The organism is Streptomyces sp. NPDC056987 (assembly GCF_042673865.1).
In the GTDB taxonomy this organism is placed as follows: domain Bacteria; phylum Actinomycetota; class Actinomycetes; order Streptomycetales; family Streptomycetaceae; genus Streptomyces.
In genome coordinates, this window is sequence record NZ_JBHURV010000024.1 from 1 (window position 1) to 56224 (window position 56224).

The 56224-nt window shown below is 71.4% G+C and carries 52 protein-coding genes, 1 pseudogene and 1 riboswitch; of the genes and pseudogenes, 13 read left to right on the forward strand and 40 right to left on the reverse strand.

Features of this window, described 5'->3' with window-relative positions; genetic code table 11:
• Positions 1-89: 89 nt before the first annotated feature.
• The 9 genes from ACFTZC_RS25370 to ACFTZC_RS25410 all read right to left on the reverse strand — a co-directional run bounded on the left by ACFTZC_RS25370 (position 90) and on the right by ACFTZC_RS25410 (position 7697).
• Positions 90-1055, reverse strand: a complete 966-nt coding sequence (locus ACFTZC_RS25370) for a transketolase family protein (RefSeq protein WP_382893438.1) — start codon at positions 1053-1055, stop codon at positions 90-92.
• 11 nt (positions 1056-1066) lie between these two features.
• Positions 1067-1876 (reverse strand): transketolase, encoded by an 810-nt coding sequence (locus ACFTZC_RS25375; RefSeq protein WP_382893440.1) that lies wholly within the window; start codon positions 1874-1876, stop codon positions 1067-1069.
• Positions 1873-2937 (reverse strand): M20/M25/M40 family metallo-hydrolase, encoded by a 1065-nt coding sequence (locus ACFTZC_RS25380; RefSeq protein WP_382893442.1) that lies wholly within the window; start codon positions 2935-2937, stop codon positions 1873-1875. Before ACFTZC_RS25380 ends, ACFTZC_RS25375 begins: the two co-directional genes overlap by 4 nt.
• Positions 2934-3755 (reverse strand): [LysW]-aminoadipate kinase, encoded by an 822-nt coding sequence (locus tag ACFTZC_RS25385; RefSeq protein ID WP_382893444.1) that lies wholly within the window; start codon positions 3753-3755, stop codon positions 2934-2936. The genes ACFTZC_RS25380 and ACFTZC_RS25385 overlap by 4 nt, the downstream gene beginning before the upstream one ends.
• A gap of 19 nt (positions 3756-3774) precedes the next feature.
• Positions 3775-4806 carry an N-acetyl-gamma-glutamyl-phosphate reductase gene (gene argC / locus ACFTZC_RS25390; RefSeq protein ID WP_382893445.1) on the reverse strand — a complete coding sequence of 344 codons (1032 nt, stop codon included), beginning with the start codon at positions 4804-4806 and terminating at the stop codon, positions 3775-3777.
• The gene (locus ACFTZC_RS25395; RefSeq protein WP_382893447.1) at positions 4794-5660 is read right to left on the reverse strand and encodes a RimK family alpha-L-glutamate ligase; all 867 of its coding nucleotides are present in this window, start codon (positions 5658-5660) and stop codon (positions 4794-4796) included. Before ACFTZC_RS25395 ends, argC begins: the two co-directional genes overlap by 13 nt.
• Positions 5657-5821: a lysine biosynthesis protein LysW gene (locus ACFTZC_RS25400; protein ID WP_073720752.1), complete on the reverse strand. Its 165-nt coding sequence runs from the start codon at positions 5819-5821 to the stop codon at positions 5657-5659. Before ACFTZC_RS25400 ends, ACFTZC_RS25395 begins: the two co-directional genes overlap by 4 nt.
• Positions 5822-5906: 85 nt before the next feature.
• Positions 5907-7316 carry a helix-turn-helix domain-containing protein gene (locus ACFTZC_RS25405; protein WP_382893449.1) on the reverse strand — a complete coding sequence of 470 codons (1410 nt, stop codon included), beginning with the start codon at positions 7314-7316 and terminating at the stop codon, positions 5907-5909.
• 210 nt (positions 7317-7526) lie between these two features.
• A complete protein-coding gene (locus ACFTZC_RS25410) occupies positions 7527-7697 on the reverse strand; it encodes a hypothetical protein (protein ID WP_382893451.1) in 171 nt (56 codons plus the stop codon).
• 672 nt (positions 7698-8369) lie between these two features.
• Between ACFTZC_RS25410 and ACFTZC_RS25415 the strand changes: the two genes are divergently transcribed.
• The 4 genes from ACFTZC_RS25415 (at position 8370) to ACFTZC_RS25430 (ending at position 11611) form a co-directional block, all read left to right on the forward strand.
• Positions 8370-8540: a hypothetical protein gene (locus ACFTZC_RS25415; RefSeq protein ID WP_382893451.1), complete on the forward strand. Its 171-nt coding sequence runs from the start codon at positions 8370-8372 to the stop codon at positions 8538-8540.
• 775 nt (positions 8541-9315) lie between these two features.
• Positions 9316-9630: a phosphopantetheine-binding protein gene (locus ACFTZC_RS25420; protein WP_382893453.1), complete on the forward strand. Its 315-nt coding sequence runs from the start codon at positions 9316-9318 to the stop codon at positions 9628-9630.
• The gene (locus ACFTZC_RS25425) at positions 9627-10877 is read left to right on the forward strand and encodes a cytochrome P450 (RefSeq protein ID WP_382893455.1); all 1251 of its coding nucleotides are present in this window, start codon (positions 9627-9629) and stop codon (positions 10875-10877) included. The genes ACFTZC_RS25420 and ACFTZC_RS25425 overlap by 4 nt, the downstream gene beginning before the upstream one ends.
• The gene (locus ACFTZC_RS25430; RefSeq protein ID WP_382893456.1) at positions 10874-11611 is read left to right on the forward strand and encodes a thioesterase II family protein; all 738 of its coding nucleotides are present in this window, start codon (positions 10874-10876) and stop codon (positions 11609-11611) included. Before ACFTZC_RS25425 ends, ACFTZC_RS25430 begins: the two co-directional genes overlap by 4 nt.
• Before the next feature lie 627 nt (positions 11612-12238).
• On the opposite strand, the gene ACFTZC_RS25435 is transcribed toward ACFTZC_RS25430, so the two are convergent.
• From ACFTZC_RS25435 to ACFTZC_RS25470, 8 genes are all read right to left on the reverse strand, one after another.
• Positions 12239-13561, reverse strand: a complete 1323-nt coding sequence (locus tag ACFTZC_RS25435; RefSeq protein WP_382893457.1) for a cytochrome P450 — start codon at positions 13559-13561, stop codon at positions 12239-12241.
• A complete protein-coding gene (locus ACFTZC_RS25440) occupies positions 13558-14202 on the reverse strand; it encodes an ATP/GTP-binding protein (protein WP_382893459.1) in 645 nt (214 codons plus the stop codon). Before ACFTZC_RS25440 ends, ACFTZC_RS25435 begins: the two co-directional genes overlap by 4 nt.
• Positions 14180-14536 carry a DUF742 domain-containing protein gene (locus ACFTZC_RS25445; RefSeq protein ID WP_382893460.1) on the reverse strand — a complete coding sequence of 119 codons (357 nt, stop codon included), beginning with the start codon at positions 14534-14536 and terminating at the stop codon, positions 14180-14182. Before ACFTZC_RS25445 ends, ACFTZC_RS25440 begins: the two co-directional genes overlap by 23 nt.
• Positions 14533-15018, reverse strand: a complete 486-nt coding sequence (locus ACFTZC_RS25450; RefSeq protein ID WP_382893462.1) for a roadblock/LC7 domain-containing protein — start codon at positions 15016-15018, stop codon at positions 14533-14535. The genes ACFTZC_RS25445 and ACFTZC_RS25450 overlap by 4 nt, the downstream gene beginning before the upstream one ends.
• Entirely contained in the window at positions 15015-16769 is a 1755-nt protein-coding gene (locus tag ACFTZC_RS25455; protein WP_382893464.1) for a sensor histidine kinase, read from the reverse strand. Before ACFTZC_RS25455 ends, ACFTZC_RS25450 begins: the two co-directional genes overlap by 4 nt.
• A 588-nt stretch (positions 16770-17357) precedes the next feature.
• On the reverse strand, positions 17358-18686 hold the full coding sequence (locus ACFTZC_RS25460) for a class I SAM-dependent RNA methyltransferase (protein ID WP_382893465.1): 1329 nt from the start codon (positions 18684-18686) through the stop codon (positions 17358-17360).
• 115 nt (positions 18687-18801) lie between these two features.
• Entirely contained in the window at positions 18802-20850 is a 2049-nt protein-coding gene (locus ACFTZC_RS25465; RefSeq protein WP_382893467.1) for an APC family permease, read from the reverse strand.
• 98 nt (positions 20851-20948) lie between these two features.
• Positions 20949-22172 (reverse strand): cytochrome P450, encoded by a 1224-nt coding sequence (locus tag ACFTZC_RS25470; protein ID WP_382893469.1) that lies wholly within the window; start codon positions 22170-22172, stop codon positions 20949-20951.
• A gap of 441 nt (positions 22173-22613) precedes the next feature.
• On the opposite strand from ACFTZC_RS25470, the gene ACFTZC_RS25475 reads away from it, so the two are divergent.
• Both ACFTZC_RS25475 and ACFTZC_RS25480 read left to right on the forward strand, forming a co-directional pair.
• The gene (locus ACFTZC_RS25475; protein WP_382893471.1) at positions 22614-23282 is read left to right on the forward strand and encodes a potassium channel family protein; all 669 of its coding nucleotides are present in this window, start codon (positions 22614-22616) and stop codon (positions 23280-23282) included.
• A complete protein-coding gene (locus tag ACFTZC_RS25480) occupies positions 23282-23959 on the forward strand; it encodes a potassium channel family protein (protein ID WP_382893473.1) in 678 nt (225 codons plus the stop codon). Before ACFTZC_RS25475 ends, ACFTZC_RS25480 begins: the two co-directional genes overlap by 1 nt.
• A gap of 146 nt (positions 23960-24105) precedes the next feature.
• Here the strand turns inward: ACFTZC_RS25480 and ACFTZC_RS25485 are convergent, their stop codons facing one another.
• From ACFTZC_RS25485 to ACFTZC_RS25515, 7 genes and pseudogenes are all read right to left on the reverse strand, one after another.
• A complete protein-coding gene (locus ACFTZC_RS25485; protein WP_382893475.1) occupies positions 24106-24894 on the reverse strand; it encodes a DUF3159 domain-containing protein in 789 nt (262 codons plus the stop codon).
• A 3-nt stretch (positions 24895-24897) separates the two neighbouring features.
• Positions 24898-25284, reverse strand: coding sequence for an OB-fold nucleic acid binding domain-containing protein (locus ACFTZC_RS25490; RefSeq protein ID WP_382893477.1), 387 nt, complete (start codon positions 25282-25284; stop codon positions 24898-24900).
• Between the two features lie 126 nt (positions 25285-25410).
• Complete coding sequence (locus ACFTZC_RS25495; protein WP_365819145.1) at positions 25411-26100, reverse strand: response regulator; 690 nt, start codon at positions 26098-26100, stop codon at positions 25411-25413.
• A gap of 26 nt (positions 26101-26126) precedes the next feature.
• Positions 26127-28670, reverse strand: a complete 2544-nt coding sequence (locus ACFTZC_RS25500) for an ATP-binding protein (protein ID WP_382893479.1) — start codon at positions 28668-28670, stop codon at positions 26127-26129.
• Positions 28671-29013: 343 nt separating this feature from the next.
• Positions 29014-29820: a DUF3710 domain-containing protein gene (locus tag ACFTZC_RS25505; RefSeq protein ID WP_382893481.1), complete on the reverse strand. Its 807-nt coding sequence runs from the start codon at positions 29818-29820 to the stop codon at positions 29014-29016.
• A 1-nt stretch (position 29821) separates the two neighbouring features.
• A complete protein-coding gene (gene dut / locus ACFTZC_RS25510) occupies positions 29822-30355 on the reverse strand; it encodes a dUTP diphosphatase (RefSeq protein WP_382893483.1) in 534 nt (177 codons plus the stop codon).
• A gap of 8 nt (positions 30356-30363) precedes the next feature.
• Positions 30364-30900, reverse strand: a pseudogene (locus tag ACFTZC_RS25515) (PaaI family thioesterase); the annotation flags it as partial.
• A 58-nt stretch (positions 30901-30958) separates the two neighbouring features.
• Here ACFTZC_RS25515 and ACFTZC_RS25520 point away from each other — a divergent pair.
• Positions 30959-31417 carry a DUF3093 domain-containing protein gene (locus ACFTZC_RS25520; protein WP_382893485.1) on the forward strand — a complete coding sequence of 153 codons (459 nt, stop codon included), beginning with the start codon at positions 30959-30961 and terminating at the stop codon, positions 31415-31417.
• A 27-nt stretch (positions 31418-31444) separates the two neighbouring features.
• On the opposite strand, the gene ACFTZC_RS25525 is transcribed toward ACFTZC_RS25520, so the two are convergent.
• The 4 genes from ACFTZC_RS25525 to ACFTZC_RS25540 all read right to left on the reverse strand — a co-directional run bounded on the left by ACFTZC_RS25525 (position 31445) and on the right by ACFTZC_RS25540 (position 34975).
• Positions 31445-32368, reverse strand: a complete 924-nt coding sequence (locus ACFTZC_RS25525) for a hypothetical protein (protein WP_382893487.1) — start codon at positions 32366-32368, stop codon at positions 31445-31447.
• A gap of 13 nt (positions 32369-32381) precedes the next feature.
• Positions 32382-32678, reverse strand: coding sequence for a DUF4193 domain-containing protein (locus ACFTZC_RS25530; RefSeq protein ID WP_030350183.1), 297 nt, complete (start codon positions 32676-32678; stop codon positions 32382-32384).
• Between the two features lie 405 nt (positions 32679-33083).
• Entirely contained in the window at positions 33084-34316 is a 1233-nt protein-coding gene (locus ACFTZC_RS25535; RefSeq protein ID WP_382893489.1) for a sensor histidine kinase, read from the reverse strand.
• Between the two features lie 5 nt (positions 34317-34321).
• On the reverse strand, positions 34322-34975 hold the full coding sequence (locus ACFTZC_RS25540) for a response regulator transcription factor (RefSeq protein WP_030745240.1): 654 nt from the start codon (positions 34973-34975) through the stop codon (positions 34322-34324).
• A 336-nt stretch (positions 34976-35311) separates the two neighbouring features.
• Here ACFTZC_RS25540 and ACFTZC_RS25545 point away from each other — a divergent pair, with 336 nt between their 5' ends.
• Complete coding sequence (locus tag ACFTZC_RS25545) at positions 35312-35485, forward strand: hypothetical protein (RefSeq protein WP_365819162.1); 174 nt, start codon at positions 35312-35314, stop codon at positions 35483-35485.
• A gap of 163 nt (positions 35486-35648) precedes the next feature.
• On the opposite strand, the gene ACFTZC_RS25550 is transcribed toward ACFTZC_RS25545, so the two are convergent.
• Together ACFTZC_RS25550 and ACFTZC_RS25555 are read right to left on the reverse strand one after the other, a co-directional pair.
• Entirely contained in the window at positions 35649-36449 is an 801-nt protein-coding gene (locus ACFTZC_RS25550) for an inositol monophosphatase family protein (RefSeq protein WP_382893491.1), read from the reverse strand.
• An 11-nt stretch (positions 36450-36460) separates the two neighbouring features.
• Positions 36461-37588 (reverse strand): ferrochelatase, encoded by a 1128-nt coding sequence (locus tag ACFTZC_RS25555; protein ID WP_382893493.1) that lies wholly within the window; start codon positions 37586-37588, stop codon positions 36461-36463.
• A gap of 131 nt (positions 37589-37719) precedes the next feature.
• Between ACFTZC_RS25555 and ACFTZC_RS25560 the strand changes: the two genes are divergently transcribed.
• Together ACFTZC_RS25560 and ACFTZC_RS25565 are read left to right on the forward strand one after the other, a co-directional pair.
• On the forward strand, positions 37720-38982 hold the full coding sequence (locus ACFTZC_RS25560) for an MFS transporter (RefSeq protein ID WP_382893645.1): 1263 nt from the start codon (positions 37720-37722) through the stop codon (positions 38980-38982).
• Complete coding sequence (locus ACFTZC_RS25565) at positions 38927-40261, forward strand: D-arabinono-1,4-lactone oxidase (RefSeq protein WP_382893647.1); 1335 nt, start codon at positions 38927-38929, stop codon at positions 40259-40261. The genes ACFTZC_RS25560 and ACFTZC_RS25565 overlap by 56 nt, the downstream gene beginning before the upstream one ends.
• Positions 40262-40300: 39 nt before the next feature.
• On the opposite strand, the gene ACFTZC_RS25570 is transcribed toward ACFTZC_RS25565, so the two are convergent.
• Entirely contained in the window at positions 40301-41242 is a 942-nt protein-coding gene (locus tag ACFTZC_RS25570; RefSeq protein ID WP_382893495.1) for a hypothetical protein, read from the reverse strand.
• A 498-nt stretch (positions 41243-41740) separates the two neighbouring features.
• Here ACFTZC_RS25570 and sepH point away from each other — a divergent pair, with 498 nt between their 5' ends.
• Positions 41741-42775 carry a septation protein SepH gene (sepH, locus tag ACFTZC_RS25575; RefSeq protein WP_382893497.1) on the forward strand — a complete coding sequence of 345 codons (1035 nt, stop codon included), beginning with the start codon at positions 41741-41743 and terminating at the stop codon, positions 42773-42775.
• A 290-nt stretch (positions 42776-43065) separates the two neighbouring features.
• Here the strand turns inward: sepH and ACFTZC_RS25580 are convergent, their stop codons facing one another.
• Positions 43066-43890 (reverse strand): sulfurtransferase, encoded by an 825-nt coding sequence (locus ACFTZC_RS25580; protein ID WP_382893499.1) that lies wholly within the window; start codon positions 43888-43890, stop codon positions 43066-43068.
• A 217-nt stretch (positions 43891-44107) separates the two neighbouring features.
• Between ACFTZC_RS25580 and ACFTZC_RS25585 the strand changes: the two genes are divergently transcribed.
• The gene (locus ACFTZC_RS25585; protein ID WP_382893501.1) at positions 44108-44884 is read left to right on the forward strand and encodes a VOC family protein; all 777 of its coding nucleotides are present in this window, start codon (positions 44108-44110) and stop codon (positions 44882-44884) included.
• A gap of 52 nt (positions 44885-44936) precedes the next feature.
• On the opposite strand, the gene ACFTZC_RS25590 is transcribed toward ACFTZC_RS25585, so the two are convergent.
• From ACFTZC_RS25590 to ACFTZC_RS25605, 4 genes are all read right to left on the reverse strand, one after another.
• A complete protein-coding gene (locus tag ACFTZC_RS25590; protein WP_382893503.1) occupies positions 44937-45587 on the reverse strand; it encodes a thymidine kinase in 651 nt (216 codons plus the stop codon).
• Positions 45588-45696: 109 nt separating this feature from the next.
• Positions 45697-46893, reverse strand: a complete 1197-nt coding sequence (locus ACFTZC_RS25595; RefSeq protein ID WP_382893505.1) for an alkaline phosphatase family protein — start codon at positions 46891-46893, stop codon at positions 45697-45699.
• A complete protein-coding gene (locus ACFTZC_RS25600; RefSeq protein WP_365819180.1) occupies positions 46893-47498 on the reverse strand; it encodes a DUF5998 family protein in 606 nt (201 codons plus the stop codon). Before ACFTZC_RS25600 ends, ACFTZC_RS25595 begins: the two co-directional genes overlap by 1 nt.
• A gap of 90 nt (positions 47499-47588) precedes the next feature.
• Complete coding sequence (locus ACFTZC_RS25605) at positions 47589-50516, reverse strand: GNAT family N-acetyltransferase (protein WP_382893507.1); 2928 nt, start codon at positions 50514-50516, stop codon at positions 47589-47591.
• A gap of 130 nt (positions 50517-50646) precedes the next feature.
• Between ACFTZC_RS25605 and ACFTZC_RS25610 the strand changes: the two genes are divergently transcribed.
• Positions 50647-50928, forward strand: a complete 282-nt coding sequence (locus tag ACFTZC_RS25610; protein ID WP_365819184.1) for an HPr family phosphocarrier protein — start codon at positions 50647-50649, stop codon at positions 50926-50928.
• Between the two features lie 184 nt (positions 50929-51112).
• On the opposite strand, the gene ACFTZC_RS25615 is transcribed toward ACFTZC_RS25610, so the two are convergent.
• The 4 genes from ACFTZC_RS25615 to ACFTZC_RS25630 form a co-directional block, all read right to left on the reverse strand.
• Positions 51113-51820, reverse strand: coding sequence for a GntR family transcriptional regulator (locus tag ACFTZC_RS25615; protein ID WP_382893509.1), 708 nt, complete (start codon positions 51818-51820; stop codon positions 51113-51115).
• Positions 51821-52036: 216 nt separating this feature from the next.
• Positions 52037-52831, reverse strand: coding sequence for a M23 family metallopeptidase (locus ACFTZC_RS25620; protein WP_382893511.1), 795 nt, complete (start codon positions 52829-52831; stop codon positions 52037-52039).
• Positions 52832-52843: 12 nt separating this feature from the next.
• Positions 52844-53006: riboswitch (cyclic di-AMP (ydaO/yuaA leader) on the reverse strand.
• A gap of 208 nt (positions 53007-53214) precedes the next feature.
• Positions 53215-54597 (reverse strand): M16 family metallopeptidase, encoded by a 1383-nt coding sequence (locus ACFTZC_RS25625; protein ID WP_382893649.1) that lies wholly within the window; start codon positions 54595-54597, stop codon positions 53215-53217.
• Between the two features lie 17 nt (positions 54598-54614).
• On the reverse strand, positions 54615-56000 hold the full coding sequence (locus tag ACFTZC_RS25630; protein WP_382893513.1) for a M16 family metallopeptidase: 1386 nt from the start codon (positions 55998-56000) through the stop codon (positions 54615-54617).
• Between the last annotated feature and the right edge of the window lie 224 nt (positions 56001-56224).

Below are 56224 nucleotides of genomic sequence, written 5' to 3' on the forward strand. Positions count from 1 at the left end.
GCTCCATCCCGTGATCCCGGTCCGGGATCACGGGATGGAGTGGGTCGAGGTCCGGTCCGGAACGCCGGGGTCGCTCCGACGCCGGGGGTTCAGGCCAGAAGCCGTCGCACATGTTCGGTCACGGTCGCGCGGGAGATCCCGTTGCGCGCCAGTAGATGCCGGTGTCCCCCGGTGCCGGCGGCGAACCGGTCGGCGACCGCCACCCGCCGTACCGGACAGGCGACACCCAGATCGGCAACGACCTCGGCCACCGCGGAACCGAGGCCCCCGGCCGCCCAGTGTTCTTCGACGGTGACGATTCCGCGCGTGCGGGTGGCGGCCGCGACGATCGCCTCCCGGTCGAGCGGTTTGACCGTGTGCATGTTGAGTACGGCCACGTCGATCCCGTCGCGGGCCAGTTCGTCGGCGGCCTCGACCGCGGTGAGCACGGGATGCGGTCCGGTGGCGATCAGCGTCACGTCGGATCCCCGGCGCAAGGACTGCGCGACCCCGATCCGCACCGGTTCCGCCCCCGGCGCAAGGCTCGGCGTCACGCCGCGCCCAAGGCGCAGGTACACCGGTCCCGGCAGCTCAGCGCCGGCTCGGACCAGGCTCTCGGTGGCGGGGCCGTCCGCGGGCACCAGCACCGTCATGTTCGGCAGCATCCGCATGACGGCGAGGTCTTCCAGCGCATGGTGGGTGGAACCGAGGTGACCGGCGGAGAGCCCGCCGTGGGTGGCGACGATCCGTACCGGCAGGTTGTTCCAGGCGACGTCGAGCTTCACCGCTTCCAGCGCTCGGGTGGCGGCGAAGGTCGCCATGGTGTTGACGAAGGGGATCCGGCCGGACCTGGCCAGTCCCGCCGCCACACCCATCAGGTTCTGTTCCGCGATACCGAAGTTGAGATACCGCCGCGCGCTCTCACCCCATGAGGTGGCGGAGAACAGGCCGGTGTCGCTGTCCAGGCACACACGGCGTTCGTCCTCGCCGAGCAACTCGACCAGTACGTCCCGGTACACCTCCCGGGCCTCGCGGGCCTCGTCGGGCACGGTGGGTTCGGCTGTCACGACGGACATGTCGTCTCCGTTCAGGGTCGTTCGCCGCGCATCACCGCGGCACGGGCACGCCGGTGCCCGCGCTCGGTGAGCCGGACGTAGTGGCTGCGGGCCTGGCCCTCGATATAGGGCAGTCCTTTGCCCTTGACCGTGCGGGCCAGCAGCACGGTCGGTCTGCCCGGGGTGTGCGGGATACACGACAGGGCCGTCCGCAACTGGTCCGGCTCGTGCCCGTCGACCTCGAGTACCGTCCAGCCGAAACTGCGCCAACGGTCCCCGAGTGGCTCAAGGCCCAGGGTCTCTTCCGTGTCACCGCTGATCTGCAGCCCGTTGCGGTCCACGATCGCCACCAGCCGGTCAAGTCCCTGGGCGCCGGCCGCCATCGCCGCCTCCCAGACCGAGCCCTCCTGCAGTTCGCCGTCGCCGAGCACGACAAAGCAACGCCGGTCACTCCCGTCCAACCGTGCGGCGAGCGCAAAGCCGACACCGAGCGGCAGTCCGTGCCCGAGTGACCCGGTCGGCATCTCGACGCCGGGAACGGCCGGATTCGGGTGTGCGGTGAACATGCTGTCCGGAGCGCCGTAGTCCGCCAGCAGTTCCGCGGGGAAGAAGCCCCGCTCCGCCAGGACCGCGTACAGTCCGATCGCGCCGTGTCCCTTGCTCAGCAGCAGGATGTCCCGGTCCGGCGCCTGCGGCCTGTGCGGGTCGATCCTCAGCACGTGACGGTAGAGGGTCACCAGGATCTCGACCATGGACATCGATCCGCCGAGGTGGCCGCCCTCCGGGTTGGCGCACATCCGCACAATGAGTTCCCGTACCGTGCGCGAGTGGTCGTCACTCATCGGTTCTCTCCGGTGAAATGCTCATCCATTTCGGCCAGGGCACGGGTCAGCACCCCGATGCCGAACAGGTACTCGGACAGTTTGATGTGTTCCCGGTCGGAATGATCGAGACTGCTGTCCCCCGGCCCGTAAGTGGCCATCGGCATCGTCCACTCCTCCGCCAGTGTGTTCATGTCGGAGGTACCGGTCTTCACCTTCGCCCTCGGGCTGCCGCCCTGCGCGCGGATCGCGACCGACAGCGCCCGCACCACCGGGTCGTTGCGGCCGACCCGGCAGGCGCGCACCGTGTTGACGACCTGGAGCGTGCCCAGATCCAGCCGCTCGGACAACGCGGCCACCAGGCCCTCGCTGTCGAAACCTGGGGGGATGCGGATACTGAACTCCGCGGTGGCGGACGTCAGTCCACCGTTGATCGACGTCAAGGTCGGTCCAGGACTGTCGAATCGGGCGTGGCTCGCCTCCGGGCCGAGCAGGTCCAGCAGCTCCGTCCACGCCCGAGCCGCCAGTTCGGACGCCTTGGGCACGGCGTTGCTGGGGTGGGTGGCCTCGCACCGCACCTGGTAGCGGAGGTCGATCTTTCCCTTGTATCCCAGGACGACCGTGTCGCAGCCACTGGGCTCGCCGATGATCAGCGCGTCCGGCGGCTCGTGCGTACGGCGGATCTCCACCGCGCCCCGGGACATCGTGGTCTCCTCCTCCACCGCGCCCACGACCACGACCCGGCCGCGGAACCCGGTGCTGCCGGCGGCCGCGCAGATCATCGTGGCGAGCGGCCCCTTGGCGTCGACCGAACCCCTGCCGTACAGGCGATCGCCGTCCACGCGCACCGGAATGTCCCCCGGCACGGTGTCCATGTGCCCGAGCAGCATCACCGTCGGCCCCGGGCCATGCCGGATCTCCCCGACCGCGTTGCCCGCCTCGTCGATCCACGCGGTGAGGCCGGCTCCACGCATGGCATCCACCACGTGAGCGGCCAGCTCCGACTCCGCGAAGGACGGCGAGGGAATCTTCAGCATGCCGTGGAGCAGGTCGATCGCGGCCGTGTCCGAAAAAATCGTCACTCTTCCTCCAGTAGCACTTCGGTGCACGAGCCCGCCAGGGCCTCCTGGACCGGATACGGTCGACGGCCGTCCGCGATCAGGACGCGGTGCACACCGGACAGCAGCGCCTCCCGGGCCGCGATCAGCTTGATCCCCATGCCGCCGGTGACCACCGGAGGTGTCCCCCGGCGGGGAACCCGGCAGACGGGGAGCACCGACCGTTCGTCCTGCCGGTCGGCCAGCACCCCGTTCGTCCCGGTGAGCAGCACAAGGGTGCTCGCCCGGACGGCGCCCGCGACGGCCGCGGCAGCGCGGTCCGCGTCCGTGTTGACCACACGGCCGTCCTCGGCCACGGCAGGCGGCGACACCACAGGCAGCAGCCCCGCCGTGAGCACCGTGGACAGCAAGTCGCCGTTGACTGCGACGATCCGTCCACTGTGGTCGTCCCTGACCACGACCCGGCGTCCGCCGACGAGTGCGCGGTGCGCCGACTTGCGGGCGGCCACGAGAAGTCCGGCGTCCAGGCCGGTCAGCCCGACCGCGCTCACACCGCATGCGCGCAGGGCAGCCAGCAGACGGGGTTTGACGGAGCCGGCCAGCGCCAACTGCACCACTTCGAGAGTTCGCTCGTCGGTGTACCGGGTCGACACCCCGTCCGGGGCGACGAGCCGGCGGGAAGGCACTCCAAGGCGTTCGGCGAGCCTGTCGATGTCCGCCGAACCGCCGTGGGCGAGGATCACCGGCCTGCCGCCGCGGTGCACGGCGGCAACGTCCGCACAGATCGCCTCCGACCGCACGGCGGCGTTCCCGCCGCATTTGACCACAAGTATGTCCCGCATTCGTTTTATCAGCCTCACGTCAGTTCGGATGGAGTCCGGTGAATTCCAGCCCTGTCCGCTCCGGCCAGCCGAAGCGGACGTTCAGGCATTGCACCGCGCCGCCCGCACCGCCCTTGACCAGGTTGTCCAGTGCGCCGATCAGGACCGCGGTGCCGTCCTCCTCGGACACCGCGAACCCGACGTCGCAGAAGTTGGATCCGGTAAGGATCTTCGGCTCCGGGAGCCGGTACAGGCCCTGCCGCTGGGCGATGACCCGGACGAACGGCTCGTTCCTGTACGTCGCGCGGAACGCGGACCGGATGTCTCTCTCCGACACGCCGGACGCCAGTTTCGTGTGGCACAGCACCTGCACGCCGCGGACCGCCTCGACTCCGGTGGCGGTCATCCGCACGGTACGGTCCGTGGCCTGCGCGATCTCGGCCTCGTGCCGATGCCCGGAGGGAGCGAACACGCGGAGGGCACCGCTGCGTTCGGCATGAGCGCCGGCGGGTCCGCTGGAAACGCCCGATCCGCTGGAACCGGTTCTGGCGTCCACCCGGACCGTGCCCTCGATCAAACCCGTCCGGGCCAACGGCCGGACCGCGAGAATGCCGGCGGTGGCCATGCAACCGGGAACCGAGATCCGGTCGCTCGTGGCCAGTTGGGCTCGATGCCATTCAGGCAGCCCGGTGGTGAATTCGGGAATCAGATGCGGTGCGGTGTGCGTGACCCCGTAGTAGGACGCATAGATTTCGGGATCCCGTAGGCGGAAGTCGCCGGACAGGTCGATGACGGTCCCGGCCAGTTTCAGGAATTCGTCCATCCTTCCCATGGTTTCCCGATGTGGAGCGGCCAGGAAGAGCACATCGAAATCGATACTCTCCAATGTGTCGTGGCCGACGAAGCACAGGTCCGTGTGGCCGCGCAGGTTGGGATGCGGGCCGTCGACCCGGCGCCCGGCCAGGCGGTCGGAGGTGGCGGCCACGACGGTGACCCGTGGATGACCGAGCAGCAGACGAAGCAGCTCGCCACCGATGTAGCCGGATGCCCCGACGGTCGCTACTCGGAGCATGAGCGTGACTTCTCCAGGAGATGGTCGACGATCCGGTCAGCGACGGAAACCGCCTCACCGACAGCCTGTTGCAGACCGGAGAACTCGACACCGTGGTTGACCTCCAGGACAAGGACCTCTCCCGTCTCGTCCTCGATCAGATCGACACCGGCGATATCGGCCCCCACCGCCTGCGCGGCCATGACCGCGAGTTTCGCGATGTCCGGTGTCAGGGGGCACAGTTCACTCACCGCACCCCGCGCCACGTTGGTCCGCCAGTGCTCACTGCGCCGGTACGTCGCGGCCAGCGCTTCGCCGCCCACCACGATCACCCGGATGTCCCGCCCCGGTTTGGCTATCCATTCCTGCAGGTAGACGATCCGCGCCTGCGGTGCGGGCAGCGCGGCGACATACTCCAGCACGGTTTCCGCGGTCTGCCGGTCCGGCAACGCGGCGACCAGCCGGCCCCACGAGCCCTGCAGCGGCTTCACCACAGCCGGGTAGCCGATGCTCTCCAGAGCAGTCAGCGCGGCTTCCGGGGTCAGCCCGAGGGCCGTTCGCGGTGTCGGCAGTCCGGCTTCGACGAGTGCCGCGGACGTGCGCCACTTGTCCCCGCACAGCTCGGTCGCCCGCGCGGAATTGACCACCGTCGCACCCGCCGCCTCCAGCGCGTGGGCCGCGTACGTCGCCCTGGCGAGCCCGATCTCCCTGTTCAGCACGATCGGCTGAGGGCCGCGGTCACCGAGTTGCTGCCACCACTCACGGCTGTCGAGGTGCCGATGGGCAATCCCTCTGCGACGGAGGGCTTCGAGGATCCTTTTCTCGCTGGCCCGCACACGGGACGCGAGGACCGCGAACGGCACGGCGCCGCTCACTCGCCCCAGTCCTCTTCGATCTCCGGCGCGAGCGCGGCCCGTATCGGATCCAGCGTGAGGATCTCCAATTCGCTGGCGCATTCACCGCATTCCACTATCTCGCCGATCACCGGAGTTCCGGCGGGAACCACCGAGTTCTCGCATTCCGGGCAGGTGACCATTTCCAATCCCTTTCATCGACCGCCACAAGACACGGGTAAACGTATGGGCCGCGGTGGGCCCCGGTAGGCAGAATCAGCGGCAGTCTCAGCCGGCGCGGGCCGCCCTCGCCGGAGCTCGGTCCCGCGCGTACAGGAGCCGCACGAGTTGCAGCGCCGTGAACCGCTCCGGCAGGTGGGCGCCCGCCGGCCGCACCAGGCCGTGGACCAGCAGCGCGTGCAGGGCAGCAGCCGGATCCGGCACCAGGTGATCGAGGTCCCCGACCGTCCAGTGCGGACGGTCCGCCACCTCGGCCAGCACCTGGCGGTAGCACTCGGCCACGATGTCGACGCTGCGCGCCAGGGAACGCAGCAGGTCCTGGCAGCCGCAGCCCGCCGGGGAGGAGAGGAGAGAGGAGTCCCGACCGGCCCGGGCCAGCAGGAGCTCAGGCGGATACACCAGGCACCAGCCCGCCGCGTACTCAAGTGCCCTGGGTACACCGTCGAGCCAGCGGCACAACCGCACCACCGCGTGCGCGTTGTCCTCCCGAAGCCGGAAACCCGGCCGTGACCGGCGCATGTGGGACAGGAACAACGCCACGGACTCAACCTCGCTCAACCGGGCGTAGTCATAGTCCCGCGCCTCTTCCGGCACGGCCATCGCGGTGAGCGGCAGTACGCGCTCACCCGGCAGATATCGCGGCGTCAGACCGGTCACCACGACGCGCAGCCCCGGACAACGCCGAAGCAACTCGCCAACGTCCACCCTGCCGGGACCCGAAGCGTCGCCGCCATCGATCACCAACAGTTCATGCCTCTCACCGATCGCCCCGACGAGGGCGTCAGTCGGGTCAGCGGCACCCGGCAGCGGCCCGCCGGAACCGGAGCCGGCCGCAGGAATCGCACCACAGCAGAGGGGATCCCCGACCGACGCGTGCCACCCGACCCGCCAGCCCTTGGCACGCAGCGCCTGGGCCGCCTCAAGCACCAGATGCGTTTTCCCGATGCCGCTGATGCCGACCACGCTCACCAGGCGGTGACCGTACACGGTCACCTGATCGAGCAGAACCTGCAGCTCCGCTTCCCGGCCCACCAGCGTGCCGGGCGGAGCGGGCGGCTCGGGCAGGGCAGGCGGAGCGGACGGCGCGGGCAGTTCGAGCGGTGCAACCCGCAGGTCCGCCGGGCTTCCACCGGCGGCGTGCAGTTGCAGGCGCTCGGGATCGCCCAGCCGCAACGCGTCGGCGAGCAGCCCCACACTCTCCCGCCGGGGCCGTCGGACCCGTCCGCTCTCCAGGTCCCGGATCGCTCGGACGCTCAACGTCGCGAAGTCCGCCAGTTGTTGCTGGGTCAGCCCGGACCGGCCCCGGTGTCTCTTCAGCAGCTCGGCGAAGGAAACATTTTCGTGGGGCCCCTCCAACAGTGTCGGCACCGGCCGCTGCCGCAGGCCGCCCACTGCGCGTTCACGTAACGAAAGTCCGGTTGCCGCGTTTTTTCCGACGGTATACGGAGTGACGCTCATGCGTCGGTCGATCTCCCCGCAGGTGTCCCCGCGTGCCAGGTGTCCGGGTGTTTCTCTTTCCCGGTCACTGATTTTCCGGACAGCGTTCCGTAGTTTATTGCTCACGGAGTCGGGCGTCCTTTCTCTGTCTGATTCCTGCGTTCCGGGATCTGTTGGGCCACAGGCTCCGGAACTGGCCACGGGTCGGCTTTCCCCGTGCGTATCCGCAGGTCATCCCGCGGTACGGCCCCAACCGGTGTCGCCGTCGGACCCGATGGAGGATGCCGCTCGGAGGCCGGTGTCGCCGGTCTCTGCGGCGGTACCGGTGACGGCGGTACCGGTGGCGGCGCCGAGCGTCATCGCGCAGAGAACGGTGACCACGAACATGCGGGCAGACTTCATGATTTCTCCCAGAATTCAGAGCGGTGAATGCTCGAAAGGTTCCGTCCGGCGTTGTCCTGCCGTTCCCTTTCCGCTCTTCCAGGATGGTGGGCGCCCGTCCCGGAATCCACCGCCGGAACCATTCACCAAGTTGCCCGGCACCAAAGCGGGGGGTGAACGAAAAACCCACGGGGCGGCAACCGATGACAATACGGACGGATGTGGCCGCCCGAAGTCCCGTCGCGACGAGCGCCGGCGGTGCGGCGGGCTCGCGGCACGACGGACACCCGTGACCTGGGCGGGCGTTGCCATGCGTCGCTCGGCGCGGGGGACGGTGACGATGTTCAGGTCGGAGCGGCGACCTAGTGATCATCATCGCCTGCGCGGCGGTGGCGGACGCGGAGGGGGCAACCGGCCGACGGCGTCCGGCCGGCGAACGGCCCGTCGGCCGGACGCCGTTGGCGCTCGTCGCGGCAGGACTTCGGGCAGCCATACCTGTCCGTATTGTCATCGGTTGCGGCCCCGTGGGTTTTTCGTTCACCCCCCGCTTTGGTGCCGGGCAACTTGGTGAATGGTTCCGGCGGTGGATTCCGGGACGGGCGCCCACCATCCTGGAAGAGCGGAAAGGGAACGGCAGGACAACGCCGGACGGAACCTTTCGAGCATTCACCGCTCTGAATTCTGGGAGAAATCATGAAGTCTGCCCGCATGTTCGTGGTCACCGTTCTCTGCGCGATGACGCTCGGCGCCGCCACCGGTACCGCCGTCACCGGTACCGCCGCAGAGACCGGCGACACCGGCCTCCGAGCGGCATCCTCCATCGGGTCCGACGGCGACACCGGTTGGGGCCGTACCGCGGGATGACCTGCGGATACGCACGGGGAAAGCCGACCCGTGGCCAGTTCCGGAGCCTGAGGCCCAACAGATCCCGGAACGCAGGAACCAGACAGAGAAAGGACGCCCGACTCCGTGAGCAATAAACTACGGAACGCTGTCCGGAAAATCAGTGACCGGGAAAGAGAAACACCCGGACACCTGGCACGCGGGGACACCTGCGGGGAGATCGACCGACGCATGAGCGTCACTCCGCACACCATCGGCACCTCCATACACCGATTACGCGCGAAAACCGGAGCCCGGAACCGAACGCGCCTGTTACCGTCACGGTCCTGGAAGGAGCCTGCCGCTGCGTCCTGTCGCGTATCGGTGAGGACCCGGCACCTCGCCCCCGGCCCCTCGCACCCCCTCGGCATGCGGCTGCGTCGTCGCGGCGCCCTCACCGTTCACGCGGACCTCACCAAGCGGTCACCGAAGCTTGCAACCGAACAAGGCCGCGGGCGTACTGGTTACTGTCCCGACGGCGGGACAGCACCCACCGGCCCCGTAGGTGTGGTGGCAGTGTGCATGCCGGCCCTGCCACGCTCAACCCCACCGACCGGCCGCGACGTAACCGGTGCCGGGACCGGTGCGGGCGGGTGCCCCGGCGAGTGACACTCCAGTCGGCCATGCGGCGAACTTGTCCCGCCGGCGGGACTGCGCACCAAGTCCGCGCGGCCACACACGAAATGACGGCCCACCACATCGGGCGCACGGGACCGAACGGGAACTCCCGATCGACGGAGGAAGGAAACCACTGACCATGGAATCGGCGCCGCAGGTGATCCACCCGCGAGGTGGACAGGACGAGACCGTACAACGCCATGACGCGCCCTCGGGCGGCCCGGTGCCGCTGGTGGACGAAATCGCCGCGCTGTGGGCAGAACTCCTCAACCGTCCCGAGATCGGGGCGGAAGACGACTTCTTCGCCCTCGGCGGCAACTCGCTGACCGGCATCAAGATCATCGAACGGGTGGCGCTCGACTACGGCGTCCAGCTCTCCGTCCGCGACTTCTACCTGGCGCAGACCCCGGCCCGCGTCGCCGGACTGATCGAGCAGGGGAGGTCCGGCACATGAGACTGACGCCGGGCCCCGCGCGCGACATCGACCTCGGCACCGTCGACCTGTTCGACCTCGACCTCTACGGCACGGGCGACCCGCACCCCGTCTGGGACGTCATGCGCGCCAAGGCGCCCCTGCACCACCAGGTCCTGCCCGACGGACGCGAGTTCTGGTCGGTCACTCGCTACGAGGACGTGTGCCGCGTCCTGGGCGACCACCGCGAGTTCACCTCCGAACGCGGCACCGTGCCCACCCACCTCGGCCAGGACGACGTCGCCGCTGGTGTGCTGCTCACCTCCACCGACCCGCCTCGGCACACCGAGGTCCGCAGGCCGCTGGGGTCCAAGCTCACCGCCCGCGCGGTCAAGTCCTGGGAGGACTCCATCCGCCGGTCGGTGACCCGCTTCCTGGAGCCGGCTCTGGACGGCGAGGTGTTCGACCTGGCCGAGAAGGCCCTGCTCCTCCCGGCGATCGTCACCGGCCCGCTGCTGGGCATCCCCGAGAAGGACTGGGAAGAACTCGTCCAGCTCACCGCCATGGTGACGGCCCCCTCCGACCCGCACTTCCAGCTCGGCAGCGAAGCCGCCACCCTGGCAATCTCCCACCACGAACTCGTCGGATACGTCACCGAGTGGGTCAAGGACCGCCGCGACTCCGGAGCCGAGGACGACAGCCTGCTCCATCACCTGATGAGCGTGCGCCCCGGCGGGGCACCGCTGAGCGACCAGGAGATCGCCCTCGACGGCTACAGCATCCTGCTGGGCGCCAACGTGACGACCCCGCACACCGTCTCCGGCATCGTGCAGGCCCTCATCGAGCGGCCCGAACAGTTCGGCAAGGCCCAGGCCGACCCGACTCTGATCCCCAACCTGGTCGAGGAAGGGCTGCGCTGGACCTCGGCCGCCTGCAACTTCATGCGCTACGCCACGACCGACGTCCCCGTCGCGGGCGGAGTCATCCCGGCCGGCGCAGCGGTCGTCGCGTGGATCGGCTCGGCCAACCGGGACGCCGCCCAGTTCACCGACCCGCACACCTTCGACATCACCCGCCCCAACGCCAAGCGGCAGGTCGCCTTCGGATTCGGCCCGCACTTCTGCATCGGCGCGCCGCTGGCCCGCCTGACCCTGCGCGTCTTCTTCGAGGAACTCCTTCACCGGTTCGGTTCCCTCGACCTGGCCGGCGAACCGGAGCACCTGCGCTCCTACTTCATCGCCGGCATGACCCACCTGCCCATCGCCGTCCAGAAAAGGCTCACACCATGACGTCCGGACCCGCCCTCGCCTCGCCGTGGTTCGTCCGGCCCCCCGCCCCCGGTGCGCCCGTCGCCCGCCTGTTCTGCTTCCCCTTCTCCGGCTCCGGCGCCTCCGCGTTCAGCGCCTGGCCCACCACGGCCGGCGACGCCGAGATCTGCCCGGTGCAGTTCCCCGGCCGCGAGAACCGCCTCGCCCACCCCCACTACGCCAGCTACGAGAACCTCGCCGCCCAGCTCGTCGAAGCCCTCACCCCGCTGCTCGACACACCGTTCGCGTTCTTCGGGCACTGCGCGGGCGCCCTGCCCGCCTACGAGAGCGTGCTGAGCCTGGCCGCCGCCGGCCTGCCCACCCCCCAGCGGCTGTTCGTGTCCGGCCAGCCCGCCCCGCACGAGGCCGCCCGCGACCGGATGCTCAACCTGGGCGAGGACGAACTGCGCGCCGAACTCGTCACGTTCCTGCGCAGCCGGGGCATCGAACCCCGCCCCGACATGATCGACATGGGCATGTTCGTGCTGCTGCGCGACCAGGCCGCCGCCGCGTCCTACCGGCGCACCGAACCCGCCCGGATCGACTGCCCGATCACCGTCCTGCACTGGAGCCAGGACACCGACGTGAGCCTGGCAGACCTCCAGGGCTGGCACAGCTACGCCGACTCGGTCGAGATCCGCGTCGTCGAGGGCGGCCACTACGACTTCATGGACGCGCCCGCCCAGCTCCTCAAGACGCTCGCCGCCGGTCGATGAGCTGGTCCACTCCGACGACTGGTCCGGGAAGCCGAAGGCCGGCCGAACCCATCGGCCGCGGGTGTGGGGTGGCAGGGGAGTCACTGGACCACACGAGGCGCAGCTCGATGTCCCCGGGGCCGACGATGGACCGGATCAACCGTGCCGCCCATCCGTTCCGGTAGACGTACGTCCTGTTGTTCGGCAGACGGAAGCACGGTGCGTCAAATGGCAGTTCCTCCGGCACGCATACCGTGCGCTCGAAAGGCACGCGCCCGCTGGGACAGTTGCTCCGTGACTGCTCCGGCCTCTCTCATGGACCAGATGGCCGCGAGCGCGGGCGTGGGCCACCAGTGGGTGGCGATGTAGTCCTTGAGGGAGATTGCCCCATCGCGCGGGTCGACGAACTCGCCGCGGCGAGCGTCGCATGCGCGTCCTCGGCTTCGTGCCCGGACCCCGGGCTGGTCCGGTTGCCGTACCGCCAGGCCCGCGCACGGGTTGTCGCACGCTCAATGGCCAGTGAGCGTGCGACAGCCCGGCTCCCGCCGTGACACCGCGATCGGGAGGTTGCCCTGTTTCCGGCTTCCGGCTCTGGCGTCCTCCCGCCGCGCGGCCTTCTCTCCTCGCCTCGCGCGTCAGGGGTGGCGGTCAGGGGGAACTCTCGGTGTATGCCACCGAGGCTTCCTGGGGTGACTGTCTGTTCCAAGGAGTCGCGCCCGCTTGACCGGGGGTGATCGGGGTGAATCGCGCGGGGAGTTCGGCGAGGGCCCGGTGGATCACGCCGGGCCGCCATTGCAGCTTCTCGCGCGGCACCGTCAGCTCCAGGTCGGACAGCCAGCTGGTGAGCCGTTCGATCGCGGTGACCGCCATGAGCAGCGCCGAGTGTTTCACCGGGCACTGGTGCGGGCCCGCCGACCAGGCCAGGTGGGAGCCGCCGTCCGTGCGCGGGCCGGGCGGCAGCCCGTCCGGGGTGGTGTTGGCGGCGGCGTACGAGATCAGGATCAGCTCGCCGGTCCTGATCCAGTTGCCGTGCAGCAGCACGTCACGGCGTGGGAAGTGGTACGCGTAGTTCGACATCGGGGGCTCTTCGCGCAGCACGTCCTCAACGGCCTCGCGGGCGGTACGGGCGCCGTTGGTGAGCGTGGAGTAGTAGCTCGGGTCGGAGAGCATCCGGGACAGCGCGTTGGAGATGAGGTTGGTGGTGGGCTCGTTGCCCGCGACAAGCGTCAGAAGCAGTTGGTGGGCCATCTCCTCCTCGGTCATTCCGTTCGGGTGGTCCAGGTACCAGGAGGTGAGGTCGGCGCCCCGGTGCTCGGTCTTCATGGCAATCAGCTCGGCCAGGTACGCTTCCAGCTCCTCGTTCGCGTCGGCCGCCTCGTCGCCGCCTTCCATCAGCCGGGCCATGGTGCGGCTGAGTCCGGTGGCGTACGAGGCGGGCAGTCCGAACAGGTCGTTGAACACGACCAGGGGCAGCTGCCGGGCGTACTGCGCGACCAGGTCGACTTCACCGGCCTCGGCGAAGTCACGGATCAGGTCGTCGGCCAGCCGGGTGACGCGGTCGCGCAGCTCGTGAGACGGGATCATGTTGAAGCCGTCGGTGATGACTTGCCGGTAGCGCCGGTGTTCGGCGCCGTCGGTGGCGACGGCACAGGGCCTGGGCTGGATGACCGGAGCGATCGGATGGTCGGAAGGGACCGGATCACTCCAGCTGAGCGGGTTGTGGGAGTACGTCGCGGTGTCGCGCAGCACCTCCAGTGCGGCCTGGTAGTCGATGACGAGCCAGGCCTTCACTCCGGGGTGGATCTCCACCGGCGCGACAGCGCCGAACCGGCGCAGCCGGGCGTACATCGCGTACGGGTCGGTATTGAAGTCGTCGCCCCACAGCGGGACGGGAGCCGCGCCGGCGCCCGCCCACGGAGCGGCCGGCGGCGTTGGGGCTGACGGTGATGTGCTCGGTGGTTTCGTGGTCATGGTGCGACGGCTTCCTGGGGGAGCTCGGAGATAAGACAGGTGACCAGCGCGATCAAGGCATCGACCGCCTGGCTGGTGTCGCGGGCGTCGCAGTACACCAGCGGGGTGTCCGGGCCCAGGTCGAGGTGGTCACGCAGCACTCCCTCCTCGTAGGCGGGCGAGTCGGGGAAGGAGTTCACGGCCACCGCGTAGGTCAGGCCCTGCTCCTCGATCATGTCGATGACCTCGAAGGAGTCGCCCAGCCGCCGGGTGTCGACCAGGACCAGGGCGCCGAGGGCGCCCCGGGCTATGTCCTCCCAGAGCGGTTTGAAGCGGCGCTGGCCGGGGGTGCCGTACAGGTAGAGCACCAGATCGCCTGGGAGGGTGCGGCGGCCGAAGTCGATCGCGACGGTCGTGGTGGTCTTGTCCCGCACTCCCGACAGGTCGTCCACCAACTCGCCCGCCTCGGTGAGCAGTTCCTCCGTGTGCAGGGGGCGGATCTCGGACAGGGACCGGATCAGGGTGGTCTTGCCGACCCCGAACGGTCCCGCGATCACCACCTTCACCAGCGTCTGAGCAGTGCCGCCGGGAAGATAGGTGGGGGCGTCGGTGGCCGTGCCGGGGGCGTCGGCCGACTGCTTATCGGATGGCGCGGAGTCCACTGAGAACCCTCTCTAGCAGCTGTCTGTCGTGGAGAGGCGCTGCCGGTATGGGCGCGCGGGCGTACAGCAGCCCTGTGTCCACGAGATCGGAGGCCAGTACTTTTGTGACGCTCACTGGAAGCCCCAGGTGGGCGGCGGCCTCGGCAAGCGCGAGCGAGCCGTGCGCGAGCAGCGCGAGCAGCCGCCGCTGCGGCGGTTCGAGACCGCCGGGCAGCTGGTCGGATGCCCCGCTCAGCACGGTCAGCGCGTCCAGGGTGTTGCGGGTCGGGGTTGCCCGTCCACCGGTCGCGAGATACGACGGCACCAGGCGCCGTGGGCCACGTCCGCGCGTCATGCGGTTCCGGACGTCGGTCCGTCCGACGCAACCGCTCGGGCAGCCGCGTCGGCCGCCGGACCGGCGTCACGCGGCTTGGTGGTCATCACCTTGCGGCCCAGGGTGTTGACCTGGATCTGCATGTGGTGGGTCACCACGCCCATGTCGACGCTGTGCGCCGCGAACACGGCGAGCACGGTGTTGTCACCGGCCGGTACCGCGAACACGAATCCGTTGCTGGTCTCCACCACCACCTGCCGGACCTGGGTGTCCAGATCGCCGGAGAACGTCGCGCCGAGCGTGCGGGCGGCGCCCTGGAGCGCCGACATCATCGCCGAGGCGCCCTCACCCGCTTCTCTGCTCAGGTCGGGCGACGTCCCCTGCACCATGCCGTCCGCCGACAGCACCAGGCCGTGCAGCACCCCCGGCAGGACCAGCAGGGGTTCCAGCACCCAGGACATGTCCGGCTGGAGGGTGGCTCGCTTGGCAGTGCTCGCGGTCATGTCGATTCCCCTTCGAATGATGCGGTCGGTACGTCGTCGGAGGTGGCCGGGGCGTCGGCGGAATCACCGTCCGCCGCCTCCGCGATCGTCACCGCCTCACGGCCCGAGGCGGTGCCCAACTGGAAGGAACTCCAGGTAGCGCCGGTCTGCTCCGGGCTGCGCTCCTCGCCACCGGCATCGGCGGCACCGGTAGGGGCAACCGAGGTGGCGGGACGCTTGCGCCGTCGGCGCGGCAGATCCACGGGGGCGGCGGGATCGGTCTGCTCCGCAGGCCCCGCGTCTTCGGAGCGGGTGCCCGACCCGTCGGCGCCCGGAATGACGGCGGCGGGGGCGTCCGAGGGCGCGGAAGGTCCCCGGGAGCCCGCCCCTGACGTGGTCGTCCTCGGCTCCCGCACCGGCAGTGCGGCGATCAACGAGGGTGCGGTGGGCACCGGAGACAGCGGAGCACTGGCGGACATCGGGTACTGGGACTCGTCGAGGAGCGTCAGCAGATCCCCGGGGATGAACACCACCGCCCGGACACCGCCGTACGGCGCCGGTTTGTCCACCGAAACGGAGAACCCGTACTGCCGGGTCAGCCGTCCGATCGCGGCGAACCCGGCGCGCGGCGGGTCGCCCAGCTCCGCCAGCCGGGCGGCCTCCTGGCCGGACAGCATGCGGGTCGCGTAGTCGATCTCGTCCTGGTGCATGCCGACACCGGCGTCGTCGATCACGACGACCGCTCCTGACGCGGACTGGTGCAGGCTCACGTCCACGGAGAGTGTGCCGTGCGAGTGGTGCACCGCGTTGGCCAGCAGCTCCGTCACGGTGATGGCGATCGGCTCGACCGCGCGCGAGACGACAGCGACCGGGTCCGCCAGCTGGCTGGTCACCTTGACCCGGTGATAGCCGCGCACCCGGGACTTCGCACCCGCCACTACGTCGCCGAGGTGCGAGTCGGCGCGGCTCAGTCCGGGCCAGGCACCGCACAGCACCCCGGTGGCCTGAATACGCCGCAGGTTCTGCTCGTTCAGCTCGTCCAGGGCCAGCAGGTCATCGGCCAGACCGGGGTCGTTGTACTTCTCCTGCATCCCGACGATGCGGGACTGGAGCTGATAACTCATCGCCTGCATCACGGTGGTCGCACCGCGCATCGTGGCCTGCGCCGCCTCGTCCACCCGGCGGCGCTCCATGGCGACGACCGTCGTCAAGTGTTCCAGGACGGACGCGTGGTCGGCGCCGGGGCCGGTCTCCGCGAACTCGCTCTTCAGCGGGCCCGGGACGGTGACGAAACGATTCTCCAGGTGGGCCGCCATGGCAGGGAGCCGCGCCGTCACCAGGTGCCGGGTCTCGTCTTCAACGGCCTGCGCGTAGCCGGCCGACCGCTCGCGCTCCCGGTCGGCCTCGTCACGTTCGGCGCGCAGGGCATCGCGTTCCGCGCCTACGGCCTCGCACTCGACGCGCGCCGCGTCCCGCTCCGCCTGCACGGTGTCGCGCTCGGTGTACGCGAGATCGCGGTCGGCCTGGGCGGCATCCCGTCCGGCGCGCGCGGCGTCGAGTTCCTCGTGCGCGGTGTCACGCTCCTGCTGGGCCGCGTCGCGTTCTTGGTGGGCGACACGGCGGTCGGCCGTCGCACGCTGGGCTTGCCGTTCTGCTTGGTCACGCAGGGCCTGAACCTGGTGCCGGACGCGGTACAACATCGGCGCCAGCCCGGCGGCAGCCGCAGTGCCGACCGCCAGGCACCAGATAAGCGCCTCTGGTAGCTGTGTCATGTGTCCTCAGGGAGCGGCAGCGCCGCAAGGGTCGTCATGTACGAGGTGAGGGGGTCTCAGGAATATGGAGAACATGAGCAAGGGGAAAGAGACGATGCGCCAGCGCCCTGAACCACACGGAGGGGCACGCAGGCCATGAACTGCCACGAACAACCACGAAGGGATGTACCGAACAGGCGGCCTGGATCGAGATGTCGATCGCTCTGCGTCACTCTAACCTCACCAGTGGCTGAAAGTCACCAGGTTGACGAAAAGGCATATGCACAGCACAGCGCCGGTGTTGAGGGACTCTGAACGGGAGACGCCAAAGGGAAAAGCCAGTTGCGCGCGATCCCGGCGGACGAGGTGAAATGGCCGGCGCGGGCCGAAGGCTGCGCGGCGGACCGACCCGCTTGGCTCGGCACTGCGAACTCCGCCGGATCGCGCAGCCAGTCGTGAGGCTCCGCGCGAACTGTCGAAGGGCGACCTGCACACGTACCCCTGGCCGTTCGACGCCCAGCATCGCTGGATCCTTCCTGAGGAAGATCCAGCCGAACAGCACCTGTGACCCCGCAGACGGCTCCGCCCTGCTCGCTGGTCCCTTCCGGGTCAGGCGCCCTTTGCGATGGGTTCGAGGATCGCCACACACTCCACGTGGTGGGTCATCGGAAACAGGTCGAACGCCCGCAGCGTGCGCGGCCGGTACCCGCCCTCGCGGAAGTACGCCAGGTCGCGCGCGAGTGCCGCCGGGTCGCAGGCGACGTAGGCGATGCGGCGGGCGCCCAGGCTCGTGAGGTGACGGACCGTCTGTTTGCCGGCGCCCGCGCGGGGCGGGTCCAGGACGATCAGGTCGGTTTCCGTGATGCGGGTGCGCGGGAGGACCTGGTCGACCTTGCCCTGTTCGATGCGGACCCGCGGCAGGTCCTTCAGGTTGTGGCGGGCGTCCTCGACCGCGCGCTTGCCGGACTCGATGCCGAGCACCGCGCCGCTCTCGCCCACGCGCTCCGCGATCGCCCCGGCGAACAGGCCGACCCCGCAGTAGAGATCGAGCGCGGTCTCGCCCTTCCTCGGCATCAGGCCCTGCATCACGGCCTCGACCAGGAGTTGGGGGGCCTGCGGGTGCACCTGCCAGAAGCCGCCCATGCCGACGCGGTACGTACGGCCGTCGGCCCGCTCGCGGACGAAGGCGCGGCCGTGGACGCGGTGCACCCCGCCGTCGTGTTCCTCCACCCGCAGGACGGAGACGGGCTTGTCCAGCTCCACCAGCGGGAGCCGGCCGCCCTCGCGCGGGGTGAGGATGACCTGGCGGTCGCCGGAGCCGGAGGCCGCGATGGCTTCGACCGAGGCGATCTGGGGCCATTCCCGGCGCTCGACGCCGAGTTCGCTGACGCCCTCCGTGGCGATCAGGCAGTGGTCGACGGGCTCCACGTCGTGCGAGCGGTGCTTGCGCAGGCCGGCGCGGCCGTTCTCGTCGACCGCGTACTGCACGCGCGAGCGCCACGCCGGCACCTCGCCCGCCGGGAGTTTGTCGCCGGGCGCGGGCATGACCGTACCGTCCCAGCCGGCCTCCTCCGGGGTGAGTCCGGCGAGCCGCTGGAGCTGCTCCGCGATGACCTCGCCCTTGAAGCGGCGCTGCGCGCCCGGCTTGGCGTGCTGCCAGTCGCAGCCGCCGCACCGGCCGGGGCCGGCGTACGGGCAGGGCGCCTCGACCCGGTCCTTGGACGCGTCGAGGATCTCCACGGCGTCGGCGCGCAGGTAGCGCGAGTCCGCCTCGCCCTCCGTCACCCTGGCGCGGATCCGCTCACCCGGCAGGGCGTGCCGTACGAAGAGCACCCGGCCCTCGTCGGTACGGGCGATGCAGTGACCGCCGTGGGCGACGGGGCCCACCTCGACCTCGTACTCCTCCCCGATCAGCGAAGCCTGCGGTTCTGTGCTCATGACGGGGTGGCTCCAAAAGATCCGAGGGGATGAGCCGGCGCGTGGACGGCCGGGCGGCAGCCCACCAGTCTACGTGCCGGGCCCGGCACCGCCGGACGGCCGGGACCACGCCCCGTCACTCCCCCGCGCCGTGGTCCTTCGCCCGTGCGTCGACCGGGCCGCGGCGGACGGCGCCCGGCGCGTTGTACATCCCGCGCCGCTTCGCCCGCTGCTTCGCCAGCTCCGAGGATTCGAGCTGGTAGGGCACCGAGGTGACCATCACGCCCGGTGTGAAGAGCAGCCTCCCCTTGAGCCGCAGGGCGCTCTGGTTGTGCAGGAGGTGCTCGTACCAGCGCCCGACGACGTACTCCGGGATGTAGATGCTGATCGCGTCGCGCGGGTTCTCGGTGCGCAGTCCGCGGACGTACTCGATGACCGGCCGGGTGATCTCCCGGTACGGGGAGTCGAGGATCTTCAGCGGTACGTTGATGCCGCGCCGCTCCCACTCGTCCTTGAGCGCCTTCGTCTCCGCCGTGTCGACGTTGATGGAGAGCGCCTCCAGCGTGTCCGAACGCATCAGCTTGGCGTAGCCGAGGGCGCGCAGCGTGGGCTTGTGGAGCTTGGAGACCAGCACGATGGAGTGCACGCGCGAGGGCCGTACGGTGTCGGCGGCCGAGTCCTCGTCGGCGGCGATCTCCGCGGAGACCCGGTCGTAGTGCCGGCGGATCGCGGTCATCGTGCCGTAGAAGATCACCATCCCGAGCAGGGCGACCCACGCCCCGTGGGTGAACTTGGTGGCGAGGACGACGATCAGCACCAGCCCGGTGAAGAAGGCGCCGAAGGCGTTGATCGCCCGGGAGCGCACCATGTGGCGGCGCTTGGCGACGTTCCGCTCGGTCCGCAGATGGCGGTTCCAGTGCCGGACCATGCCGGTCTGGCTGAGCGTGAACGACACGAACACCCCGACGATGTACAGCTGGATCAGCCGGGTCGAGTCGGCCCCGTACACGACGACGAGCAGGGCGGCGGCCCCGGCCAGCAGCACGATGCCGTTGGAGAAGGCGAGCCGGTCGCCGCGGGTGTGGAGCTGGCGGGGCAGATAGCGGTCCTGCGCGAGGATCGAGCCGAGCAGCGGGAAGCCGTTGTACGCGGTGTTCGCGGCGAGGAAGAGGACGAGCGCGGTGGCCGCGGCCAGGAGGACGAAGAAGAACGTCCCGCTGCCGAAGACGGCGGCGGCCACCTGGGAGATCACCGGGTTCTGGACATAGCCGGAGCCGGCCGGGACCCCGCCGATCAGCAGGTCGGTGGCCGGGTTCTCCGACATCTTCACGCCGGTGGCCATGGCCAGCCCGATGATGCCGCAGAACATGGTGACGGCAAGGCCGCCCATCAGGGCGAGCGTGGTCGCCGCGTTCCGGCTCTTGGGCTTGCGGAAGGCGGGGACGCCGTTGCTGATGGCCTCGACGCCGGTCAGCGCCGCACAGCCGGAGGAGAAGGCCCGCAGCAGCAGGAAGACCAGGGCGAACCCGGCGAGCCCCTGGTGCTCGGGCTTGATCTGGAAGTCGGCGGTGGGCGCCCGCATGGACTCGCCGAGGACGAGTCCGCGGAAAGCCCCCCAGGCGATCATGATGAAGACGCCGCCGACGAAGACGTAGGTGGGGATCGCGAAGAGCTTGCCCGACTCGCGTACGCCGCGCAGGTTCATCAGGGTGAGCAGCACGATGACGGCGACGGCGCAGAGCACCTTGTGCTCGACGACGAAGGGGATCGCGGAGCCGAGGTTCTCGATGCCGGAGGCGATCGACACGGCGACGGTCAGCACGTAGTCGACGAGCAGCGCGCTCGCGACGGTGAGGCCGGCCTTGGGGCCGAGGTTGGTGGTGGCGACCTCGTAGTCGCCGCCACCGCTCGGGTACGCGTGCACGTTCTGCCGGTACGAGGCCACGACGGTGAACATCAGGACGACGACGGCCAGGGCGATCCACGGGCTGAAGTGGTACGCCGAGACCCCCGCGATGGAGAGGACCAGGAGCACCTCTCCGGGCGCGTACGCCACCGAGGACAGCGGGTCGGAGGCGAAGACGGGGAGGGCGATGCGCTTGGGGAGGAGGGTCTCCCCGAGCTTGTCGCTGCGCAGCGCCCGCCCGATCAGGATCCGTTTGGGCACGTCGGTCAGTTTGGACACGGAAGGGATCGTATGCGTTCGAACAGTGACGTGTGCGGGCACCACCCCCATCTTGACGCGGTGTGCTCCACCACGCCCCGGGGCGCCGCCCCGCGGTGTCAGCGGAGGTGGACGGGGAGCACGGTCAGACCGTTCATGATCATGGACGGTGTCCTGGTCAGGCCCTCCTCGGGCACCGCCGGGCGGAGCCCGGGGAACCGGTCGAGCAGCGCCCGGAACACGATGCGGGCCTCGACCCGGGCGAGCGGCGCCCCCACGCAGTAATGGATGCCGTACCCGAAGCCGAGGTGCGAACGGGTGTCGCGCGTGATGTCCAGCGCGGTGCCCCCGGGGAACTGCTCCGGGTCACGGTTGGCGGCCATCAGGGCCACGAGCACCACCGCCCCCGCGGGTACCTTCACCCCGCCGACGTCGACGGCCTCCAGCGTCCGGTACGGCAGCGTCGTCTGGACCGGCCCGTCGTGGCGCAGGAACTCCTCGATCGCCGGGTCGAGGAGTTCGGGGCGCTCGCGGAGCAGGGCGAGCTGGTCGGGGCGGGCGAGGAGGGCCCGTACGCCGTTGCCGATCAGATTCACCGTCGTCTCGTGACCGGCGATGACCAGCAGGAAGATCATCGAGGTCAGCTCGTCCTCGGTGAGGCTCGCCCCCTCGTCGCGGGCCGCGATCAGGTCGGAGAGCAGGTCGTCCTGAGGGTCGTTCCGGCGTTTCGCGATCAGCTCGCGGCTGAAGGCGAGCAGGGACGTCACGGCCTCCCGGAAGGCCTCGAAGCCGTGGATACCGGGCGAGACGGTCGGGGTCGTCCAGGCGCGGAAAGCGGTCCGGTCCTCGTCCGGTATGCCGATCAGTTCGCAGATGACGCCGAGCGGCAGCGGGTAGGCGAGCGCGGAGATCAGGTCGACCGGTTTCGCCCCCTCCCCCTCCGCCGCGGCCACGGTGAGCAGGTCGTCCGTCAACCGCCGGATCGTCGGGGTCAGCTTCTCGACCCTGCGCCGGGTGAACGCGGACAGCACCAGCTTGCGCAGCCGGGTGTGCGTCGGCCCGTCGCTGTTGAGCATGCTGGTGTGGATGCCGCGCGCCACGTCCTCGGGCAGCTCCGCCGCGTACGCGCCGAACTCCCAGCCGCCCTTGACCAGGCGGGGGTCGGCGAGCAGCGCCTTGGCCTCGGCGTAGTCCGTCACCAGCCAGGCCTGCGCCCCGGTCGGTGTGGTGATCCGGTGCACCGGCCCCTCGGCGGCCAGCTCCGCGTAGATCCGGTGCCGTTCGTCGCGGAGAACCGCGGTGAAGGGGTCGGGCCCGGCGTCACCGGGAGTGGAGTCGGACAAGACAACCCTCGTGGTTCGGTATCGAATTCCCCGTGCTGTTCCGGCTGATCCTGACCGGCCGATGATCCTGCCGGTCAGTGATCCAGGCCGGTCAGGATTACGAATATCACGCCGCCACCCTTCCCGATACGCCTGTTCCGGCCGGGAATTGAGCCATGGCGACTTCCGCCCATGGCTCAATTCCGCGCCATTCCTTCCCGCCGGCCCCGGACGGACCGGGCACCGGCCCGCCGTCGGTCTGTCGGTCATTACCGATACGTTGGTCCCAGGCAAGGGCAGGCGCCACCCGGTCCCCGCGAAGGGACCGGGCCGGGATCCCCGGCATGATGGTGCCCGGCGGCTCACCAACCGGCCGCCGCCGTTGCCCGGCGAGCCGAAAGAGAGACATGAGCAAGACATTTACGCAGGTCAGAGCACCTGCGGGGAGTGTGGTGTAAGGCCGTGCATATCGTCATCATGGGCTGCGGCCGGGTGGGCGCCGCACTCGCGCAGAACCTGGAGCAGCAAGGGCACACGGTCGCCGTCATCGACCAGGACCCCACCGCGTTCCGCCGGCTCGGCTCCGGCTTCGGCGGCCGCCGCGTCAGCGGTGTCGGCTTCGACCAGGACACCCTGCGCGAGGCGGGGATCGAGGACGCCGGCGCGTTCGCCGCGGTGAGCAGCGGCGACAACTCCAACATCATCGCCGCCCGGGTGGCCCGCGAGATGTTCGGCATCGAGAACGTCGCGGCCCGTATCTACGACCCGCGCCGCGCCGAGGTCTATCAGCGGCTCGGGATCCCGACGGTGGCCACGGTCCGCTGGACCGCCGACCAGATGATGCGCCGACTGCTGCCGTCCGGCGCGGAGCCGCTGTGGCGCGATCCGAGCGGTGGCGTGCAGCTCGCCGAGGTCCACACGTCGGAGAGCTGGATCGGCCACAAGATCAGCAGGCTCCAGGAGGAGACGGGCGTCCGCGTGGCCTTCCTCACCCGGCTGGGTGAGGCGATGCTGCCGACGTCGCAGACGGTGCTCCAGGAGGGCGACCTCGTCCACGTGATGATGCGTACGGACGACATCGGGAAGGTCGAGGCGGCGTTCGCCGAGGGCCCGGACGGAGGCGTGATCTGATGCGTGTCGCGATTGCCGGGGCAGGGGCGGTGGGCCGCTCCATCGCGGGCGAGCTGCTGGAGAACGGGCACGAGGTGCTGCTGATCGACAAGGCGCCGACCGCCATCTCGGTGGAGCGGGTGCCGCTCGCCGAGTGGCTGCTGGCGGACGCCTGCGAGATCACCTCGCTGGACGAGGCGGCGCTCCAGCGCTGCAACGTGGTGATCGCCGCGACCGGGGACGACAAGGTCAACCTGGTCGTGTCGCTGCTCGCCAAGACGGAGTACGGCGTGCCGCGGGTGGTCGCCCGCGTCAACAACCCCAAGAACGAGTGGCTGTTCAACGAGGCGTGGGGCGTCGATGTCGCGGTCTCGACACCGCGGCTGATGTCCGCGCTCGTGGAGGAGGCGGTGAGCGTCGGCGATCTCGTACGGCTGCTCCGCTTCAGCCACGGCGACGCCAACCTGGTCGAGCTGACGCTGCCGCCGGAGTCGGCGGTGACCGGGACTCAGGTCGGCTCGGTGAGCTGGCCGGAGGACACCTCGCTGGTGACGATCATCCGGGGGACGCGGGTGCTGACGCCCCATCCGGAGGAGACGCTGGAGGCGGGCGACGAACTGCTGTTCGTGGCGGCGCAGGCGCGCGAGGAGCAGCTGGAGGACCTGCTGTCCGTACGCCGCGAGAACACCGCGGACTGACCGGCCCCTCCCGTACGCGCGAAGGCGCCCACGAACGAAGGCGCCCGCGAACGAACGTACCCACGAAGGCACATGCCTTCGTGGGTACGTCACCTACCGGGGGCCGGTACGGGACCGAGGGCACCGTACGGCCGTACGCGGGGTCCCTACCGCCGGTGCCGGGCCGGGCCGCGCTCGCCGGTCACCGCGGCGGCCGCCGCCGCGCGCTCCTTCTCGGCCTGCTCCTCCGCCTCCATCTCGGCGAAGACATCGATCGGCGGGGGCGCCTTCGCCAGGAAGACCCAGGTCAGATAGACCGCCAGCAGGAACGGCGGGATCTTGAGCGAGATCAGCACCCAGCCGAGCTGCGCCGTGTCCGCCCACCAGTAGAGCGGGAAGAGGATCGCGCACTTGGTGAGCAGGATCAGCCCCCACGCCCAACTGGCCTTGGCGTACGCCTTCTTGCGGCCGGGGTTACGGGTGCGCCAGGAGAGGTTCTCCTTGAAGACCGGGCCCAGGATCAGCCCGATCAGCGGCACGCCCGCCAGCGTGGTGATGATGTAGGCGAGCGCGAGCCCCAGCGTGTAGAGCATGCCGGGGAGGTAGAAGTCCTTGGCGTTGCCCGTCATCATCGCGAAGACGACACCGAAGGCGACGCCGAAGACCCCGCTGAAGGCGTGCTTGACGGTGTCCCGGCGGACCAGCCGGACCACCACCAGCAGCAGCGAGACGGCGAGCGCCGCGATCGCCGAGGTGTGCAGGTCCTTGTTGACGGTGTAGATCGTGACGAAGAGCAGGCCGGGAAGGACCGTCTCCACCATCCCGCGTACGCCGCCGAACGCCTCGAAGAGCGCCGCCTCCGTGACGGCTTTGACATCACCGTCCTGGTCGGGCGAGGGGGCCCCGGACGATGCGGGGGAAACGGTCGGGGCGGTGGGCTTGTCGGGTGACGTCACCGGCTACTCCTGTCCGAGCGGTCGGAGTTCGTATTTGGGGTTGAACAGCACGCGGCGGCCGTGGCTCAGGGAGATCCGGCCCGAGGCGATCAGCTTGCGGCCCGGCTCTATGCCCATGATGGACCGCCGGCCCAGCCACACCACGTCCAGCGGCGCGGTGCCGTCGAACAGCTCCGCCTCCAGCGCGGGCACACCGGCCCGGGGCCGCAGGGTGACCGTCCGCAACGTACCAGTCACCCGGACGATCTGGCGGTCGTCGCACTCGGAGATCCGGGTGCACCCGGATGCCTGTGCGTCCTCCCTCAGCTCCTCGGACTCCAGGTCCTCCTGGGAGCTGGAGAGCCGGTCGAGCATCCGGCGGAAGCGGCCGGTCGGCTTCTCAGCACTCATGTCTGAAGGGTACCGGGGGACGGGTGCGACAGAAGGACGTACGGGGGCCGCGGATCACCCGGCCCGCTCCCCGGTACGGGGGATCCTGGCCCCCGTACCGGATCCGTCACCGGAGTCAGCACCGGATCACCGTTCGAAGCGGTAGCCCATGCCCGGCTCGGTGACGAAGTGCCGGGGGTGCGAGGGGTCCGTCTCCAGCTTCCGCCTGAGCTGGGCCATGTAGACCCGCAGGTAGTTGGTCTCGGTGCCGTACGAGGGGCCCCAGACCTCCTGGAGGAGCTGTTTCTGGCTGACCAGCCGGCCCGTGTTCCGTACCAGGACCTCCAGCAGGTGCCATTCGGTCGGGGTGAGCCGTACGTCACGGCCCTCGCGGTGCACCTTCTTGGCCGCGAGGTCGACGGTGAACCCCGCCGTCTCGACCACCGCGACGGTCTCGTCGCCGTCCCCGCCGAGCGGTTCGGCCCGGCGGACCGCGGCGCGCAGCCGGGCCAGCAGCTCGTCCATGCCGAACGGCTTGGTGACGTAGTCGTCGGCGCCCGCGTCCAGCGCCTCGACCTTCTCGTCGGAGGTGTGGCGCGCGGAGAGCACCAGGATCGGGACGCGCGTCCAGCCGCGCAGGCCCTTGATCACCTCGACGCCGTCCATGTCCGGCAGCCCGAGGTCGAGCACGACCACGTCGGGGTGGCGGGCCGCCGCGAGTTCCAGCGCGGTCGTGCCGTCCGAGGCCGCGTCCACCTCGTACTTGCGCGCCCTCAGATTGATCACGAGGGCCCGTACGATCTGTGGCTCGTCGTCGACCACGAGCACCCGGGTCATAGAGGTCCGCCTTTCTGCTGTCCCGGTCATGAGCCGACCCGGGCGGGAGATTCGGGGCGGGCCGGCACGGGGCCGGCCGCCGCGGAGAGGGTGAGCACCATGGTCAGGCCGCCGCCGGGGGTGTCCTCGGCGGCGAGGGTGCCGCCCATCGCGTCCACGAAGCCGCGGGCGACGGCGAGCCCGAGGCCGACGCCGGCCCCGCGCGGGGCGTCGCCGTGGCGCTGGAAGGGTTCGAATATGCGTTCCTTGGCGTCCTCGGGGACACCGGGGCCCCGGTCCACCACCCGTACCTCGACCCGGGCGCCGAGGGCGCTGGCGGCGACGGTGACGCGCCGCCCCTCGGGGCTGTACTTGACGGCGTTCTCGACGATGTTGGCGACCGCGCGCTCCAGCAGCCCGGGGTCGACGGACACCATGGGCAGCGACTCGGGGATGTCCAGTTCCACGCTGTTCTCCGGCACGCCGCCGAGCGCCATCGGGACGACCTCGTCCAGGTCGATCTCGCGCATCAGCGGGGTGACGGTGCCGGTCTGGAGCCGGGACATGTCGAGGAGGTTGCCCACGAGGTGGTCGAGCCGGTCGGCGCCGTGCTCGATGCCTTCCAGCAGTTCCGCCTGGTCCTCCTCGGACCATTCGACGTCGTCGGAGCGGAGCGAGGTGACCGCGGCCTTGATGCCGGCCAGCGGGGTGCGCAGATCGTGGCTGACGGCCGCGAGCAGGGCGGTACGGATGCGGTTGCCCTCGGCGAGCGCGCGGGCCTGCTCGGCCTCGCCGACCAGCCGCTGGCGGTCGAGCACGACGGCGGCCTGGGTGGCGAACGCGGCGAGCACCCGGCGGTCCTCCGCGGGCAGCACCCGCCCGGAGAGCGCCAGTGCCATGTGGTCGCCGACCGGCATGTCGACATCGGCGTCCTCGGGCCGGCCGACGGGCTGGGGGCCCACACTGCCCGCGCAGGTCCACGGGTCGACATCGCTCTTGCGTTCGAGCAGCGCCACGGACTCCATGGCGAAGGTCTCGCGGACCCGCGCCAGCAGCGCGTCCAGCGCCGTCTCCCCGCGCAGCACGCTGCCCGCGAGGAAGGAGAGGATCTCGGACTCGGCCCGCAGCCGGGAGGCCGTATGGGTACGGCGGGCCGCCAGGTCCACCACGGAGGCCACCGCCACGGCCACCGCGAAGAAGATCACGATGGCGACGAGGTTCTTGGGGTCGGCGACGGTCAGGTTGTGGGTGGGCGGCGTGAAGTAGAAGTTGAGCAGCATCGACCCCACGGCCGCCGAGGCGAGCGCGGGCCGCAGCCCGCCCAGCAGGGCGGCCAGCACGGTCAGGAAGAGGAAGAGCAGGACGTCGTTGGCGAGCCCCAGGGTGTTGTTCATCGCCGTCAGCAGCACCGAGAGCAGGACGGGCGCCACGACCCCGGCCAGCCAGCCCCAGATGATCCGAGAGCGGCCGAGGCGGGCGCCGCGCGCGACGGGCAGTCCGCGCCCCTTGGCGGCCTCCTCGTGCGTGACGATGTGCACGTCCAGGTCGGGCCCCGACTCCCGCGCCACGGTGGCGCCCACACCGGGGCCGAAGATGTACTGCCAGGTCTTGCGGCGGCTGGAGCCCAGCACGATCTGGGTGGCGTTGACGCCGCGCGCGAACTCCAGCAGCGCGGAGGGGATGTCGTCGCCGATCACATGGTGGAAGGTGCCGCCGAGGTCCTCGACCAGGGTGCGCTGGACCGCCAGCTCCTTGGGCGAGCCGGCCGTGAGCCCGTCGCTGCGGGCGATGTAGACGGCGAGGATCTCGCTGCCCGACCCCTTGGCCGCCATCCGGGCCGCGCGGCGGATCAGCGTACGGCCCTCGGGACCGCCGGTCAGGCCGACGACGATGCGCTCGCGGGCCTGCCAGGTGGTACGGATGTTGTGCTCGCCGCGGTACTGCTGGAGGTATTCGTCCACCCGGTCGGCGACCCACAGCAGCGCCAGCTCGCGCAGCGCGGTGAGGTTGCCGGGCCGGAAGTAGTGGGAGAGCGCGGCGTCGACCTTGTCGGGCTTGTAGACGTTGCCGTGGGCCATCCGGCGGCGCAGCGCCTGGGGCGACATGTCGACCAGCTCGATCTGGTCGGCGCGCCGGACCATCTCGTCGGGGACGGTCTCGCGCTGCCGTACCCCGGTTATCGACTCGACGACGTCACCGAGCGATTCCAGGTGCTGGATGTTGACGGTGGAGACGACCTCTATGCCGGCCTTGAGCAGTTCCTCGACGTCCTGCCAGCGCTTGGCGTTGCGGGAACCGGGCACATTGGTGTGCGCCAGCTCGTCGACCAGTGCGACGGTGGGGCGGCGCTCCAGGACGGCGTCGACGTCCATCTCGGTGAAGACGGACCCGCGGTACTCCAGCTCGCGCCGCTCGACCGCCTCCAGGCCGTGCAGCATCACTTCCGTACGCGGCCGGTCGTGGTGCTCGACGAACGCGACGACACAGTCCGTGCCCCGCTCCACCCGGCGGTGTGCCTCGGAGAGCATCGCGTACGTCTTGCCGACGCCCGGTGCCGCGCCCAGGTAGATCCGAAGCTTGCCGCGTCCCATGGCCCCATTGTCTTCCAGAAGAGCCGGCCCGCCCTGCGTCCGGCTGTCCGGTAGAAACTACCGCCGGTGACGAGGCGCGCGGGCGCCGCGACGGGGGCCCGGGGCCGGTTTTGACACGATTCTGACGGCGCCCGGCGATGGCCCCGTCAGGGCGGGCCCGGGGCCGCGTCCGCTCCGGCGGCACTCCCGGCACCACCGGCGCCCGCCGATCGCCGCCCGGCCGCGTAACGCGAGGAGGGCCGCCCCCGTGCGGGAGACGGCCCTCCTCGTGTCCGTGCGGTACCGGGGCACCCGGGCCGGCGGACCGGCCGGCGCACCTCGGCGGTTCAGCACCCCTCGGGGTTCAGCGCACCTCGGTGATCTCGGGACCGCGCTGGAGCTGGCCCATGCCGCCGGAGAAGCGCGAGCTCTCCTGGTCCTCCTGCTGGACGCCCTCGGCAACCATCTGCGCGTCGTCCGGTAGCTTGAGGACGATCGGGTCGCGGGGGGCCATCGGGCCCTCCCCGCGCACGACGACGGTGTCCCGGAAGATCTGCTCCAGCAGCCCGGCGGCCTCGGGCTGCACCGCGCCCTGGCCGGAGATCACCCCGCGCAGGAACCAGCGCGGTCCGTCGACCCCGATGAAGCGCACGAGCTGCACGCCTCCGGTGCCGTCGGGGAGCTGTACGGGGACCTGGGCGCGCAGCTCCCAGCCCAGCGGACCCTCGACCTCGTCGATGATGCCGCCCTGCTGGGTGATGCCCGTGGCGATCTCCTCGCGGACCTCGCCCCAGATGCCCTCCTTCTTGGGCGCGGCGAAGGCCTGGAGCTGTACGGCGCTGTCCCGTACGACGACCGTGGCGGCGACGATCGCGTCGCCGGCGACCTCTACGCGCAGTTCCATGCCCTCGACCGCGGGGACGAAGACGCCCCCGAGGTCGACGCGGCCCTCGTCGGGCCTGGAGACCTCGGAGATGTCCCAGGGGCCGTCGGGCCGGGGCGCCGGCGGAAGGTTCGTACGACGGGGCGCGGGCTCCGCGCTGTCATCGGCGTCGGCCGCGTCCGCGGCGGCCGCGGCGTCTGCGCCGTCGACACCTTCGAACTGCTCGGTCTCGCCCGCTGCCTCCGCCTCGTCCTTGGCGGAACCACTTTTCTTGCGACGTCCGAACACGTCACTGTCCTTCCCGGTCGGATACGACCGAAGCGTATCGATTCCCACCCTGTACCCCGCCCACGGCGGCATGGCCGCCGGTGGACCCGAAGCCCCCCTCGGCCCGCGCGGAACCGGGAAGCTCCGCCACCTCGTGGAAGCGCACCTTCTCGACCTGCTGAACGATGAGTTGGGCAATCCGGTCGAACCGCTCGAACCGCACGCTCTCGCGGGGGTCCAGATTGACCACGATCACTTTGATCTCCCCACGGTACCCGGCATCCACCGTCCCGGGGGCATTCACCATCGCGACCCCGCAGCGGGCGGCGAGCCCGGAGCGCGGGTGCACGAAGGCGGCGTAGCCGTCGGGCAGGGCGAGGGAGATGCCCGTCGGCAGGACGGCGCGCTCACCGGGGGCCAGCTCGGCGGCCTCCGTGGTGACCAGATCGGCCCCCGCGTCCCCGGGGTGCGCGTACGCGGGCAGCGGCACCTCGGGGTCGACGCGGCGGATCAGTACGTCAACGGGGCCACCGGGGCCGCCGGACACAGGGCTCATGGGGTCACCTCGACGGCGCGGTCACGCCTGACCTCTGCGAACAGGGCGTCCGCCCGGACGGCGACGGGCCCGTCGGGGCCGCCGATCCGGCCCACCGCGGTGGAGTAGATCTTCCGCCGGTGCACGGCGGTGACCTCGGCCTCCAGGTGGAGCAGCGCCCCGACGGGCACGGGCCGTACGTACTCGGTCTGGAGCCGGCCGGTGACGGAGACGGTCCCCAGCAGCCAGTTCAGCGCGCCCAGCGTCTCGTCCAGCACCGCGGCGAGCACGCCGCCGTGGGCGAGGTCCGGAGCGCCCTGGTGGGCGGGGCCGACGGAGAACTCGGCGGTGACCCGCACACCCTCAGCGGCGCGCACGACGAGCCGGAGTCCGTGCCGCTGTCCCTCGCCGCAGCCGAAACACTGGTCGTTGTGCGCACCGATCCGCTCACCGGGGGCGGGCGCGTCGGGGTGCCGTACCGGCGGTACGGCGTCGGCGGGGGGCGCCAGGGACCCCGGCGCCGCTCGGAGTCCGGGGGGCGTCCCCTGGGATGGCACGTTACTCACAGGCGCAGACCTTACCCGCGCGGTCGCCGGGAGGAGGCACCGTGCCAAGCTTGGCTCCATGGAGCCTTCCCCCGCGCGTTACGACGAACGCCTCACCGCGCCCCCTTCCTGGTGGGCCATCGCCGCCCTGCTCGCCGTCGCGGGCGGCCTGATGACACTGCCGCTGGGCGCGCTGCCGATGCTCGGCGGGGTGATCGTCGCGGGCGCGCTGGCGGCGGCCGGGGTGAGTTCCTACGGATCCGCGCGGATCCGGGTGGTGGCGGACTCGCTGGTCGCGGGGGACGCGCGGATCCCCGTGTCGGCGCTCGGCACGGCGGAGGTGCTGGATCAGGAGGAGGCGCGGGCCTGGCGGCTGGAGAAGGCCGATCCGCGCGCCTTCATGCTGCTGCGCAGCTATGTGCCGACGGCGCTGCGGGTGGAGGTCACGGATCCGGACGACCCGACGCCGTACGTCTACCTGTCGACCAGGACCCCGCAGGAGCTGGCGGCGGCGCTGGACGCGGTCCGTACGGGCTGAGACCCGGCGGACGGTGCCCCGCCGGTCCTACTGGCCCAGTTCCCTGGGCAGGCCCGGGGGCAGCTCGTCCGGCCGCTCCAGGGGCGGCTGGGCGGGCAGCGCGTCCCAGGGCACCTGGCGGGCCCGCAGGTCCTTGCGGACGTGTTCGGCGACCTTCTTGGTGTCCCGCCGGTTCATCAGGGCGCCGACGGCGGCCCCGATCATGAAGGGGACCAGGTTCGGCAGGCTGCGGACCATGCGCTTGGTGATCTGGTGGCGCAGCTCGCGCTTCATGGGACCGCTGAGCGCGCCGTTGAACGTCGACGGTTTGGTGATGTCGACGCCGCGCTCCTCGGTCCAGGACGTCAGATAGGCGGCGCTGCGCTGCCTGAGCGTGCCGGGCGGGCGCTGCCCGTAGACCTCGTGCAGCTCCGCGATGAGCTTGAACTCGATCGCGGCGACGGCGGTGATCTCGGCGGCCAGCTCGGCCGGCATCGCGGGTGGTACGGGCATCATCGCGGCGGCGCCGACGCCCGCCCCGACGGTCGAGCTGCTGTTCGCGGCGCCCGCGATCAGCTTGTCCGCCAGCTCCTCGGGGCCGAGGCCCGGGAACTGGCCGCGCAGGGTCGCGAGGTCGCGGACCGGGATCCGGGGTGCGTTCTCGATGATCCGGTCGGCGACGAACGCGAGGGCCGCCTTGGCTCCGTCACTCCCCTTGCGCACGCCCCGTTTCACGCTGTCCAGGCGCCGGCCCCCGGTCGTGGGGCCGCCGTGGTCGTCCCGGACGGCTTCGAGCGAGGCCGGCCGGCCTCGCTCGTCCTCGTGCGCGCCGTGCTGGGGCAGCAGGGCGGAGTGCTCGGCAGCGGGCTGAACGCCTTCCGCCGGGCCTGAGCCGCCCTGATACGTATCCGTTGCCTCCGGTGCGTTCTTGCGCCGGAAGCGCCGTTTCCGGAACGGTGTGTCGCCTGCCACGGCCTGTCAGACCTCAGTCGCAGTCGCGGCAGATGGGCTGACCGTTCTTCTCCCTGGCGAGCTGGGAGCGGTGGTGCACGAGGAAGCAGCTCATGCACGTGAACTCGTCGGCCTGCCGGGGCAGGACCCGGACGGACAGCTCCTCGTTGGAGAGGTCCGCGCCGGGCAGTTCCAGGCCCTCGGCCTGCTCGAACTCGTCGACGTCGACCGCCGAGGTCGACTTGTCGTTCCGACGGGCCTTCAGTTCCTCAAGGCTGTCCTGGTCGACGTCGTCATCGGTCTTGCGTGGGGTGTCGTAATCCGTTGCCATGTCGTCGCTCTCCCCCTCTGGGTTCTGTAGTGTCTCAGCGCACGTAACGCGTGAGAGGCCGGACTTGTGCCCGACCTGAGGCGGAGATTTTGCCTCACATCAAGGTCTGTTACTCAATCGACACCCGACCGGACTCCTGAGGAGTGATCGGCTTCGGGTGGCGAAGGGGACCGTACACGGTCCCTCGTTCCCGCTGCACGGGCGCCACCCCGTGTACTTCCCGTGATCCCGGCCCCCGGAAACCCGGACTTTACCGGTCATCCGACGAAGGCTTGATCACACAGAGTCGACCGGCGGGAATTCGCCCCTGTGATCGATCACACAGGGTCTCGCCGGAAAACGACGCCGAATATTCCGCGCAAAGCGAACAATGTCCTCCGGCGCGTGAATACCGAGCGCAGTCTCTCAGACCGGGAGAGTGACACGCATCACCAGTCCACCTCCCTCACGCGGCTCCGCGGCGATCCGTCCGCCGTGGGCACGGGCGACCGAACGGGCGATCGACAGGCCGAGTCCCACGCCCTTGTCGCTGCCCGTCCGCTCCGTGCGCAGGCGCCGGAACGGCTCGAAGAGGTTGTCGATCTCGTACGCGGGCACCACGGGCCCGGTGTTCGACACCACCAGGACCGCCTGGCCCTGCTGCAGCTCGGTGCTGACCTCCACCCAGCCGTCCTCCTGGATGTTGTACCGCACGGCGTTCTGCACGAGGTTCAGGGCGATCCGCTCCAGCAGGACGCCGTTGCCCTGGACGACCGCGGGGACGCACTCCGAACGGATCTCCACGCCCTTCGCCTCCGCCTCGGCGAGCGCCTGGTCGACGGCGCGGGTGGCGACCTCCGCGAGGTCGACCGGTTTGCGCTCCACGAGCTGGTTGTCGCTGCGGGCGAGCAGCAGCAGCCCCTCCACCAGCTGCTCACTGCGCTCGTTGGTCGCCAGGAGGGTCTTTCCGAGCTGCTGGAGCTCCACCGGAGCCCCCGGGTCGGAGAGGTGGACCTCCAGGAGGGTCCGGTTGATCGCGAGCGGCGTACGCAGCTCGTGCGACGCGTTGGCGACGAAGCGCTGCTGCGCGGTGAAGGCGCGCTCCAGCCGCTCCAGCATCTCGTCGAAGGTGTCCGCGAGCTCCTTCAGCTCGTCGTCCGGGCCGTCCAGCTCGATCCGGCGGGCCAGGTCGCTGCCGACCACGCGGCGCGCGGTACGGGTGATCCGGCCCAGCGGCGACAGCACCCGCCCGGCCATCGCGTAACCGAAGGCGAACGCGATGACGCTCAGCCCGACCAGCGCGAAGAGCGAGCGGCTGAGCAGGTCGTCGAGCGCCTGCTGGCGCTGGTGGTTGACGCAGGCGTTCATCGCCGTGTTGAACTGGTCGGGCGGCGCCTGGTCCGGGAAGTTGCAGGTGTCGCTCCGTACCTTGCCGCTCACGATCTGGAAGGGCAGCTCACTGCCCACGTGCAGGGCCTGGGCGGCCAGCAGGTAGATGATCGAGAGCAGCAGGATGCCCGCGATCAGGAACATCCCGCCGTAGAGCAGCGTCAGCCGTATACGGATGGTGGGCCGGACCCAGGGGAGCGACTGGTCGGGCTTTCTCGGGTCCCAGGTCGGCTTCGGAGGCGCCGCGGGCGGCGCCGGAGTAGTGGCCACCGGCATCAGATCCGGTAGCCGGAGCCGGGCACCGTGACGATCACGGGCGGCTCACCGAGCTTGCGCCGCAGGGTCATGACCGTGACGCGGACGACATTGGTGAACGGGTCGGTGTTCTCGTCCCACGCCTTCTCCAGCAGCTGCTCGGCCGAGACGACCGCGCCCTCGCTGCGCATCAGGACCTCCAGGACCGCGAACTCCTTGGGCGCGAGCTGGATCTCCCTGCCCTCGCGGAAGACCTCGCGGCGGTTGGGGTCGAGCTTGATCCCCGAGCGCTCCAGGACGGGCGGCAGCGGCACCGTCGTACGCCGTCCCAGGGCCCTGACCCGGGCGGTCAGCTCGGTGAACGCGAAGGGCTTGGGCAGATAGTCGTCCGCGCCCAGCTCCAGGCCCTCGACCCGGTCGCTGACGTCGCCCGAGGCGGTCAGCATCAGGACCCGGGTGGGCATCCCCAGCTCGACGATCTTGCGGCAGACGTCGTCGCCGTGCACGACGGGAAGATCGCGGTCGAGCACCACCACGTCGTAGTCGTTGACCCCGATCCGCTCCAGGGCCGCCGCACCGTCGTACACGACGTCGACGGCCATGGCCTCCCGGCGCAGTCCGGTGGCCACCGCATCGGCGAGCAGTTGCTCGTCCTCGACGACGAGTACGCGCACGTCGATCTTCCTTCCTCTTGGCCCGTCTCCCGTGATCAGGGCAGGTTCCAGCACTCGTTGTGCGGGCCCATCCTGCCCGTATCGGCCATAAACCGGCGGTAAGACGATGCCGGGTGACCAGGCACGTCCGGGCCCGGGCCGGATTGATGGAGTCAGGGAGGTTTCTCGGGGACGGACCCTGGGGAAGACGACTTCACACCCGAGATCACGCCCTGTTTGTGGCATGCCACACCCTTATCTGCCCACCGGATAACTGTCACTCCAGAAGACAGTGGGCGCCTGATCTTCCCGCCGTCGGCACACCCCCGTGCCACTGACCCACGACGAGGGGGCGCAATGGACGCGTTCACCGCCGGGCTTCTCCAGCGTATAAAGGCCACGGAAACAGACCTCACCCGTGCACGTGAGACGGGTGACGACTTCCTCGCGGACGTCGAACAGGAAGAGCTGGACGACCTGCGCCGGCTCGCCGCCGAGCACGGTGTGGAGGTCGGCGCCGCCAGCGTCTGACCCGATACACCGCGTCGTACCGGACACCCCGGATACCGCCACTCAGACACCAGTCGCACTGATTTACGAAATATCAGAGCCGCAAACGATCTGCAGAGAAGGGCCCCGGCACCGAGGGGACGGTGCCGGGGCCCTTCCGTGTTCCGGGGCTCCCGGGTGCCGGTCAGTCGTGCCAGGCCCCGTACTCCTCCAGCAGCTCCTGGAGGGGCTCGAAGACGCCCGGCGTGGCCGCCACGGTGAGCTCGAATCCGGGCCGGACACCGGGGCGGCCACCCGTACGGGCGCCCGCCTCCCGGGCGATGAGATCACCGGCCGCGAGGTCCCAGGGGTGCAGCCCCCGCTCGTAGTAGCCCTCCAGCCGGCCGGCCGCCACGTCGCAGAGGTCGATGGCCGCCGAGCCGCCGCGCCGGATGTCCCGCAGTTGCGGGATCAGCCGCTGGGCGATCTCCGCCTGGTGGGCGCGGACCGTGGTGACGTAGTTGAAGCCGGTGGAGACCAGCGCCCGCTCCAGCGGCGGCGCGGGGCGGCAGCGCAGCGGACGGTCGCCCAGGAAGGCGCCGCCGCCGCGCACGGCGCGGAAGGTCTCGCGGCGCATCGGGGCCTCCACGACACCCACCAGCGTCTCCCCGTCGCGCTCGGCGGCGATGGAGACGGCCCAGGTGGGCAGCCCGTAGAGGTAGTTGACGGTGCCGTCCAGCGGGTCGATGACCCAGCGGACACCGCTGCTGCCCGCCGTGCTGGCGCCCTCCTCGCCGAGGAAGCCGTCGTCGGGGCGGTGCTCCGCGAGATAGCCGGTGATCAGCTTCTCGGCGGCGATGTCCATCTCCGTGACGACATCGATGGGGCTGGACTTCGTGGCGGCGACGGCCAGATCGTCGGGGCGCCCGTCGCGCAGCAGCGCGCCGGCCCGGCGGGCCGCCTCCAGGGCGAGCGCGAGCAGTTCACCGGTGAGGGCGTCGGTCACAGCGGGCTCCTTCAGGCGTACGGGCTGTCGGCGCCCGCGGCGGCGGGCTTGGGGGCGCGGGCCGGGCAGCAGCCGGCCGGGCAGAGGTCGTGGCTCGGGCCCAGCGCGCCGAGGGCGCACCGCTCCACGGCGCGGCCGCGCTCGGTGGCGGCCCGCTCCAGGAGGAGATCGCGTACGGCGGCGGCGAACCGCGGATCCGCGCCGACGGTGGCCGAGCGGCGTACGGGCAGCCCCAGCTCGGCGGCCTTGGCGGTGGCCTCCGTGTCGAGGTCGTACAGGACTTCCATGTGGTCGGAGACGAAGCCGATGGGCGCCATCACGACGGCGGGGACGCCCTCGGCGCTCAGCGTCTCCAGGTGGTCGCAGATGTCCGGCTCCAGCCAGGGGATGTGCGGGGCGCCGCTGCGCGACTGGTAGACGAGCCGCCAGGGGTACGCGATCCCCGTCTCCGCCTGGACGGCGGCCACCACCAGCCGGGCGACGTCGAGGTGCTGGGCGACGTAGGCGCCGCCCTCGCCGTGCCCCTCGGCCGGGCCCGAGGTGTCGGCCGACGCGGTCGGAATGGAGTGCGTGGTGAAGGCGAGATGCGCCCCCGCCCGTACGTCCGCGGGCAGATCGGCGAGCGAGGCGAGCACGCCGTCGATCACGGGTTCCAGGAAGCCCGGGTGGTTGAAGTAGTGGCGCAGCTTGTCGACGCGCGGCGGCTCGATCCCCTCGCCGGCCAGGGTGGCGAGGGCGGCGGCCAGGTCCTCGCGGTACTGCCGACAGCCCGAGTACGAGGCGTACGCGCTGGTGGCGAGGACCGCGACGCGGCGCCGTCCGTCGGCGGCCATCTCGCGGAGGGTGTCGGTGAGATACGGGGCCCAGTTGCGGTTGCCCCAGTAGACCGGCAGGTCGAGGCCGTGCCCGGCGAAGTCCTTGCGCAACGCGTCCAGCAGCACCCGGTTCTGTTCGTTGATCGGGCTGACCCCGCCGAACAGGAAGTAGTGCCGGCCGACCTCCTTGAGCCGTTCCTTCGGGATGCCCCGGCCACGGGTGACGTTCTCCAGGAACGGGACCACGTCGTCCGGGCCTTCCGGGCCGCCGAAGGACAGCAGGAGCAGAGCGTCGTAGGGCGAAGTCGCCGACTGTTCTGGCATGCTCCGATCCTGCCATCCGCCCCGGTACGCCGGGCACGGAGCCCGCCGGAAAACCGGGGGCGCGCGGCGGGCGGACTGCCGTAAGCTGCCGCGGCCAGATTCATCGCTTACCGGAGCGTCCGTTGCCTGCGTTGCCCCGTTCCTACCACGCGCTGTTCGACGTTCCCGGTACGCGGGGATTCAGCGCGGCCGGACTGATCGGCCGGATGCCGCTCGCCATGCTGAGCATCGGCGCCGTCACGATGATCTCCCAGCTCACCGGCAGGTACGGCCTCGCGGGCGCCGTCTCCGCGGCGATGGCCATGTCGGCCGCGGTGCTCGGCCCGCAGATCTCCCGGCTGGTGGACCGGCACGGGCAGCGGCGGGTGCTGCGCCCGGCGATGCTGGTCTCGGTGACGGCGATCGCGGGGCTGCTGCTCTGCGCCCAGCGGGGCGCGCCCGACTGGACGCTGTTCGTCTTCGCGGCCGGGACGGGGTGCATGCCGAGCGTCGGGGCGATGGTGCGGGCGCGGTGGGCGACGGTCCACCGGGACTCCCCGCGCGCCCTGCACACCGCGTACTCCTGGGAGTCGGTGGTCGACGAGATCTGCTTCATCTTCGGCCCGATCATCTCGATCGGCCTCTCGACGGCCTGGTTCCCCGAGGCGGGCCCGCTCGTCGCCGGGGTCTTCCTGGTGGTCGGTGTCCTGTGGCTGACGGCGCAGCGCGCCACCGAGCCCGTACCGCGGCCCCGTGCGGAGCACACCGGGGGTTCGGCTCTCGGCTCGGCCGGGCTGCGGGTGCTGGTGGCCACCTTCGTGGCGACGGGGGCGATCTTCGGCGCGGTGGACGTGGTCACGGTCGCCTTCGCCGAGGAGCGGGGGCACAAGGCCGCGGCGAGCCTGGTCCTGTCGGTCTACGCGCTGGGGTCCTGCTGCGCGGGCATGGTGTTCGGGCTGCTGCATCTCGCCGGTCCCCCGGCCCGGAGGTGGCTGGTGGGTGTCTGCGCGATGGCCGTGAGTATGATCCCCCTCCAACTGGCCGGGAGTCTCCCGCTCTTGGCCGTGGCGCTCTTTGTCGCGGGCCTGTCCATCGCACCGACGATGGTGACCACGATGGCCCTCGTCGAAGCGCATGTACCGCGCACCAAGCTGACCGAAGGCATGACCTGGACCAGTACCGGGCTCGCGGTCGGTGTGGCGCTCGGCTCCTCGGCCGCCGGCTGGGTGGTCGACGCCGCAGGGGCACGAGCGGGGTACAGGGTGCCCGTGGTGGCGGGCGCCGTCGCGGCCGCGGTGGCGTTCCTGGGGTATCGCCGGCTGCGTGAGCCGGTACGGAGGCGGGGAGGGCATGGGGCGGATGACCGGGGACCGGGCAGTCCTGAGGAGCACGACGACCATGAGCGCGTGGCGTAACTGGGCGGGAACCGTGACCGCCCGGCCCGCCCGTACGGTGTCCCCCTCCTCGGTCGAGGAACTGGTCGGGGAGGTCCGCGCGGCGGCGGCCGACGGGCTCCGGGTCAAGGCGGTCGGCTCGGGGCACTCCTTCACCTCCGTCGCCGCCACGGACGGGGTGTTCGTACGGCCCGACCTGCTCACCGGCATCCGGGAGATCGACCGGGCCGCGGGGACCGTCACGGTCGCGGCCGGCACCCCGCTCAAGCGCCTGAACACGGCGCTCGCCCGGGAGGGCCTGTCGCTGACGAACATGGGCGACATCATGGAGCAGACCGTCGCGGGCGCGACCTCCACCGGCACCCATGGCACCGGCCGCGACTCGGCGTCGATCGCCGCCCAGATCCGCGCGCTCGAACTGGTCACGGCAGACGGGACGGTGCTGCGCTGCTCGGCCGAGGAGAACCCGGAGATCTTCGCCGTCGCGCGGATCGGGCTCGGCGCGCTGGGCGTGATCACCGCGGTCACTTTCGCGGTGGAGCCGGTCTTCCTGCTGACGGCCCGTGAGGAGCCGATGTCCTTCGACCGGGTCACGGCGGAATTCGATCAACACGTGGCCGAGAACGAGCACTTCGAGTTCTACTGGTTCCCGCACACCGGCAACTGCAACACCAAGCGCAACAACCGCAGCGCCGGTCCCGCCGCGCCGCCCGGCCGGGTCGCCGGGTGGGTCGAGGACGAACTCCTCTCCAACGGCGCCTTCCGGGTGGCCTGCGCGCTCGGCCGCGCCGTGCCCGCGACGATCCCCGCCCTCGCCCGCGTCTCCAGCCGCGCGCTCTCGGCCCGTACGTACACGGACATCCCCTACAGGGTCTTCACCTCCCCGCGCCGGGTGCGCTTCGTGGAGATGGAGTACGCGCTGCCGAGGGAGGCCGCGGTCGGCGCGCTGCGCGAGGTCAAGGCGATGCTCGAACGCTCACCGCTGAAGGTGAGTTTCCCGGTGGAGATACGCACGGCGCCCGCCGACGACATCGCGCTCTCGACGGCCTCGGGGCGGGAGACCGCCTACATCGCGGTGCACCTGTACCGGGGCACGCCGCACCGCTCGTACTTCACGGCGGTGGAGCGGATCATGACCGCGCACGGCGGCCGGCCGCACTGGGGCAAGATCCACACGCGGGACGCGGGATATCTCGCCGCGGCCTACCCGCGCTTCGCGGAGTTCACTGCGGTACGGGACCGGCTCGACCCGGACCGGCTGTTCGGGAACGACTATCTGCGCCGGGTTCTCGGGGACTGACGGGAACCGATGCGCGCCGTACGCCTCCTCCCGCACCCGCTACCCGCCGGTCGGACCGCTGTCGCCGCCGGTGCCGGAGCCGGTGCCGGTGTCCGCCGTACCGGAACCGGAGGGTGCCGGGGCCGGGGTGGACGGGGTGTCGGAGCCGCCGCCGGAGTCCCGGGCGGGCCCCGAGGAGTCCGTCGGGGCCGGCGAGGACGGGGTGCCCGTCGGGTCGCTCCCGTTGCCGGTGCCGTTGCCTGTCCCGGTCCCGCTGTCCTTGGTCGTCCCGTCGCGCGCGGCGCCGCCGGACGGGGTGGGCGAGGTCCCGCTCCCCGGGGTGCCGCCCTGGTCGCCGCCGGCGCCCGTACCGCTCCCGGTGTCGCCGGAGGGAGTGGACGCGGGGTCGGTCGCCGGGGTGGGGGCGGACCGGTGGCCGCCACCGCTCACCACGGATCCGACCGTCGTTCCCGTGCCGCCGCTCAGGCCCTGACCGGAGATCAGCTCGTATCCGGTGACGCCGGCCATCGCGACGCCGAAGACCGCCGCGGCCGCGAGGACCGGCCGCTTCCAGCCGCGGAGGCGGGTGCCGTGGGTCGTGGCCCGGTTGAACTCCTCGTTCACGGGCGGCGCGGAGCCGAGGAGATCGCTCCCTCGGCCCGGGTCGTCCCGGTCCGGCGGCACCGGCACCTGCCGGCCACCGGGCCTCGCTTGGACCGCCGCGACGCGGATCTGTTCCCCCGTACGGTGGAAGAAGTGCTGGAAGACCGAACCACCGCAGGTGGCCACGACGCTGACGACGCCCGCGCCGATGATCGTGCCGTACACACCGAGCTGGGAGGCGAGCACCGCGGCGGCGACCGCGGCGAGCGCGCTGCCCGCGACCTGCGGCAGGCTGAGTTCGATCCGCGGCCTCTTACGGCGCCGTTCCTCCCGTTCGCCCGCCGTGCCGCTTCCCGCCTTCTCGTCCGTTCGTGTACCGGTCGTCAGCCTCTGCTCCATCTGCGGCCCCTGCCTGCACATCTGTCCCACCTTGCACCAAGGAGTGACCTCTGAGCGAAGTGGATAGTTCCGCTTAGGTGGATTCTGTGAAGCAAGACACCCTCGTCCGGCCGCTCATGGACGGTACGGAGGGATCAACGCCCCGGTCCTGCGAGAACTTGGGCGGCGCGCCGGTCCACCCGGATGGCCCGAATGGAGTACTGTGGCGAGCCCTGGGGCCGGACTCCCTCATGGGGGTCCGGGACTAACGGGAAGGGGGCCGAACGTGGCACTCGATCCGGCGGAGCCGCGGCACCGCACGGGCGCCTGCTGCACGGAGTGACCAGGTTCGTCACTCCGCGTCGCACAGGGTAACCGTGCCATCGGCGATCCAGGGCCCATGCCCGACACGCCGGGCAGCACGGAAAGGTTGTGGCAGGCTGCACCCGGGCAGGCCACACTCGACTAGCGGAAGCAGCGACGCACGTGACGTCGGCAGGCACCACCCGGGAGGTTCCCATGCCCGAACTGCGTGTCGTGGCCGTCTCCAACGACGGCACACGACTGGTGCTCAAGGCTGCCGACAGCACGGAGTACACGCTCCCCATCGATGAGCGGCTGCGCGCCGCCGTCCGCAACGACCGTGCGCGTCTGGGCCAGATCGAGATCGAGGTGGAGAGCCACCTCAGACCGCGTGACATCCAGGCGCGGATACGAGCCGGTGCCTCCGCCGAGGAGGTCGCGCAGCACGCCGGGATCCCGGTGGACCGGGTGCGCCGCTTCGAGGGCCCCGTGCTCGCGGAGCGCGCCTTCATGGCCGAGCGCGCCAGGAAGACCCCCGTACGCCGCCCCGGTGAGAACACCGGACCCCAGCTCGGCGAGGCCGTGCAGGAGCGGCTGACGCTCCGCGGCGCCGACAAGGAGACCGTGCAGTGGGACTCGTGGCGCCGTGACGACGGCACCTGGGAAGTCCTGCTGGTCTATCTGGTCGCGGGCGAGCCGCACTCGGCGAGCTGGACGTACGACCCGCCGCGGCGTCTCGTCCAGGCCGTCGACGACGAGGCGCGCGCGCTGATCGGCGACACGGACGACACGGTCGCCAAGGAGCCGAGCTTCCCGTTCGTACCGCGGATCGCGCGGCTGCCGCGCGACCGGCCGCTGGACCGTTCCCTCGACCGGCAGTTGGAGCGCCCCGTCGCCCCGGAGCCGGACGACGCCGACGAACGCGACTCGCTCACCAGCCTGCTGGAGGCCGTGCCGAGCTTCCGCGGCGACATGGTCGTGCCCGAACGCCCCGCACCCCCGGAGCCCGGGGGCGTGGACCCGGAGGACGAGCCGGACGCGGAGGAGCCGGTGGCACCCGCCGCCTCCGCCGGGGCCGGATCGGCCTACGCGGACGTGCTGATGCCGCGTTCCGTGGCCGGTCACCGCGACCGGCTCACCGGTACGACGGACCGCCAGGCGGAGGCGGACGGCGTCCGCCCGGGGCGGCGGGCCGCGGTGCCGAGCTGGGACGAGATCGTCTTCGGCACCCGTCGTAAGAAGCAGGACTGACAGGGTTCGCACACCCTCCTATACGCAGTCCGAGGGGCGGGGGGGATCCCACCCCCCGGGTGGCCCCCCCCCCCCGAGGGTGAACCGTGGGCCCCCCGCACGCGGTATGTTAAAAAAAAAACACCCGCCCCCGTCTTAATACGCAGGAGTCACGGGGTTCCCACACCCCCATATCCGCTGGCGGTGGGGCGGGTCCCCCCCGCGGGGGGTGCGCACCGGCCCCTCGGATGCTTCTCACGTGCGCCCGGACGCGCCGCGGGCGCTCCCCCGATGCCCGGAACTCCGGGCCGTTACCGGGGGTCCGGCCCCTTGGCGACCGGGCGGGCGGGGTCCTCCGACCACTCCGACCACGAGCCCGCGTAGAGCGCCGCCCGGATGCCCGCCAGTTCCAGGGCCAGCACCTGCTGGGCGGCGGAGACCCCGGAGCCGCAGTAGACGCCGACGTCCCGGCCCGTGGCCCCCAGGGCCGCGAAGCGGGCCGCGAGTTCCGGCGCCGGGCGGAAGGTGCCGTTTTCGGCCATGTTCTCCGCGGTGGGAGCCGAGACCGCGCCGGGGATGTGGCCGCCGATCCGGTCGATCGGCTCGACGTCGCCGCGGTAGCGCTCGGCCGCGCGGGCGTCCAGCAGCAGCCCCTCCCGGGCGAGGGCCGCCGCGCCGTCCGCGTCCAGCAGGGGGAGCCCTCCCGGCTCGGGACGGAAGTCGCCCTCCGCCGGCGCCGGGATCTCGGTGGAGAGCGGGCCCGTCCAGCCGGCCAGACCGCCGTCCAGGACCCGGACGTCGCCGTGGCCCGTCCAGCGCAGCAGCCACCAGGCGCGGGCCGCCGCCCACCCGAGTCCCCCGTCGTACGTGACCACGGGCGTGTCCGCGCCGACACCCGCACGGCGCATCGCCGCACCGAAGACCCCCAGGTCGGGCAGTGGATGCCGGCCGCCCGCGCCCGGCGGGCCCGCCAGTTCCGCGTCCAGGTCCACGTATACGGCGCCGGGCAGATGCCCCGCCTCGTACTCCGGCCGTCCCGGCGGCCCGCCGAGCCGGTAGCGGACGTCGAGCAGTACGGGCGGGCGCGGGCCCGCCGACTCGCCGGTGAGTTCGGCTGCGGTGATGATGGCTGTCATGGCGACCATCCTCGCGTACGGCCCCCCGCGGCGGGAGCGTCGGCGGACCACGCGATGTAACGACCTGTGAAACAGCGGGTAAAGGCCAGGACACGCCGGTAAACAACGAATCGAGATCCCGCCAACTGCGGCGCGGCCGGGCGGCGCCGCGCGCCGGTGGGTGCGAGCATCGGCACGCCCCGCACGGCCACCACGACGGTCCGAGGAGAGAGTGACGATGACCGAGGCAGCGACCCGGCGCACACCAGGAACACCCTGCTGGGTCAGTCTGATGGTGCACGGACTTGCCGCGACGGAGGAGTTCTACGGAGCGCTGTTCGGCTGGGAGTTCGAGCCCGGGCCGCAGCAGCTCGGACCGTACGTCCGCGGGCTGCTCGACGGCAAGGAGATCGCGGGGATCGGTCAGTTGCCGCCCGACCGGCACCTTCCCATCGCCTGGCTGACGTATCTGGCCACGGACAACGCGGATCTGACGGCCGAGACGATCCGGAGCTGCGGCGGAACGGTCGGCGTCGGCCCGCTGGACGCGGCCTCGGCGGGCCGGATGGCCATCGCCGCCGACCCGGCGGGCGCGGTCTTCGGAATCTGGCAGGCGGCGGCGCACACGGGGACCGCGGTGGCCGGGGCGCACGGCACGCCTGTCTGGAACGAACTGATCACCCGCGAGACGTCCTCGGTCGACACCTTCTACAAGGCGCTGTTCGGCTACGACGTGGAGGCGGTCGTCTCGGCCGACCTCGACTTCCTGACCCTGCGTCTGCGCGGGCGCCCCGTCGCCTCGCTGCACGGGGTGGGCCGGGCGCTCACCCGGGACCGGGGCGCGCACTGGATGACGTACTTCGAGGTGGCGGACACCGACGCCGCCGCGCGGCTGGTCACGGAGCTGGGCGGGCAGGTGCTCCAGCAGCCGCGCGAGGGCGCGAACGGACGGCACGCGACGGTCGCGGACCCGGAGGGCGCGGTCTTCACGATCGTACGGTCGGCCGGCCGCTGAGACCGGCCACCGGCGGACCGGCCACGGCGGGAAGCGGTGCCGCCGCGGCCCGTCAGCCCGCCGGGACCGGCAGGACGTCCGGGGAGAGCGCGGCGGCCCGCGCGGTCGCCGCGGTCATCCGGCGCCGGTGGTGGCGCCGGCACAGCACCTCGTAGCCGACCTCGTCGCCGCCCCGGTGCACGTCCCCGACGACGACCTGGGCGCCCTCGACCACCATGGCGCCGCCGACCGTGCGCGCGTTGTGCGTGGCGCGGGCGCCGCACCAGCAGAGCGCCTCGACCTGGAGCACCTCGACCCGGTCGGCGAGCTCCACGAGCCGCTGCGAGCCGGGGAAGAGCTTGGAGCGGAAGTCGGTGGTGATGCCGAAGGCGAAGACGTCCAGCTCCAGGTCGTCCACGACCCGGGCGAGCTGGTCGATCTGGGCCGGGGCGAGGAACTGCGCCTCGTCGGCGATGACGTAGTCGCACCGGCCGCCCTGGGAGAGCCGGTCCACGAGGTAGGCGTAGAAGTCGAAGTCGTCCGCGGCCTCGACGGCGTCGGTGACCAGACCGAGCCGGGAGGAGAGCTTGCCCTCGCCGGCCCGGTCGTCACGGGTGAAGATCATGCCCTGGAGCCCGCGCGCCGAGCGGTTGTGCTCGATCTGCAGAGCGAGGGTGCTCTTTCCGCAGTCCATCGTTCCGGAGAAGAACACCAGCTCTGGCATGAGGGGGTGACGGCCTTTCGGGTCTTCGGCTGCCGCGGGCGGCGGGGGCCGCACCGCGATCGATGGGCATCGTACGGGCGTACGAGCGGTTAAACAGGCGTACGAGCGGTTACGAGCGTACTTCGAGGAGCGGGACCAGTTGCTCGACGGGGGTCATCGAGCCGTGCATCCCCACCATCGCCGACTCGTGCGGCTCCTGGACGGAGGCAGTGATCACCACGTCGTCGTGGGCCGCGGCGACGACATCGCCGATCCGGTCGTACACCCGCTCGTCCATCGCGCCCGGCGGCCCGAACCACCCCTCCGCGACCGCCTCGTCGCGGCTCGCCACCCAGAACCGCTCGCCGAGCACCTCGCGCCAGACCGTGAGGACATCGGCGGCGGCGCCCGGTACGGCGTAGACATGACGGGCCCGGCCCTCGCCGCCCAGCAGGGCGACCCCGGCGCTCAGCTCCCAGTCCTCGTCGAAGTCGATGCGCGACTCCTCGTCGAAGGGGATGTCGATCATGCCGTGGTCGGCGGTGACGTAGAGCGCGGTACGGGGCGGGAGCTGTTCGGCGAGGCGCTGGACGAGCCGGTCGACGTACATCAACTGGCCGCGCCAGGCGTCGGAGTCGACCCCGAAGCGGTGGCCCTTGCCGTCGACCTCGCTGTAGTACGTGTAGACCAGCGACCGGTCGCCCGCGGCGAGTTGCTCGGCGGCCAGGTCCATCCGGTCCTCGCCGGAGAGCCGGCCGAAGAAGGAGCCGCCGCTCAGCGCGACCTTGGTGAGCGGGGTGTGCTGGAAGGTCGGGGAGGAGACCTGCGCGGTGTGCACACCCGCCGCGTCGGCCAGCGTGAAGACGGTGGGGTACGGCTGCCAGACGTGCGGCGCGGTCCACGGCTTCCAGCGGAGCTGGTTCATCAGCGCTCCGGTCGCCGGATCGCGGACGGTGTACCCGGGCAGGCCGTGCGCGGAGGGAGGCAGTCCCGTACCGACGGAGGCGAGGGAGGTGGCGGTGGTGGCGGGGAATCCGGTGGTGAGGGGGCTCCCGGTGGAACCGCGCGAGGTGGCGAGCAGCGACGTCATGTACGGCGCTTCGTCCGGGTGCGCCCTGAGCTGCTCCCAGCCGAGGCCGTCGATCAGAAAGACGCAGTTCCGGTCCGCGGGGGTCAGTTCCGCGATGGTCGCGGTCAGATCCGGTACACCCTGGCCCGCGGCGAGTGTGGGCAGCAGATCGGCGAGCGAGCCGCTGCCGTACTGCGGCAGCGGCGCGCTGGAGAGGGCGAGCGGGACGGGGTCCTGCCAGAGGGACTCGGCGGCCATCAGCGGCCGGTCGCCGCGGTGGCCGCCGTGGCCGCGGTGGCTTCGGAGAGTGCCTGCGCGAACGCGAGCGTCTGCCGCACGGCGTCCGGGCCGTCGCCCGCGTCACTGACCCGCAGGCTCAGGTCGTCGGCGGTGGAGCTGCCCGTGTAGCCGTGGTCCGCCTCGCAGTTGGGGTCGCCGCAGGCGGCCGGCTCCAGGTCGATACGGGAGACGGCGCCCCAGCCGATGGTGAGGACGACCTCGCGCGGCAGGGTGCCGGGCTTGTAGGACTCCGGGTTGGCGACGACGCGGCTGACCACGACGGAGGAGATGCGGTCGATCCGCACCGACTCGGTGGAGGTGGTGGCGTACGGCGTCGGGGAGCTGGAGTCGGCGGCCTGCTCGTCGGTGTGGCTGACGATGAAGCGGTGGGCGGTCAGTACGAGGACGGTGACATGCCGCCGTACCTCGTTGGCGTCGAAGGTGGTCTCCTGGTGCACCAGGTACGACGAGATCGGCTCACCACCGACAGCGGCCTCCACCGCCTCGGCCACGAGAGCCGGGTAGTAGCCGCTGCGCTCGATCGCCGTGCGCAGCCCCTGGGTCGTCGTACCGGTCTTCGCCATGAGCTCATCCTACGGGGGCCGGATGGCTGCCGGAGACGCCCTGTCCCGGCGGAAACCGCTGAGCAGGGGCCGATGCGGGGGAGATCTGTCCTAGTAGTGGCTGGGGAGTGTACGTGGACCGAGATCGTCGCGGGCGGGCGGCGTCGCGAGGCGGACGGTGGCGCCGAGCACGGAGAGTCCGTGGGTGGCGACGACGACGGGTTCCAGGGTGACGGAGACGACCTCGGGGTGGTCGTCGACGAGCCGGGAGACCCGTAGCAGCAGTTCCTCCAGGGCGGGGGTGTCGACGGGGGCCGAGCCGCGCCAGCCGAAGAGGAGGGGTGCCGTCCGGATCGACCGGATCAGCTCGGCGGCGTCGCGGTCGGTGACGGGCACCAGCCGGTGGGCGAGGTCACCGAGGAGTTCGGAGGGGGCGCCGGCCAGCCCGAAGGAGAGCACGGAGCCCGCGGCGGCGTCGATGGCGGCCCGTACGACGGTGTCCACGCCGCGGGGCGCCATGGCCTGGACGACGGGGCGCAGCTCGACGGCGGTGCCGAGCCGCTCGGTCAGCTCGCGGTGGGCGAGCCGCAGTTGTGCCTCGTCGGCGAGATCGAGCCGTACGCCGCCGAGGTCGGCGCGGTGGCGCAGATGCGGGGCGGTCGTCTTCAGGGCGACGGGGTAGCCGAGCCGCGCGGCGGCGGCGACGGCCTCGTCGGGCCCCGGCGCGGGCAGGGCGGGCCGTACGGGGATCCCGTACAGGGCGAGGAGTTCGTGGGCGTCGCCGGGGGCCAGGGAGAGGCGGCGGGTGTCGGGGGCGGCGCCGAGGAGCCGGCCGATGAGCGCGGCGGCCCCGCTCTCGTCGATGGTGTCGTCCAGGAACTCGGGGACCTTCCCGGGTTCGGCCGCCTGGCGCCGCCACCGCGCGTACCGTACGGCCTCGGCCAGCGCCCGGACGGCGCGCTCGGCGGCGGGGTAGGCGGGGATACGCACGCCGGCGGGCGCGGCGGTGCCCGGGGCGCCGGACGGGGGCGTCCCGGGCGATTCGGCCGGTCCGGGCGACGGTCCGGCGGCGGGTGACGGCGGCGGGGGCGGCTCCGAGGACGTCGGTGGCAGTGGCGGCGCCGACGGGGGCGGCTCCGAGGATGGCGGTGTCGGTGGCGGCGACGGGCGGCCCGGGCCGCTGTGCGTCGCCGTGGAGAGGGCCTCCGCCAGTCCGCCGATCTCCACGTGCACCACCGTGACCGGCTTCGCCGGGGCTGTCGCCGCCGCCGTCCTGAGCGCCGTGCCGAGCGCGCCGCCGTCGGCGGGGTCCGTCGTGCCCGTCTCCCCCACCCGCGGGATCGCGGTCACCACGACGGCGTCGCACCCGGGGTCCGCGAGGGCCGCCGTGAGCGCCGTACGGAAGTCGTCGGGCGCCGCGGACGTGGTGAGGTCCTGGGGCGGCAGGGGGCGCAGCCCCTCCGTGAGGCAGGCGTCGTAGGTGAGGAGGCCGAGCGACTCGGAGTTGCCGAGGATCGCGACGCGCGGGCCCGCGGGGAGCGGCTGGGAGGCGAGCAGCAGCCCCGCGTCGACGAGTTCGGTGACCGTGTCGACGCGGATCACCCCGGCCTGCCGCAGCAGCGCCGAGACGGTGGCGTCCGGGATGCGGGTCACCGGGACGGTGTGCCCCGGTGGCGCGCTGCCGCTGTGGCGGGCGCCCTTCACGACGACGACCGGCTTCACCGCCGCCGTGCGCCGGGCGAGCCGGGTGAATTTGCGCGGGTTGCCGATCGATTCGAGGTAGAGGAGCGCCACATCGGTGTCCGGGTCCTCGAACCAGTACTGGAGGATGTCGTTGCCCGAGACGTCCGCGCGGTTGCCCGCCGAGATGAAGGACGACAGCCCCGCACCGCGCCGGTGCAGTCCGGCGAGGAGCGCGATGCCGATCGCGCCGGACTGGGTGAACAGGCCGATCCGGCCGCGCGCGGGCGGCTGCGGCGCGAGGGAGGCGTTCAGCCGTACCGCGTCGGCGGTGTTGATGATCCCGAAGGCGTTGGGGCCGATGATGCGCATGCCGTACGAGCGGGCCAGCCGTACCAGTGCGCGCTGGCGCTCGCGGCCCTCGGCGCCGCTCTCCGCGTACCCGGCGGAGAGGACCACCAGGCCCTGGACGCCGGAGCGGCCGCAGTCCTCGACCGCTTCGAGCACCCGCTCGGCGGGGACGGCGAGGACGGCGAGGTCGACGGGTTCACCGATCCGGGTGACCGAGCGTACGGCGGGGACGCCGTCGAGCCTCTCCGTGGACTCGGGGAACGCGCTGTTCACCGCGTACAGCCGCCCCGTGAACCCGGCGTCGCGCAGATTGCGGAGCACGGTGCGGCCGACGCCGCCGGGGGCGCGGCCGGTGCCGACGACGGCGACCGAGCCCGGGGTCAGCAGGCGCTGCACGGAGCGGGCCTCGGCGCGCTGCTCACGGCCCCGCTGGACGGCCAGGGACTCGGCGGTGGGTTCGAGGTCGAGGGTGAGCCGTACGGAGCCGTCCTCGAAGCTGCGGCGCTGGGTGTACCCGGCGTCCCGGAACACCTTGATCATCTTGCTGTTGGCGGGCAGCACCTCGGCGGCGAAGCGGCGGATGCCCCGCTCGCGGGCGACGGCGCCGATGTGCTCCAGGAGGGCGGAGGCGACGCCGCGGCCCTGGTGCGCGTCCTGGACGAGGAAGGCGACCTCGGCCTCGTCGGCGGGGGCGGAGGCGGGCAGTCCGCGCTCGTCGGTGCGGTCGTACCGTACGGTCGCGATGAACTCGCCGCCCACGGTCATGGCGAGCCCCACCCGGTCCACGTAGTCGTGGTGCGTGAAGCGGTGGACGTCGCGGTCGGAGAGGCGCGGGTAGGGGGCGAAGAAGCGGTAGTACTTGGACTCGTCGGAGACCTGTTCGTAGAAGCTGACCAGCCGCTCGGCGTCCTCGGTGGTGATCGGCCTGATCCGGGCGGTGGCGCCGTCGCGCAGCACCACGTCCGCCTCCCAGTGCCCTGGATACGCGTGGTCCCGCGGGTGCTCCATGCCCAAAGCGTACGGCGCGGGCGGTGTCCGTGACCGGTGATCGGGGGTGACGGGGATCCGTTCCGCGCCCCATGAGACTCTTGGTCCAGACATCTGTTTTGAGACTTTTTGCGACTTGAAGGGCAACACCATGGCTGAGCGCCGCGTCAATGTCGGCTGGGCCGAGGGGCTGCACGCCCGTCCCGCCTCCATCTTCGTCCGCGCCGCCACGGCCGCCGGCGTCCCCGTGACCATCGCGAAGGCCGACGGCAGCCCCGTCAACGCCGCGTCGATGCTCGCGGTGCTCGGACTGGGCGCGCAGGGCGGCGAGGAGATCGTGCTCTCCTCCGACGCCGAGGGCGCGGACGCCGCCCTGGACCGGCTGGCGAAGCTGGTCGCCGAGGGGCTCGACGAGCTTCCCGAGACGGTCTGATCCCGGAGCGTATTTCCACGACGGAGCCGTGGTCCGCCGAATTCGGCGCGGACCACGGCTCCGTCTTTCCGTCCGTCTTCCGTGCGGCGTCTTTTGGTGCGGCGGCTTTTCATGAAGGCGGCTGCGCGCGGGCAGCGAAGAATAGGCCGCACCTATTTCTTTCTCTTTGTATACGGCGCGATTGTTAATGCCGTACGCTTGCGATGTTTACGGCATGTTGCGAAGCCCTCACCTTTTCCCGGTCACGGCCCTGGTCGCGCCCCCGGTCGGAGCGGCGCAGCCGGTACACCACCACCGTGCGCTCCGTGTGCAGGGTGGTGAGCGCCCGCGCGCGTTCGCCGTCGCCGCGCGCCACCGCGTCCACGATCGCGCCGTGCTCCGCCCAGGACTCCACCGGGTGGCTGGGCTGCTCGACCACGTACATCCAGGCGATCTTGTGGCGCAGCTGGGTGAGCAGCGAGGTGAGCGCGGGGCTGCCGGAGGCCTGGGCGAGCGTCTCGTGGAACCAGGCGCCCAGCGCGCGCAGATCCTCGCCCTGGCCCCTGCGGGCCCGCTCCTGGCCCAGTCTGACCAGGCCGCGGAGGACCTTGAGGTGGGCCTCCGTGCGGCGCTGGGCGGCGCGCGCCGCGCCCAGCGGCTCCAGCAGCAGCCGGACCTCCAGCAGGTCCGCGGCCTCCTGTTCCGTAGGCTCGGCCACACACGCGCCGACATGGCGGCGCGTGGTCACGAAGCCTTCCGACTCCAGCGTGCGCAGCGCCTCGCGTACCGGGACGCGGGAGACGCCGTAGCGCCGCGCGAGCTGCTCCTCGGTGAGCCGGCTGCCCCGCTCGAACAGTCCGGAGACGATGTCGTCGCGAATGGCCGTGCATACCGAGTGCGCCGGAATGCGCATGTCCGAACCTCCGCCTTAATCCGCGCGAAACGCTGCCGATTGACGCCTGTTCCGTGACTCTATTGCAATCAACGCGAATTTCCGATGGGTGCCCGGAATCCATGGATATCTTTTGGCCAGCGCGGAGGCGGAGACCCGCACGCGGGAGGGACCGGGAGCGACGGAGAGACGTGGGCGGACGGGCCCGGAGAGGTACGCGGAGGGGGCGGAAGGCGGTCAGACCCCGACGCCGTGCGCGCGCAGGTACGCGACCGGGTCCATGTCGGAGCCGTAGTCGGCGCTCGTCCTGGCCTCGAAGTGGAGGTGCGGCCCCGTGACGTTGCCGGTGGCGCCCGAGAGCCCGATCCGCTCGCCCGCGGCGACGCTCTGGCCGACGGAGACGCCGATCGAGGAGAGGTGGCCGTACTGGGTGTAGGTGCCGTCCGCCATCCTGAGGACGATGTTGTTGCCGTACGAGCCGCCCCAGCCGGCCTCGACGACGGTGCCCGTGCCGACCGCCACGACCGCGGTGCCGGACGCGGCGCGGAAGTCGACGCCCGAGTGGCTGCCGGAGGACCAGAGAGAACCGCCGGTGTGGTAGCCGGTGGTGACGTAGGAGCCGGTGACGGGGAGCTGGAAGGTGTTCAGCCGCTTGCGCTCCTCGGCCCGTGCCGCGCGCTCCCGCTCCTCGCGCAGCTCCTTCGCACGGGCCTCCGCCTTGCGCTCCGCCTCGGCCTTGGCGGCGGCGCGCGCCCTGGCCTCGGCCTTCAGCCGCTCGGCCTTCTCGGCGGCGTGGCGCTGGGCCTCGGCCTGGTCGTCGACCGCGCCGGCGACGGCGTCGCCGATGGCGATGACCTGGGTCAGGCCGGTGTCCGAGACGGCCTCGGGGCCGGTGCCTGCGGCGAGGGCCGGGGAGGCGAGGGTGCCGATGACGCCGGTCGCGGTCAGCGTCGCGAACCCGGCGGCGCTCGCGCCCTTGCAGGTGATGCGGTGCGGGGCGCGGTGCTTCCCGGTGGCACGGGTGAACGCCATGGAGTGGCTGGTCCTTTCCTTCCCTCTCGCCTACCGGGTTAGCTGACGGGTTCGGAGCAGGAAGGTCTCCTACGGACCCCTCCGCGCGCGGTGTGCCCGCGAAGGCCGTCCGATTCACCCCAGGGACGTGGGTCCCCGGCTCCCCCCGCTGCACCGGCTGGGGCACAGCATCTGACGGGGACTCGGCGATGGCTGCCCGGTGCCACGGATGTGGCGCAACGGCGAACAGCCGGACCGACGCTAAGCGGCTCGTCTTTCAATAACCAAACGGACAAGGTTTTTTGTAGCGCACACCACAGGGCAGACAGGCACCCTCTCCATCAAAGCGGACATAAAGCAGAACCCCGGCGACCGCGGTCGCCGGGGTTCCCTCGAAAGAGGAATCAGCCTGTGACAACCGTCACTTCACCGATTCCCAGAGCCTCGACCGGCTCCTTGATCTGCGCCGCGTCGCCGACCAGAACGGTGACGAGCCGGTCCACCGGGAAGGCGTTGACGACGGCGGCCGTCGCCTCGACCGTGCCCGTCTCGGCCAGCCGGGCGTAGAGCTGTGCCTGGAAGTCGTCCGGAAGATGCTGCTCCACCTGGTCGGCGAGCGTGCCGGCGACGGAGGCGGCCGTCTCGTACTTCAGCGGCGCGACGCCCACCAAATTCTGCACGGCCACATCGCGTTCGGCGTCCGTGAGCCCCTCGGCGGCGAGGGTGCGCAGCACCTTCCAGAGGTCGTCGAGCGCCGGTCCCGTGGACGCGGTGTCCACGGAGCCGCTGATGGCGAGCATCGCGGCGCCCGTCGCCCCGTCCGGGGAGGAGGGCGCAGAGGAGCGCAGCACCTGGCCGAAGGCGCGTACGCCGTAGGTGTAGCCCTTCTCCTCGCGCAGGACGCGGTCGAGCCGGGAGGTGAGCGTGCCGCCCAGGCAGTACGTGCCGAGCACCTGCGCGGGCCAGACACGGTCGTGCCGGTCGGCGCCGATCCGGCCGATCAGGAGCTGCGTCTGGACGGCGCCGGGGCGGTCCACGATGACCACGCGGCCGGTGTCGTCGGCGGTGATCGCCGGTACGGGCCGGGGCGCCGCCGTGTCGCCCGTCCAGGCGCCGAGGGTGTCCGCGAGGATCCCGTCCAGGTCGACGCCCGCGAGGTCGCCGACGACGACCGCGGTGGCCGTGGCGGGGCGTACGTGCGCCTCGTAGAAGGCGCGGACGCCCGCGGCGTCGATGCGCGCCACGGTCTCCTCGGTGCCCTGGCGCGGCCGGGACATGCGCAGCGCGGCCGGGAACAGCTCCTTGGAGAGCTGCTTGGCGGCGCGCCGGCCCGGGTTGGCGGTCTCGTGCGGGATCTCGTCGAGCCGGTTCCGTACGAGCCGTTCGACCTCGCTGTCGGCGAAGGCGGGGGCGCGCAGCGCCTCGGCGAGCAGGCCGAGCGCCTTGAGCAGCCGGGAGACGGGGACCTCCAGGGAGACCCGCAGGCCCGGGTGGTCCGCGTGCGCGTCGAGGGTGGCGCCGCAGCGCTCCAGCTCGGCGGCGAACTCCTCGGCGCTGTGCTTGTCGGTGCCCTCGGAGAGCGCCCGCGCCATGATCGTGGCGATGCCGTCGAGTCCTTCGGGCTCGGCGTCCAGCGGGGCGTCGAGATTGATCTCGACGGCCACCACCTGCTGGCCGGGCCGGTCGCAGCGCAGCACCGTCAGCCCGTTGTCGAGCGTGGCGCGCCCGGGGGCGGGGAAGGCCCAGGGCTTGGCCTCGCCCGCGGTCGGCCGCGGGTGGAACTCCATGGTCACGGCAGCGTCGGTCACTGGTCCGTCCCCTCGTGCTTGTCGGTCTCGGCGGCGTCGGCGGTGTCGGCGGCGTCGGCGGTGGCCGCCACGTCGTCGGGAGTGACCGGTTCGTACACCAGCACCGCCCGGTTGTCGGGGCGCAGCCGCGCCGCGGCGACGGCCCTGACCTCGTCCGCGGTGATGTCCAGGACGCGGTCGACGGCGCTCAGCGCGAGCTGGGGGTCGCCGAACAGGACGGCGAACCGGCACAGTTCGTCGGCGCGGCCCGCGACCGTGCCGAGCCGGTCCAGCCATTCGCGCTCCAGCTGGGCCTGGGCCCGCTCCATCTCCTCGGCGGTGGGGCCCTCGGCGGCGAACCGGGCCAGCTCCTCGTCGACGGCGGTCTCGATCTCGGGGACCTCGACGCCGCCGGACGTCTTCACGTCCAGCCAGCCGAGCGAGGGGGCGCCCGCCAGCCGCAGCAGTCCGAAGCCCGCGGCGACGGCGCTCTGGTCGCGCCGTACCAGCCGGTTGTGGAGGCGGGAGGACTCGCCGCCGCCGAGGACGGTGAGTGCCAGGTCGGCGGCGTCGCACGCGCGGTCGCCGTCGTGCGGCAGCCGGTACGCGGCCATCAGCGCGCGGGCCGGGACCTCCTCCAGGACCTCCTCGCGCAGCTGCTCGCCGATGATGTCGGGGAGGGTGCCGTCGCGCGGCGGCTGCTTGCCGTCGTGGGAGGGGATGGAGCCGAAGTACTTCTCGATCCAGGCGAGGGTGCGCTCGGGGTCGATGTCGCCGACGACGGAGAGCACCGCGTTGTTCGGCGCGTAGTTCGTACGGAAGAACGCGCGGGCGTCCTCCAGGGTGGCCGCGTCCAGGTCGGCCATCGACCCGATCGGCGTGTGGTGGTACGGGTGGCCCTCGGGGTAGGAGAGCGCGGTCAGTCGTTCGAAGGCCGTACCGTATGGCACATTGTCGTACCGCTGGCGGCGCTCGTTCTTGACGACGTCCCGCTGGTTCTCCATGGACTCCTCGTCGAGCGCGGCGAGCAAGGAGCCCATCCGGTCGGCTTCCAGCCAGAGTGCCAGTTCGAGCTGGTGGGCGGGCATGGTCTCGAAGTAGTTGGTGCGCTCGAAGCTGGTGGTGCCGTTGAGGGAACCGCCGGCCCCCTGCACCAGCTCGAAGTGGCCGTTCCCGGACACCTGCTTCGAGCCCTGGAACATCAGGTGCTCGAAAAGGTGGGCAAGACCGGTACGGCCCTTGACTTCGTGGCGGGAGCCGACGTCGTACCAGAGGCAGACCGCGGCGACCGGGGTCAGGTGGTCCTCGGAGAGCACCACGCGGAGGCCGTTGGCCAGGCGGTGCTCAGTCGCTGTCAGGCCGCCGGAACCGGCCTGCGCTGTGGCCGTGTGACCCATGGGCATGTACGTCCCTTCGATCGCGATATGGAGAAGTCCTGCCACTGTATGCAAGCGTGCCGACACCTGGCGAAGTTCCCGTAACAGGTCCGGGATCTGGCACCCTTCCGACACGCCCCCCTTCTCGTCCCAACGACGGGTCGAGGTCGGCGTTGTCAGTGGCGCGGTCCACAATGGTCCGCGTCAGTTCCAGAAGTTGCCGTACAGAACTTGTGAAGGAGCCGCAGCCG

Bases quoted from the DNA above. Each gene is read 5' to 3' on its own strand.
- ACFTZC_RS25370 (WP_382893438.1), bottom strand. From the start codon at position 1,055: ATGTCCGTCGTGACAGCCGAACCCACCGTGCCCGACGAGGCCCGCGAG.
- ACFTZC_RS25375 (WP_382893440.1), bottom strand. From the start codon at position 1,876: ATGAGTGACGACCACTCGCGCACGGTACGGGAACTCATTGTGCGGATG.
- ACFTZC_RS25385 (WP_382893444.1), bottom strand. From the start codon at position 3,755: ATGCGGGACATACTTGTGGTCAAATGCGGCGGGAACGCCGCCGTGCGG.
- argC (WP_382893445.1), bottom strand. From the start codon at position 4,806: ATGCTCCGAGTAGCGACCGTCGGGGCATCCGGCTACATCGGTGGCGAG.
- ACFTZC_RS25400 (WP_073720752.1), bottom strand. From the start codon at position 5,821: ATGGTCACCTGCCCGGAATGCGAGAACTCGGTGGTTCCCGCCGGAACT.
- ACFTZC_RS25405 (WP_382893449.1), bottom strand. From the start codon at position 7,316: ATGAGCGTCACTCCGTATACCGTCGGAAAAAACGCGGCAACCGGACTT.
- ACFTZC_RS25410 (WP_382893451.1), bottom strand. From the start codon at position 7,697: ATGAAGTCTGCCCGCATGTTCGTGGTCACCGTTCTCTGCGCGATGACG.
- ACFTZC_RS25415 (WP_382893451.1), top strand. From the start codon at position 8,370: ATGAAGTCTGCCCGCATGTTCGTGGTCACCGTTCTCTGCGCGATGACG.
- ACFTZC_RS25420 (WP_382893453.1), top strand. From the start codon at position 9,316: ATGGAATCGGCGCCGCAGGTGATCCACCCGCGAGGTGGACAGGACGAG.
- ACFTZC_RS25425 (WP_382893455.1), top strand. From the start codon at position 9,627: ATGAGACTGACGCCGGGCCCCGCGCGCGACATCGACCTCGGCACCGTC.
- ACFTZC_RS25430 (WP_382893456.1), top strand. From the start codon at position 10,874: ATGACGTCCGGACCCGCCCTCGCCTCGCCGTGGTTCGTCCGGCCCCCC.
- ACFTZC_RS25435 (WP_382893457.1), bottom strand. From the start codon at position 13,561: ATGACCACGAAACCACCGAGCACATCACCGTCAGCCCCAACGCCGCCG.
- ACFTZC_RS25445 (WP_382893460.1), bottom strand. From the start codon at position 14,536: ATGACGCGCGGACGTGGCCCACGGCGCCTGGTGCCGTCGTATCTCGCG.
- ACFTZC_RS25450 (WP_382893462.1), bottom strand. From the start codon at position 15,018: ATGACCGCGAGCACTGCCAAGCGAGCCACCCTCCAGCCGGACATGTCC.
- ACFTZC_RS25455 (WP_382893464.1), bottom strand. From the start codon at position 16,769: ATGACACAGCTACCAGAGGCGCTTATCTGGTGCCTGGCGGTCGGCACT.
- ACFTZC_RS25460 (WP_382893465.1), bottom strand. From the start codon at position 18,686: ATGAGCACAGAACCGCAGGCTTCGCTGATCGGGGAGGAGTACGAGGTC.
- ACFTZC_RS25480 (WP_382893473.1), top strand. From the start codon at position 23,282: ATGCGTGTCGCGATTGCCGGGGCAGGGGCGGTGGGCCGCTCCATCGCG.
- ACFTZC_RS25490 (WP_382893477.1), bottom strand. From the start codon at position 25,284: ATGAGTGCTGAGAAGCCGACCGGCCGCTTCCGCCGGATGCTCGACCGG.
- ACFTZC_RS25495 (WP_365819145.1), bottom strand. From the start codon at position 26,100: ATGACCCGGGTGCTCGTGGTCGACGACGAGCCACAGATCGTACGGGCC.
- ACFTZC_RS25500 (WP_382893479.1), bottom strand. From the start codon at position 28,670: ATGGGACGCGGCAAGCTTCGGATCTACCTGGGCGCGGCACCGGGCGTC.
- dut (WP_382893483.1), bottom strand. From the start codon at position 30,355: ATGAGCCCTGTGTCCGGCGGCCCCGGTGGCCCCGTTGACGTACTGATC.
- ACFTZC_RS25520 (WP_382893485.1), top strand. From the start codon at position 30,959: ATGGAGCCTTCCCCCGCGCGTTACGACGAACGCCTCACCGCGCCCCCT.
- ACFTZC_RS25530 (WP_030350183.1), bottom strand. From the start codon at position 32,678: ATGGCAACGGATTACGACACCCCACGCAAGACCGATGACGACGTCGAC.
- ACFTZC_RS25545 (WP_365819162.1), top strand. From the start codon at position 35,312: ATGGACGCGTTCACCGCCGGGCTTCTCCAGCGTATAAAGGCCACGGAA.
- ACFTZC_RS25555 (WP_382893493.1), bottom strand. From the start codon at position 37,588: ATGCCAGAACAGTCGGCGACTTCGCCCTACGACGCTCTGCTCCTGCTG.
- ACFTZC_RS25565 (WP_382893647.1), top strand. From the start codon at position 38,927: ATGACCGGGGACCGGGCAGTCCTGAGGAGCACGACGACCATGAGCGCG.
- ACFTZC_RS25570 (WP_382893495.1), bottom strand. From the start codon at position 41,242: ATGGAGCAGAGGCTGACGACCGGTACACGAACGGACGAGAAGGCGGGA.
- sepH (WP_382893497.1), top strand. From the start codon at position 41,741: ATGCCCGAACTGCGTGTCGTGGCCGTCTCCAACGACGGCACACGACTG.
- ACFTZC_RS25580 (WP_382893499.1), bottom strand. From the start codon at position 43,890: ATGACAGCCATCATCACCGCAGCCGAACTCACCGGCGAGTCGGCGGGC.
- ACFTZC_RS25585 (WP_382893501.1), top strand. From the start codon at position 44,108: ATGACCGAGGCAGCGACCCGGCGCACACCAGGAACACCCTGCTGGGTC.
- ACFTZC_RS25590 (WP_382893503.1), bottom strand. From the start codon at position 45,587: ATGCCAGAGCTGGTGTTCTTCTCCGGAACGATGGACTGCGGAAAGAGC.
- ACFTZC_RS25595 (WP_382893505.1), bottom strand. From the start codon at position 46,893: ATGGCCGCCGAGTCCCTCTGGCAGGACCCCGTCCCGCTCGCCCTCTCC.
- ACFTZC_RS25600 (WP_365819180.1), bottom strand. From the start codon at position 47,498: ATGGCGAAGACCGGTACGACGACCCAGGGGCTGCGCACGGCGATCGAG.
- ACFTZC_RS25605 (WP_382893507.1), bottom strand. From the start codon at position 50,516: ATGGAGCACCCGCGGGACCACGCGTATCCAGGGCACTGGGAGGCGGAC.
- ACFTZC_RS25610 (WP_365819184.1), top strand. From the start codon at position 50,647: ATGGCTGAGCGCCGCGTCAATGTCGGCTGGGCCGAGGGGCTGCACGCC.
- ACFTZC_RS25615 (WP_382893509.1), bottom strand. From the start codon at position 51,820: ATGCGCATTCCGGCGCACTCGGTATGCACGGCCATTCGCGACGACATC.
- ACFTZC_RS25620 (WP_382893511.1), bottom strand. From the start codon at position 52,831: ATGGCGTTCACCCGTGCCACCGGGAAGCACCGCGCCCCGCACCGCATC.
- ACFTZC_RS25625 (WP_382893649.1), bottom strand. From the start codon at position 54,597: ATGGAGTTCCACCCGCGGCCGACCGCGGGCGAGGCCAAGCCCTGGGCC.
- ACFTZC_RS25630 (WP_382893513.1), bottom strand. From the start codon at position 56,000: ATGCCCATGGGTCACACGGCCACAGCGCAGGCCGGTTCCGGCGGCCTG.